The sequence below is a fragment of the Edaphosphingomonas fennica genome (assembly GCF_003034225.1).
GTDB classification, from domain to species: Bacteria; Pseudomonadota; Alphaproteobacteria; order Sphingomonadales; family Sphingomonadaceae; genus Sphingomonas_E; species Sphingomonas_E fennica.
In genome coordinates this window covers 1-48,921 of record NZ_PHHF01000006.1, presented here as the reverse complement: position 1 = coordinate 48,921, position 48,921 = coordinate 1, and the positions used below count along the sequence as shown (strand labels likewise).

Annotated in this window: 54 protein-coding genes; 41 read left to right on the top strand and 13 right to left on the bottom strand. The window is 63.9% G+C overall.

Going from position 1 to position 48,921, the window contains the following annotated elements:
* Positions 1-208: 208 nt before the first annotated feature.
* The 6 genes from CV103_RS01735 (at position 209) to rlxS (ending at position 4,895) form a co-directional block, all read left to right on the top strand.
* Positions 209-508: a DUF736 domain-containing protein gene (locus CV103_RS01735; protein WP_107393792.1), complete on the top strand. Its 300-nt coding sequence runs from the start codon at positions 209-211 to the stop codon at positions 506-508.
* A 155-nt stretch (positions 509-663) separates the two neighbouring features.
* Positions 664-897, top strand: a complete 234-nt coding sequence (locus CV103_RS01730) for a helix-turn-helix domain-containing protein (RefSeq protein ID WP_107393791.1) — start codon at positions 664-666, stop codon at positions 895-897.
* The gene (locus tag CV103_RS01725; RefSeq protein WP_107393790.1) at positions 890-1,474 is read left to right on the top strand and encodes a S26 family signal peptidase; all 585 of its coding nucleotides are present in this window, start codon (positions 890-892) and stop codon (positions 1,472-1,474) included. Before CV103_RS01730 ends, CV103_RS01725 begins: the two co-directional genes overlap by 8 nt.
* Positions 1,462-2,070, top strand: coding sequence for a lytic transglycosylase domain-containing protein (locus tag CV103_RS01720; RefSeq protein WP_107393789.1), 609 nt, complete (start codon positions 1,462-1,464; stop codon positions 2,068-2,070). Before CV103_RS01725 ends, CV103_RS01720 begins: the two co-directional genes overlap by 13 nt.
* Before the next feature lie 206 nt (positions 2,071-2,276).
* Positions 2,277-2,645: a hypothetical protein gene (locus CV103_RS01715; protein ID WP_245896608.1), complete on the top strand. Its 369-nt coding sequence runs from the start codon at positions 2,277-2,279 to the stop codon at positions 2,643-2,645.
* Positions 2,646-2,918: 273 nt separating this feature from the next.
* The gene (gene rlxS / locus CV103_RS01710; RefSeq protein WP_107393787.1) at positions 2,919-4,895 is read left to right on the top strand and encodes a relaxase/mobilization nuclease RlxS; all 1,977 of its coding nucleotides are present in this window, start codon (positions 2,919-2,921) and stop codon (positions 4,893-4,895) included.
* On the opposite strand, the gene CV103_RS01705 is transcribed toward rlxS, so the two are convergent.
* The gene (locus CV103_RS01705; protein WP_146163363.1) at positions 4,892-5,425 is read right to left on the bottom strand and encodes a hypothetical protein; all 534 of its coding nucleotides are present in this window, start codon (positions 5,423-5,425) and stop codon (positions 4,892-4,894) included. The genes rlxS and CV103_RS01705 overlap by 4 nt on opposite strands.
* Positions 5,426-5,574: 149 nt before the next feature.
* Between CV103_RS01705 and CV103_RS01700 the strand changes: the two genes are divergently transcribed.
* From CV103_RS01700 to CV103_RS22025, 21 genes are all read left to right on the top strand, one after another.
* A complete protein-coding gene (locus tag CV103_RS01700; RefSeq protein ID WP_245896607.1) occupies positions 5,575-6,177 on the top strand; it encodes a hypothetical protein in 603 nt (200 codons plus the stop codon).
* A gap of 189 nt (positions 6,178-6,366) precedes the next feature.
* Positions 6,367-6,708 (top strand): type II toxin-antitoxin system RelE/ParE family toxin, encoded by a 342-nt coding sequence (locus tag CV103_RS01695; protein ID WP_107393785.1) that lies wholly within the window; start codon positions 6,367-6,369, stop codon positions 6,706-6,708.
* Positions 6,709-6,712: 4 nt separating this feature from the next.
* Positions 6,713-7,036, top strand: coding sequence for a helix-turn-helix domain-containing transcriptional regulator (locus tag CV103_RS01690; RefSeq protein ID WP_107393784.1), 324 nt, complete (start codon positions 6,713-6,715; stop codon positions 7,034-7,036).
* Positions 7,037-7,141: 105 nt separating this feature from the next.
* Complete coding sequence (locus CV103_RS01685) at positions 7,142-7,924, top strand: DUF5131 family protein (RefSeq protein WP_107393783.1); 783 nt, start codon at positions 7,142-7,144, stop codon at positions 7,922-7,924.
* Positions 7,925-7,957: 33 nt separating this feature from the next.
* Positions 7,958-9,208 carry a three-Cys-motif partner protein TcmP gene (locus CV103_RS01680; protein WP_107393782.1) on the top strand — a complete coding sequence of 417 codons (1,251 nt, stop codon included), beginning with the start codon at positions 7,958-7,960 and terminating at the stop codon, positions 9,206-9,208.
* Positions 9,209-9,218: 10 nt separating this feature from the next.
* Positions 9,219-10,166 carry a hypothetical protein gene (locus CV103_RS01675; RefSeq protein WP_107393781.1) on the top strand — a complete coding sequence of 316 codons (948 nt, stop codon included), beginning with the start codon at positions 9,219-9,221 and terminating at the stop codon, positions 10,164-10,166.
* On the top strand, positions 10,163-11,044 hold the full coding sequence (locus CV103_RS01670) for a HEPN domain-containing protein (protein ID WP_107393780.1): 882 nt from the start codon (positions 10,163-10,165) through the stop codon (positions 11,042-11,044). The genes CV103_RS01675 and CV103_RS01670 overlap by 4 nt, the downstream gene beginning before the upstream one ends.
* Positions 11,045-11,254: 210 nt before the next feature.
* On the top strand, positions 11,255-13,291 hold the full coding sequence (locus CV103_RS01665; RefSeq protein WP_107393779.1) for a conjugal transfer protein TraG: 2,037 nt from the start codon (positions 11,255-11,257) through the stop codon (positions 13,289-13,291).
* Between the two features lie 2 nt (positions 13,292-13,293).
* The gene (locus CV103_RS01660; protein WP_107393778.1) at positions 13,294-13,695 is read left to right on the top strand and encodes a CopG family transcriptional regulator; all 402 of its coding nucleotides are present in this window, start codon (positions 13,294-13,296) and stop codon (positions 13,693-13,695) included.
* Positions 13,692-14,681: a P-type conjugative transfer ATPase TrbB gene (trbB, locus tag CV103_RS01655; RefSeq protein ID WP_107393777.1), complete on the top strand. Its 990-nt coding sequence runs from the start codon at positions 13,692-13,694 to the stop codon at positions 14,679-14,681. Before CV103_RS01660 ends, trbB begins: the two co-directional genes overlap by 4 nt.
* Positions 14,678-15,019, top strand: coding sequence for a TrbC/VirB2 family type IV secretion system protein (locus CV103_RS01650; protein ID WP_211314326.1), 342 nt, complete (start codon positions 14,678-14,680; stop codon positions 15,017-15,019). Before trbB ends, CV103_RS01650 begins: the two co-directional genes overlap by 4 nt.
* Positions 15,016-15,300: a VirB3 family type IV secretion system protein gene (locus CV103_RS01645; protein ID WP_170112528.1), complete on the top strand. Its 285-nt coding sequence runs from the start codon at positions 15,016-15,018 to the stop codon at positions 15,298-15,300. The genes CV103_RS01650 and CV103_RS01645 overlap by 4 nt, the downstream gene beginning before the upstream one ends.
* Positions 15,294-17,732 carry a conjugal transfer protein TrbE gene (trbE, locus tag CV103_RS01640; protein ID WP_107393775.1) on the top strand — a complete coding sequence of 813 codons (2,439 nt, stop codon included), beginning with the start codon at positions 15,294-15,296 and terminating at the stop codon, positions 17,730-17,732. The genes CV103_RS01645 and trbE overlap by 7 nt, the downstream gene beginning before the upstream one ends.
* Positions 17,733-17,748: 16 nt before the next feature.
* A complete protein-coding gene (gene trbJ, locus CV103_RS01635) occupies positions 17,749-18,495 on the top strand; it encodes a P-type conjugative transfer protein TrbJ (RefSeq protein WP_107393774.1) in 747 nt (248 codons plus the stop codon).
* Positions 18,496-18,634: 139 nt separating this feature from the next.
* Positions 18,635-19,936, top strand: coding sequence for a P-type conjugative transfer protein TrbL (trbL, locus tag CV103_RS01630; RefSeq protein ID WP_107393773.1), 1,302 nt, complete (start codon positions 18,635-18,637; stop codon positions 19,934-19,936).
* Positions 19,933-20,745, top strand: a complete 813-nt coding sequence (gene trbF, locus CV103_RS01625) for a conjugal transfer protein TrbF (RefSeq protein ID WP_107393772.1) — start codon at positions 19,933-19,935, stop codon at positions 20,743-20,745. The genes trbL and trbF overlap by 4 nt, the downstream gene beginning before the upstream one ends.
* Positions 20,742-21,689, top strand: a complete 948-nt coding sequence (gene trbG / locus CV103_RS01620) for a P-type conjugative transfer protein TrbG (protein WP_107393771.1) — start codon at positions 20,742-20,744, stop codon at positions 21,687-21,689. The genes trbF and trbG overlap by 4 nt, the downstream gene beginning before the upstream one ends.
* Entirely contained in the window at positions 21,686-22,879 is a 1,194-nt protein-coding gene (locus CV103_RS01615; RefSeq protein ID WP_107393770.1) for a TraB/TrbI/VirB10 family type IV secretion system protein, read from the top strand. Before trbG ends, CV103_RS01615 begins: the two co-directional genes overlap by 4 nt.
* A 9-nt stretch (positions 22,880-22,888) precedes the next feature.
* Complete coding sequence (locus CV103_RS01610; RefSeq protein ID WP_107393769.1) at positions 22,889-23,107, top strand: DUF2274 domain-containing protein; 219 nt, start codon at positions 22,889-22,891, stop codon at positions 23,105-23,107.
* Positions 23,104-23,322: a helix-turn-helix transcriptional regulator gene (locus CV103_RS01605; protein ID WP_107393768.1), complete on the top strand. Its 219-nt coding sequence runs from the start codon at positions 23,104-23,106 to the stop codon at positions 23,320-23,322. Before CV103_RS01610 ends, CV103_RS01605 begins: the two co-directional genes overlap by 4 nt.
* A 40-nt stretch (positions 23,323-23,362) precedes the next feature.
* Positions 23,363-24,202 carry a hypothetical protein gene (locus CV103_RS22025; RefSeq protein ID WP_146163362.1) on the top strand — a complete coding sequence of 280 codons (840 nt, stop codon included), beginning with the start codon at positions 23,363-23,365 and terminating at the stop codon, positions 24,200-24,202.
* A gap of 58 nt (positions 24,203-24,260) precedes the next feature.
* Here CV103_RS22025 and CV103_RS01590 read toward each other — a convergent pair whose 3' ends face one another.
* The 7 genes from CV103_RS01590 to CV103_RS01560 all read right to left on the bottom strand — a co-directional run bounded on the left by CV103_RS01590 (position 24,261) and on the right by CV103_RS01560 (position 30,177).
* On the bottom strand, positions 24,261-25,526 hold the full coding sequence (locus CV103_RS01590; RefSeq protein ID WP_107393765.1) for a hypothetical protein: 1,266 nt from the start codon (positions 25,524-25,526) through the stop codon (positions 24,261-24,263).
* A gap of 9 nt (positions 25,527-25,535) precedes the next feature.
* Entirely contained in the window at positions 25,536-26,606 is a 1,071-nt protein-coding gene (locus tag CV103_RS01585) for a GGDEF domain-containing protein (protein WP_107393764.1), read from the bottom strand.
* Between the two features lie 375 nt (positions 26,607-26,981).
* Complete coding sequence (locus tag CV103_RS01580) at positions 26,982-27,449, bottom strand: hypothetical protein (protein ID WP_107393763.1); 468 nt, start codon at positions 27,447-27,449, stop codon at positions 26,982-26,984.
* A gap of 21 nt (positions 27,450-27,470) precedes the next feature.
* Complete coding sequence (gene hmpA / locus CV103_RS01575) at positions 27,471-28,682, bottom strand: NO-inducible flavohemoprotein (RefSeq protein ID WP_107393762.1); 1,212 nt, start codon at positions 28,680-28,682, stop codon at positions 27,471-27,473.
* A 42-nt stretch (positions 28,683-28,724) separates the two neighbouring features.
* A complete protein-coding gene (locus CV103_RS01570) occupies positions 28,725-28,994 on the bottom strand; it encodes a TehB family protein (protein ID WP_107393761.1) in 270 nt (89 codons plus the stop codon).
* A 10-nt stretch (positions 28,995-29,004) separates the two neighbouring features.
* Positions 29,005-29,403 (bottom strand): group III truncated hemoglobin, encoded by a 399-nt coding sequence (locus tag CV103_RS01565; protein WP_107393760.1) that lies wholly within the window; start codon positions 29,401-29,403, stop codon positions 29,005-29,007.
* Positions 29,404-29,490: 87 nt separating this feature from the next.
* Positions 29,491-30,177 carry an NnrU family protein gene (locus tag CV103_RS01560; RefSeq protein ID WP_107393797.1) on the bottom strand — a complete coding sequence of 229 codons (687 nt, stop codon included), beginning with the start codon at positions 30,175-30,177 and terminating at the stop codon, positions 29,491-29,493.
* An 85-nt stretch (positions 30,178-30,262) separates the two neighbouring features.
* On the opposite strand from CV103_RS01560, the gene CV103_RS01555 reads away from it, so the two are divergent.
* Positions 30,263-30,631, top strand: coding sequence for a hypothetical protein (locus CV103_RS01555; RefSeq protein WP_107393759.1), 369 nt, complete (start codon positions 30,263-30,265; stop codon positions 30,629-30,631).
* 12 nt (positions 30,632-30,643) lie between these two features.
* Positions 30,644-31,393 carry a SpoIIAA family protein gene (locus CV103_RS01550; protein ID WP_107393758.1) on the top strand — a complete coding sequence of 250 codons (750 nt, stop codon included), beginning with the start codon at positions 30,644-30,646 and terminating at the stop codon, positions 31,391-31,393.
* A 130-nt stretch (positions 31,394-31,523) separates the two neighbouring features.
* Here the strand turns inward: CV103_RS01550 and CV103_RS01545 are convergent, their stop codons facing one another.
* Entirely contained in the window at positions 31,524-31,871 is a 348-nt protein-coding gene (locus CV103_RS01545) for a response regulator (RefSeq protein WP_245896606.1), read from the bottom strand.
* A gap of 339 nt (positions 31,872-32,210) precedes the next feature.
* Here CV103_RS01545 and CV103_RS01540 point away from each other — a divergent pair, with 339 nt between their 5' ends.
* From CV103_RS01540 to CV103_RS01530, 3 genes are all read left to right on the top strand, one after another.
* Entirely contained in the window at positions 32,211-32,609 is a 399-nt protein-coding gene (locus CV103_RS01540) for a response regulator (protein WP_170112527.1), read from the top strand.
* A 101-nt stretch (positions 32,610-32,710) separates the two neighbouring features.
* On the top strand, positions 32,711-34,543 hold the full coding sequence (locus CV103_RS01535) for a CHASE3 domain-containing protein (protein WP_170112526.1): 1,833 nt from the start codon (positions 32,711-32,713) through the stop codon (positions 34,541-34,543).
* A gap of 117 nt (positions 34,544-34,660) precedes the next feature.
* The gene (locus tag CV103_RS01530) at positions 34,661-35,074 is read left to right on the top strand and encodes a hypothetical protein (RefSeq protein ID WP_146163361.1); all 414 of its coding nucleotides are present in this window, start codon (positions 34,661-34,663) and stop codon (positions 35,072-35,074) included.
* Between the two features lie 14 nt (positions 35,075-35,088).
* On the opposite strand, the gene CV103_RS01525 is transcribed toward CV103_RS01530, so the two are convergent.
* Together CV103_RS01525 and CV103_RS01520 are read right to left on the bottom strand one after the other, a co-directional pair.
* The gene (locus CV103_RS01525; RefSeq protein WP_107393753.1) at positions 35,089-36,279 is read right to left on the bottom strand and encodes an acetate/propionate family kinase; all 1,191 of its coding nucleotides are present in this window, start codon (positions 36,277-36,279) and stop codon (positions 35,089-35,091) included.
* Positions 36,276-37,697, bottom strand: a complete 1,422-nt coding sequence (locus CV103_RS01520; RefSeq protein WP_107393752.1) for a bifunctional enoyl-CoA hydratase/phosphate acetyltransferase — start codon at positions 37,695-37,697, stop codon at positions 36,276-36,278. The genes CV103_RS01525 and CV103_RS01520 overlap by 4 nt, the downstream gene beginning before the upstream one ends.
* Before the next feature lie 181 nt (positions 37,698-37,878).
* Between CV103_RS01520 and CV103_RS01515 the strand changes: the two genes are divergently transcribed.
* Genes CV103_RS01515 through CV103_RS01505 form a run of 3 tightly spaced genes read left to right on the top strand, consistent with a single transcriptional unit; the run spans position 37,879 to position 40,107 of the window.
* The gene (locus CV103_RS01515) at positions 37,879-38,529 is read left to right on the top strand and encodes an NAD(P)H-dependent oxidoreductase (RefSeq protein WP_170112525.1); all 651 of its coding nucleotides are present in this window, start codon (positions 37,879-37,881) and stop codon (positions 38,527-38,529) included.
* A 19-nt stretch (positions 38,530-38,548) separates the two neighbouring features.
* The gene (locus CV103_RS01510) at positions 38,549-39,070 is read left to right on the top strand and encodes a GNAT family N-acetyltransferase (protein WP_245896605.1); all 522 of its coding nucleotides are present in this window, start codon (positions 38,549-38,551) and stop codon (positions 39,068-39,070) included.
* Positions 39,070-40,107, top strand: coding sequence for a zinc-dependent alcohol dehydrogenase family protein (locus CV103_RS01505; RefSeq protein ID WP_245896604.1), 1,038 nt, complete (start codon positions 39,070-39,072; stop codon positions 40,105-40,107). Before CV103_RS01510 ends, CV103_RS01505 begins: the two co-directional genes overlap by 1 nt.
* 18 nt (positions 40,108-40,125) lie before the next feature.
* Here the strand turns inward: CV103_RS01505 and CV103_RS01500 are convergent, their stop codons facing one another.
* Positions 40,126-40,938, bottom strand: coding sequence for a universal stress protein (locus CV103_RS01500; RefSeq protein WP_170112524.1), 813 nt, complete (start codon positions 40,936-40,938; stop codon positions 40,126-40,128).
* 167 nt (positions 40,939-41,105) lie between these two features.
* Between CV103_RS01500 and CV103_RS01495 the strand changes: the two genes are divergently transcribed.
* The 6 genes from CV103_RS01495 to CV103_RS01470 all read left to right on the top strand — a co-directional run bounded on the left by CV103_RS01495 (position 41,106) and on the right by CV103_RS01470 (position 47,940).
* Entirely contained in the window at positions 41,106-41,942 is an 837-nt protein-coding gene (locus CV103_RS01495) for a universal stress protein (RefSeq protein ID WP_107393749.1), read from the top strand.
* 37 nt (positions 41,943-41,979) lie between these two features.
* Positions 41,980-43,017, top strand: a complete 1,038-nt coding sequence (locus CV103_RS01490; protein ID WP_107393748.1) for a zinc-dependent alcohol dehydrogenase family protein — start codon at positions 41,980-41,982, stop codon at positions 43,015-43,017.
* Positions 43,014-44,576 (top strand): thymidine phosphorylase family protein, encoded by a 1,563-nt coding sequence (locus CV103_RS01485; protein ID WP_425443812.1) that lies wholly within the window; start codon positions 43,014-43,016, stop codon positions 44,574-44,576. The genes CV103_RS01490 and CV103_RS01485 overlap by 4 nt, the downstream gene beginning before the upstream one ends.
* Positions 44,576-45,481, top strand: coding sequence for a ribose-phosphate diphosphokinase (locus CV103_RS01480; RefSeq protein ID WP_107393747.1), 906 nt, complete (start codon positions 44,576-44,578; stop codon positions 45,479-45,481). The genes CV103_RS01485 and CV103_RS01480 overlap by 1 nt, the downstream gene beginning before the upstream one ends.
* Positions 45,482-45,545: 64 nt before the next feature.
* Positions 45,546-46,367, top strand: a complete 822-nt coding sequence (locus tag CV103_RS01475) for a universal stress protein (protein WP_107393793.1) — start codon at positions 45,546-45,548, stop codon at positions 46,365-46,367.
* Between the two features lie 58 nt (positions 46,368-46,425).
* On the top strand, positions 46,426-47,940 hold the full coding sequence (locus CV103_RS01470; RefSeq protein ID WP_107393746.1) for a catalase: 1,515 nt from the start codon (positions 46,426-46,428) through the stop codon (positions 47,938-47,940).
* A 425-nt stretch (positions 47,941-48,365) separates the two neighbouring features.
* Here the strand turns inward: CV103_RS01470 and CV103_RS01465 are convergent.
* A partial coding sequence (locus tag CV103_RS01465; RefSeq protein WP_211314325.1) for a cation transporting ATPase C-terminal domain-containing protein occupies positions 48,366-48,921 on the bottom strand: 556 nt, incomplete at its 5' end.

Here is a 48,921-nt window from a genome sequence, read left to right as displayed (position 1 = left end):
CATGTCACCCTCCGATAGATAGTTGATAGGGACCAAGATCCGCAGCCTGCGGCTGAAGGTTGGGGGTGTCCACAACATCAAGAAGCCCGGCTTTGGCCGTCCTCCGCTGTGCTCCGGCCCTGCGGGTGCGGGACCGTCCTCCGCCCGCCTGATCGACCGCCTGTCGAGGCCGCATCGGGCGGCATCACATCACTTGAAGGAGGTTATCATGGCACAGATTGGCAGCTTCACCCGTGGCGACAACGGCGTCTACACCGGCGAGATCCGGACCCTGACGCTTCGCGTCAAGGCGACGATCCGCCCGTGCGAGCGCGACAACGAGAAGTCCCCCGACCACCGCGTCAGCGCTGGCGGGACCGAGTTTGGCGCGGCCTGGACCAAGGCGGCGCGCGAGACCGGCGCGGAATATCTGAGCCTCAAGCTCGACGATCCGTCTTTCCCGGCCCCCATCTACGCGACGCTCAGTCAGGGCGATGACGGCGAGCACAAGCTCATCTGGTCACGCTGAATTCTCCGGCCCCGTGCTCCGGCGCGGGGCCGATCCTCTCGGGTGTGTCGAAAATGGCCTGCCCGATTCCGACACTCCCCGTCCGATGCCACGCCCGCCATTCCCGGGGCCGTGGACGGCATATCGTCGTCCGACATGAGCATCGGACAGCCAAGATGGATAGTGATGACGATATCGCGCGTGCGAACCGCGCCAAGCGCGGCTCCCCGTATCTCAATACCGATCAGGCGGCGGCCTATCTGAAGATCTCGGGCCGTTTGCTGCGGCGTTTGCGGCGCTACGGCAAGGGGCCGGTTTTCCGCCTTCATAGCCGCTTCGTGCAATATCACATCGACGATCTCGATGCCTGGTCCGAGGAGCAGGCGGTGGGGGAGAAGCGTCATGGCTAGACGCTCGGATCACCGCTTTGAGCTGCCGCTCCTTGCGTGGGGCGACCAACTCCGCGCGGATCGCGCGAAGCGCCGTCGGCTCGGCCGTCGTATCGCGATCACCGGCACCGGTATCGCCGTTCTAGGATTGACGATGGCGTTCCCGCCATCGCCGCGCCTCGTCTGGAATGCCAGCGCCAGCGCCCCGGTCGGGCTCTATGGCGTGACGCCGGGCAGCGCGGTTGACCCCGGCGACATGGTGATCGCTTGGCTACCCGATCCGTGGCGGACCTTGGCGGCCAGCCGTCGCTACCTCCCGGCCAACGTACCGCTCGTAAAGCGCGTTGCAGCCGGGCCGGGCGATGAGATTTGTGCGCTCGAAACGCAGATTTTCATCAACGGCCAATGGGCCGCCGAGCGGGTCGCGGCTGACTCCCATGGGCGTCCGATGCCCTGGTGGAGCGGGTGCGTGCGGTTACGCGGACATCAATTCTTCCTACTGATGGCGCGCAGCCCGGCATCGTTCGACGGGCGCTATTTCGGGCTTACCGAGAGCAGCCAGATCATTGGCAAGGCGCGTCCGCTATGGACGCGCTGAAGCGGCTGGCAATGGCCGCGCTGATGCTGGTCGCGACGCCGGCGCATGCCGACGAGGTCGGGCGCTGGACGATCTATATCGACGAGGCATCGGCCCGCTTCGGCATACCGACCAGCTGGATCGAGCGGGTCATGCGTGCCGAAAGCAACGGCCTGACAACGCTCGATGGTCGGCCGATCCGCAGCCGCGCGGGCGCGATGGGCCTCATGCAGCTAATGCCGGCGACCTGGGCCGCGATGCGCGCGCGGCTCGCGCTCGGCGCCAATCCGGACGATCCGCGCGACAATATCCTGGCCGGCACCTTCTATCTTCGGCTGATGTACGACCGGTTCGGCTATCCTGGGCTGTTCGGCGCCTATAATGCCGGCCCGGGCGCTTATGCCGAGTGGCTCGCCGGAAAGCGCCGCTTGCCCGGCGAGACGATCGCCTATCTCGGGACGGTCGGCGGCGCGCCGCGACCGCCCCTGCCTGTTGACGTCCCAACTCCACCCCCGAGCCTGTTCGTGGTGCGGCGGGACAATTCCGCGCAGGCCGCAGCCCCCGATCCCATCCGCGAGCAGGGGGCGCTGTTCGCGGTTCGTAAGGACGTGCCATGATCGCGGTCGGTGGAGGGGCTCGTATCGATAGGCCCAGCATGACGGGTGGCGAAGCGGCTCTCAAGGCCCGTGGGTGCCCCCCAATTTGCTGCGCAAATCGGTTCCCCCCACGTCCGCTTCGCGGCGCTTCGCTTCGCTCCGCGGCCCTGACAGCCGCTCCGCCACCCGTCTTCTCCACGCTGTTCTCGATGATGGGAACGCAAGCGATGGAGATCATCATGACCATGTTTCAACCCATATCGGTGGCGGCGGATCGCGTGATGGCGGCGCTAGTTTCCGGACTCGAAATCGAGTTCGGGCACGGTGCCGGAGAGGCCTTGGCGCATCGGTTTCTGGAGGCGGAAGAGAGCGATTTCCTCTGGGATGCGCGGGAAATGGAGCGCTGGATCGGCGCTTTCGAGAGCGTCGACGATGACGAAATCGACCTGGATCGGGTGCGGATTTTCGGGCGACTGGACGGCAAATGGTTCGTCGCGGTGATGATCGTGGATGGCGACGGGAACCCGCACGGATTGATGGGTAAGCGCGAATTCAGTCGGCGGCGGCTGGCGTTGGCGGCGTTCGCAGATGCCTGATCGTCACATCATTTCAGGCCGGGTCGCGGTGCCGGATCGGCATCGTGGCCCGGCTTTCTTTTTGATCCGAGCGGGGGGATCGGGAGGGGAGGAAGGGAAAAGGCGAAAGCAAGAGAAAGGCAATGCCTCGCGGGCATTGCTAAGTATTTGTCTGCACGTCGTTTTCTTGCGAGACATGCCACGCTGCGCGCGAGACATGTTCGTGAAGATTGGCGGAAATCCGCCATTTCTGCTCGGCAATTGCGAGATTCGCGGCCCTGTCGGGGTTTTGCGATGAGCGACGACGAGGATTTCACCCCTCGGCTCGGCCGGCAGCGACAGCGAAGCGGCAAGAAGGCCCGGCGCTACCTTGGTCGCATCGTCGGCGCCGCGATCCGGTCGGCCGAGAAGGGCGCGATCAGAAGCCTGCGGTTCGACGGCAGTCGGATCGGTCGCGGCGCCAGCATGGGGCGGCTGCTTTCCAGCCGCGGTCGGTTCGGCGGCTTGCGCGCGCGGCGCGCGGTCGTGAAGACGCGGCTAATGCGCATCGGCACGAAGGGCATGCCAGCGGCGCGCGCTCACCTGCGCTATATCCAGCGCGACGGCGTCACGCGCGAAGGTGCGCCCGGCGAACTCTACTCTGCCGAGCACGATACGGCCGACGGCAAGGCCTTCCTCCAGCGATGCGACGGCGACCGCCACCAGTTCCGGTTCATCGTGTCCGCAGAGGACGGGTCGGAATATCCCGACCTCAAGCCGTTCACCCGCCGGCTGATGGCCCAGATGGAAAGCGATCTTGGGACCAGGCTCGACTGGGTCGCGGTCGACCATTTTAACACGGCGCATCCACACACCCACATCATGCTGCGCGGGATCGACGATACGGGTCAGAATCTGATCATTGCCCGCGAGTATATCGCGCACGGCATCCGCGAGCGGGCGGCCGAGTTGGTGACGCTCGATCTCGGGCCACGCACCGATCAGGAAATCGAGGCGCGGCTGCGGCATGATATCGGCGAGGAGCGGCTGACGGCGATCGACCGCCGCCTGGCCCGGTCGATGGATGCCGACCGCCTGGTCATATCGGCGGATCGCGATCCCTTCCAGCAATCGCTTCGGGCGGGCCGCTTACAGAAGCTCGCCAGCTTGGGGCTGGCAGAGAATGTCGGCGCCGGCCGCTGGCTACTCGCCGAAGATCTCGAAGCGACGCTCCGGACGCTCGGCGAACGAGGCGACATCATCCGCACGATGCAGCGCGAACTGACCGCACGAAAGCTCGAGCGGCCTTGGCTCAGTCGCAGCCTGTTCGGCGCGGGCGAGACCGATCCCGAGCCGATCATCGGACGCGTGATCGCCCGTGGCCTCGCCGACGAGCATCGCGATCGCCACTATCTGCTCGTCGATGGCGTGGATGGCCATGCCCACTATGTCGACATCGGACGCGGCGATGCCGTCGCGCCGATCGCCGAGGGCGCGATCGTTCGCGTGTCGGCGCGTAGGCTGGAGGTCCGTGATGCCGATCGTGTCGTTACAGAGGTGGCTGCAGCCAATGGCGGCCGCTACTCGACGGACCTACATCTGCGCCACGATCCATCCGCTACGCAGACATTCGCCGAGACCCATGTCCGCCGATTGGAAGCGATGCGCCGCGCCGGTGCCGGGGTGGAACGCCAGCCCGACGGCAGTTGGACCATTGCGCCCGATCATGTTGATCGTGCCGCCGCATACGAGGCCCGGCGCCACCGCGACCAACCGGTCGCGGTCGAGACTCTGTCGGCGATACCAATCGAGCAGTTGTGCGAGGCCGACGCGGCAACCTGGGTCGATCGCGAGCTCGCATCGCAAGTGCCGCTGCCAATCCGTGATGCCGGTTTTGGTCGGGAGGTTCGAAGCGCGATGGCCGCGCGCAGACAGTGGCTGGTCGAGCAGGAACTGGCGGAGAGTGATGGCGGGCAGGTCAGGATGCGCACCAACGCCCTGCTAATCCTCCAGCGTCGGGAACTGCTTCGCGAGGGCGCGTGGCTGTCCGGCGAGTTGGGCAAGGCGTTCACAGAGAGCCACAGCGGCGACGCGATCGACGGGAAGCTCACGCGCAAGATCGAGCTCGTCAGCGGCAAGTTCGCGCTGGTCGAAAAGGGCCGAGACTTCACGCTGGTGCCGTGGCGGCCGGCGCTAGAAAAGCAGATCGGCAAACAGGTCGGCGGGATCATGCACGGCGACGCTGTGAACTGGCGATTTGGCCGGGGCAGAAGCGGGCCGGTGATTTCTTAAGTAGGCCCGGCGACTATCGGAACTCCTTGGTTCGGGGCGATGATGCGATCATGGACCAATCCAGTACGAACCAGATTGGGCTGCAATTCGGTCAAGGTTTCGTACAGCGATGAAGCGAGTTGGGCGACGCCCGATATGTCGGTTTCATGCGCGCCTTCCAACTCATAAGCGTAGCGGTGTTTGACAAATAGATCGGCATATTCCGGCAGGTCCTCGGATAGCGTCTGATGGTGGCGTTGTTGGTAACGGGCAGCGATCCTCGCCTGGGTATCGGCTGTCAGGCGGCCGTAGAGATCACTGTGATCGTGGCCGTGGAGATCCTTGCCAGTCTTGTCTTCGATAGTGAGCAGCGCCTTGAGGTAGATCTCGACGACAAACGCAAGCAATACGAGGGCCGGCGGGAACAAAAAGGTCTGGCCGTCTCCCCGCAATTCGAGGCAGCGCAAAGCGCACTCGTGATAGTTCCGGCCGTGATTAAACATCCGGTCCGTCATCGGCACAGGACCGCGCTCACGCACGCGGTCTTCCATCCACTTTCGTATGTGGTCAGGAATTCCCGAGGGTCCGCGGGTCATGAGGGCACCGTCATCGCAGCAGAAGCTACACTTGGTGCCAAGCAGAGCGACAGCGAAAAGTTGGTAGCGTTGGTCGTCTGCGGAGCAGGCGCTATGCTCGTGGCATGAATATCGCCGATCAGCTGCCCCGCATATTCCAAGCCAATGTCGACCGCCTTTATCGTCAGGTGATCGTCGTGACGCTTGATCAGCTTCCGGTGCAAGATGCGCTTGCGGTTGGGCAAACGAGCGGCATGGATGAATTCTTGGACCGGTGCGCAGCGCAGGTCGACAACCACACGGCAAATGAAGCCGCCAAGGCGTTTGCGCTTACCTTGGACGGCTTATTTGAGCGCCAGTTGTGCCGTTGGGCTCATGCCCATGGCGCGAAAGCCGGCAGCATGGAGACGGCGCTTCCCGCTTGCGTGCGGATTGGTGGCCTCGATCTGGTGGCAGCAGGAATGGCGGATGACATCAAAGAATTGCACCTGGTCGCCAATGTGGTCCGCCATGGCGAAGGTCGGTCATGCAAGGAACTGCAGGGGATTGCACCGCTGCTTTGGGACAGCCCATCGCTCGACTATTACGATCTGGCGCCCGCCCCGACACCAGCAAGCGATATGCTTCGGATTCGGGCGGGGGATATCCTCCGCTACGCGCGTGTGATTGGACGGTTTTGGGGCCATGTAGACCCGCTGCCCATGGCGGTGCTCGATCCGCCTTATTAGCCGCAGATCGCGGAGCAGCGGTCGACGGAACGTGCGAAGTTCACCGCTTTGGCGAACATCTAGAAATCCAAGCCTGCGGAGATACGCACTGGTCCCGCCGGTAAGCATTGGTTACTTGCGATGCGCTAAGGCACCGTCACAGCCCGCTGGACAGGCAGTAACGTATATGTTACTATTTGGATCGTTTGGATGATCGTTCAAGAGTATATTCGGGAGGATGGTTCAAATCCGTTTGGGTCTTGGTTTGGCGATCTCGATCCGCAAGCAGCGGCGAAAGTCGCTACAGCGACCTTGCGATTGGAGATGGGCAACACCTCGAACGTCAAATGGATCGGCGGCGGGCTGGGCGAATATCGGATCGATTGGGGACCAGGCTATCGCCTCTACCTCGCGCAGGACGGCGATGCCCTCATCATCCTGTTCGTGGGTGGAACGAAGAAGCGGCAACAGGCCGATATCGATCGGGCCGGCGCGCTGCTTGCAGAATACAAAGCCCGAAAGGCGGCCGTGAAGCCATCGGGCAGGAGGTGACGACATGGAACTGACACGCGAATTCAAGGAGACGGTGAAGGAACGCGCTGTGCGTGATCCCGCCTTCGCCAAGGCCATGCTCGATGAAGCGGCGACGCTGTTTCTCAATGGCGAGCCACATACCGCGCGCCTGATCCTGCGTGATCTGGTGAACGCTTCGGTGGGCTTCGAGACACTCGCCGTAGAGACGAACAAGCCCAGCAAGAGCCTTCATCGGATGCTTTCCGAAAAGGGCAATCCGAGCATGGATAACCTTGCTGCGATCTTCGGTGCCGTCCGCAAGCGGCTCGGCGTAGATATCCAGGCTCACACAGTTGAAGCGGCATGAACCTCGCTTCTTTCGGTAGTTCCCATTATGTTCCAGATGATGTAAAGGCCGCGCGACGGGCAATCGGTGCACGAATCCAGGCCCGGACGGTGCAACGAGAACGGCATGGCTGAAACGCAGATTGAATGGACGGACGCCACCTGGAATCCGGTCGCCGGATGCTCGATCATCAGCGCCGGATGCACGAACTGCTACGCCATGGAGATGGCGAAGCGGCTCGAGGCGATGCGCATGGAGAAATATGCCGGACTGACTCGGCAAAGCGGCAAGCGCACGATCTGGAGCGGTGTTGTCAGGGAAGATCCGGCATCGCTCGCCATCCCCCGTCGTTGGAAAAAATCGCGCAAGATATTCGTCAACTCAATGAGCGACCTGTTCCATGAACAGGTGAGCGACGCCTTCATCCTGGAGGTGTGGCGAGTCATGCGCGAGACTCCACAGCACAATTATCAGATCCTCACCAAACGCCCTGAGCGTATGGCATCCCTCGTCTCGACCCAGATCAAGGATGTCCTGCCCAATGTATGGTTGGGCACGAGTGTCGAAGATGCCGACGTTGTGAGCAGGATCGATTATCTTCGAACGGTGCCGGCTGCCATTCGCTTCCTGTCGTTCGAGCCGCTGATTGGTGCCGTAGGCGAAGTCGATCTATCCGACATCCATTGGGCTATCGTGGGCGGCGAGAGCGGCCGATCGGCTCGACCGATTCGGGAAGAATGGATCGACCAAATTCATCAGCAATGCACGGAATACGAAACTGCCTTTTTCTTCAAGCAGTGGGGAACGTGGGGCAAAGATAATAAGCGTCGGTCAAAGAAGGCCAACGGCAGAGAATATCGCGGGCAGACCTGGGATGAAATGCCGTCCGCCTTTGTGGGCGCCGTGTAGTCGCAAGGGGAACGGCGTTGATAGGGGGGCGAGATGGCGGAAAAGCCTTATGAGTGGGCTGATGGTGCGACGCTGGAGGATCATTCGCGGCGCAAGCACAAGATACTTCGGGAGTATTTCTCCGAATATCTGACTGTCCGCTGCCAACTTCCAAAACAAGAACGGTTCCGGTTGGCGATCGTCGATGGGTTTGCCGGGGGCGGCCGCTATCAGTGTGGCACCGCCGGGTCGCCTCTGATTTTCGTTGAGGAACTGAAGCGGGCGATCGAGACGGTCAATGTCCAACGCGCGGCGCAGGGCCTCGGACTTATCGAGATCGAATGCCTGCTGATCCTGAATGATCACAATCGAGACGCGATCGAGGCGCTGAAGGGGAATATCGCGCCTTTGCAGGCGGAGATCGTCGAGAATGTCCCCAAACTTCATCTGCGCATCGCGTATCTGACCGAAGCGTTCGAGGCCGTTTATCCGCAAATGAAGGCGCTGCTCGACCAGGGCCGTTACCGCAACGTTCTCTTCAACCTGGACCAGTGCGGCCACAGCCATGTTCAGCGCCAGACGCTGCTCGATATCATGCGATCCTATCACTCGGTCGAGATATTCTACACCTTCGCGATCGAGGCCCTGGTGTCTTTTCTGCAGAAGTCGGACCCGGTCCAGCTCGCAGCCCAGCTTCGCCCGTTCGACATTGATGCCACCAATCTGGGCACGCTCAATGGTGCGATGAGCAAAGGCAACTGGCTCGGTGCAGCCGAACGACTGGTTTTCGAAACCTTCCGGACCTGCGCGCCCTTCGTCAGCCCATTCTCGATCAACAATCCCGATGGATGGCGATATTGGCTGATCCACTTCGGCAATTTTTACCGAGCGCGTCAGGTCTATAACAACATCCTGCACGAGAACAGCAGTGCCCAGGCGCATTTCGGCCGCTCGGGTCTCAACATGCTGAGCTATGACCCGAGCCACGAAGATGGATCGCTATACCTCTTCGATCTCTCCGGCCGCGAGGCCGCGAAGACTCAGCTTCTGACCGACATTCCCAAGCTGATTTCTGGATCAGGCGACGTCATTGGCGTGGGCGATTTTTACGAGAGCATCTACAACACGACGCCGGCGCATACGGATGACGTGCATAGCGCGATCATCGAGAATCCCGATGTCGAGGTCATAACGCCCGCGGGAGGTGAGCGCCGCAAGGCCAACACGATCGCCATAGGGGACATGCTCAAGCTCAAACCGCAAACGAGCTTTTATCCGATGTTCCTCAGAGAGCCTCACAAATGAGGACGGCTCCATGACGAACATCATCGCCCGCACTGTCCGTCCAGTCCATTTCGAGGATTTTGGCGGGCAGGACTTCGAGCGTCTGGTCTTTGTTTACCATCTGCGCGCGGGTTGGAGCGATCTCGCATGGTATGGCCAGACTGGCAGTGATCTCGGACGCGACATTGTCGGGGTCGAACATTTCGAAGATTGGCAACCGCGCAACACCGTGATCCAATGCGTCAATCGCGCGAGCCTCACCGAAGCGAAGGCCACGCGCGACATGGAAAAGGCGTGCCGCGCGCCGGGCGGCGTGCCGGACGCCTTCAAATTTGTTTGTCGGGGCGCCGTTTCCAGCGACCAGCGTGATCGGGTAAAGGCCGCAGGCCGCAAGCTCGGCATCCACAACGTCGAAATCTGGTCAGGTGTGGAGTTCGAAGAAGCGCTCCGGCTGCGCGCCGAGTTCCTGCTTCAACGCTTCGTCGAAGGCGTTGTGTTCCCCGATGCCGCGAGCGAACTACGCCGGTTCGTTGATGATTTTCCTGACCTGTCTGACGAGGACACACTTCGGATCATGGCCGCGGTGTTCGAGCGGCCAGCCTTCCGAACGCCTTTCCAAGCCGAAAGCTCACTGCCCGCCTTTCAGCAGGCGATCGAAGACACGATCAGCGCGCTCAATACGGGAATTTGGCGAACACGGGACGGAACAGAAATCCGTCGACTGCCATCGCTGCACACCCTGCGAGACGCCGGAACGCGGGCCACATTGACGAAAGTCGTGCGCGAACTGGATGAGATCCGCCGAATCTTCAAACGCCATCTAGCGGATCAGACCATTCGGCACTGTTCCTGCGACGATCCCAACTGTCCCGTTTTCATGGTCGATCACGGTGCTGCCCGCGCTTTGGATGAGGCCCGGACCAAGGCATTGCAGACATTCCGGCGAGCCTGGCCGTCTTTCGACGTCTCGGTCGCGTGAAGAGTTGGAGCGATCAGGATCTCCTGCGGCTCGACGCTGAGTTCGCCCAGGCCGGCATTGCGATGCATGCCCGTCCAATGCATGCGGCGATGTCGATCCTTGGGAGCGGCTTCGTCATCGGAGTCCTCGGCAATCCCGATGTCGACTTGGTCATGGAGGATTATCGCCGGCTGTTTCCGCAGGTCGACGAGGCTTGGCCTGGGAAAGGCGTCGGCCTTGCAGCGTCCGTGGATGTCGTCCGCAAGGTGACAGTCGCCGTGATATTCGGGACTTGTTCTGTCTCGGTTCACCAGGGCTTGGGCTTTGGGTCGCACGAAGAATGGGTTCGCTGGTGCCGAGGTGACACGGCTATCGCGGCCTGTAGCGCATTCGCGTTCGCAGACCTCTACGATTTGACCTATGGCATCGACGGCGGGAAAGTTCGGCCCCCTTCCGAACTTTGGCGCATGGCGCTGTCGAACCTTGAGGACGTAGCCAACATCCTGGCGACCGGTTTTAGCGTCGATTCCGTCGTTCAGCCCATCTGCCTGACCGCCGAATTGTCGATGAAAGCCGCTCTCATCGATCTCGGTGCGGATCCTAAGGCGCTGGCGCGGCGTGACGTGGGACACAATCATGAAGAGCTGGCACGAAGATTGGCGACGCTCAGTCCCCATCGTGACGATCCCATCGTCGCTGCGGTTGCCGCTGCGCTCCCAGACTATGTGCAGAGCCGTTACGCGGCGGCGGGGCTGACGAGGCTTTCGGTCGTGAGGCTTGCGCTTGGCGTGCAATTCATGGCGGCATCGGCCTGTCGCAGAATTGGCGACCAGGATTTTGCGGCTGAACTGGAGCAGGACCAATGGCCAGGCCCACGCAGCCCCGATTTCTACACCTGACAAAAATCGCATGGCCAGTCCGTTGACCAACTGAATGGCCGGCCGTCCAACACTCAAAAGCGCCTCCAATCGCGTTTTTGTAGCGTCGGGCATGGGTGTCCTCGCAAAGGCATCTGGCGTCCTCGGACAGGCCCTGACGCATCATCGCCTTCCGGCCGATCTTAGCGACCGAGCCCGCACGGACTGATTCTGCGGCGGGCTGAGGCCCGCATGACACCGACCAAACTCCTCCTCGGACAAATCTTCGTCGTGTTCGCGATCGTGCTCGCGGGCGTCTGGTACGCCACGCAGTGGGCCGCAGCCGAACTCGCGTATCAGCCTGAACTCGGGCCGCCCTGGTTCGTGGCGTTCGGCCACCCGATCTACTTGCCCTGGGCGTTGTTCGGATGGTGGTTTTCGTTCGAAGCCTATGCACCGAGCCTGTTTGAGAAAGCGGGCGCGATTGCGGCAGCGAGCGGCCTCGTCGGATGCGGCGCTGCGATCTTCGGATCGCTGTGGCGTGCCCGCCAGCGCCATAATCTCACAACGTACGGCTCGGCACGCTGGGCCAATGGAAAGGACATCCGCGCAGCGGGCTTGCTCACCGAGGCAGGCGTATTTCTCGGCCGGACTGGTCCCCGCTATCTGCGCCATGACGGTCCAGAGCACATCATGGCCTTCGCGCCGACCCGGAGCGGCAAAGGTGTCGGACTGGTCGTTCCCACGCTGCTGGGCTGGTCCGGTTCGGCCGTCATTCACGATATCAAGGGCGAGAACTGGCAACTGACGGCCGGCTGGCGGCAGCGCTTCTCGCATTGCCTGCTGTTCAATCCGACCGACGCCCGTTCGGCGCGTTACAATCCCCTGCTCGAGGTTCGCCGCGGGACCGACGAGGTGCGCGACGTCCAGAACATTGCCGACATCCTGGTCGATCCGGAGGGTGCGCTCGAACGTCGCAACCATTGGGAAAAGACCAGTCACTCGCTGTTGGTCGGCGCCATCCTCCACATTCTCTATGCCGAGGAGGAGAAGACTCTAGCCCGCGTCGCGTCATTCCTGTCCGATCCTCAGCGCCCGTTTACCGCCACGCTGCGGCGAATGATGACGACCAACCATCTCGGCACTGCCGAGGCGCCGCTCGTGCATTCGGTTGTCGCATCGGCCGCGCGCGAGGTGCTCAACAAGTCCGAGAACGAGCGGTCCGGCGTCCTATCGACGGCTATGTCTTTCCTCGGTCTCTACCGCGACCCGACAGTGGCGACAGTCACGTCGCGCTGCGACTGGCGCATCGCAGACCTGGTCGAAGGCAAATCCCCGGTCTCGCTCTACTTGGTCGTGCCGCCGTCGGACATTAGCCGCACCAAGCCGCTTATCCGCCTCGTGCTCAACCAGATCGGCCGCCGGCTCACCGAGCATCTGCACGCCGAGAACGGCGCCAATGCTGCCGCTCGGCACAAGCTACTGATGATGCTCGACGAGTTCCCGGCGCTCGGCCGTCTGGATTTCTTCGAGACGAGCCTCGCCTTTCTCGCCGGCTACGGCGTCCGCGCCTTCCTGATCGCCCAGAGCCTCAACCAGATCGAGAAAGCCTATGGTGAACACAACGCCATTCTCGACAACTGCCATGTTCGGGTGGCGTTCGCGACCAACGACGAGCGGACCGCGAAGCGCATTTCCGATGCCCTCGGGACCGCGACCGAGCAGCGCGCAATGCGCAACTACGCCGGGCATCGTCTCGCGCCCTGGCTCGCGCACGTCATGGTCAGCCGGCAGGAGACAGCCCGCGCGCTGCTGACCCCCGGCGAAGTGATGCAGCTTCCGGCGACCGACGAGCTCGTGCTTGTGGCCGGCACGCCACCGATCCGTGCCACAAAGCTGCGCTATTACGAGGACGGCACCTTCAAGGCGCGCGTCCTGCCGCCGCCCATGCTCGCAGATGGCGACTATGCCGACCGGCCGGCATCACGCCCCGACGACTGGGCCGGGATCGTCCGCGGTACCGACGCGCGCCTCGCGGCCACGGGCGATGACGATGGCAACGACGCCGGCGGTGGGCTCGAACAGGCCCGTCATCCCGGCCAGGAGCCCGATCGCCCACTGACACCCGATCCTGCGACCGCCGATCTGCTCGGGCTCGGCACCGACGACGATGATGTCGCCGCCGACCAGCGCGTCATGGACCAGGCCCGCGCCTTGGGCACCCCCCGGACCGTCTACGCGATCGACGCCGCCGATCACCGGCCCGGCGACCTGCAGCTGGACCTGTGAACATGGTCGAGAAGATCCGCCACCAACTCTTTCTGCCGAAGCCGGTCAGCGACCGTCTCGAGGCGCTCGCGGCAAAACCCGGCGCATCCAAGTCGGCGATCCTCGCCGACGCCGTCACCGCCTGGCTCAACCGGCGCGGGGCGTCCGAACTCGAAGATCGGTTCGGTCTCCGACTCGATCGCATGACCGCGGCGATCGGCAGGCTCGAGCGTGACGGCCATATCCAGCTTGAAACGCTGGCTCTGTTCGTTCGCTACGAACTCGCGATCCAGGCGCCGCTCGCCGAGAACGATCAGGCCGGCCGCGCTATCGCCGCCAAGAGGTTCGAAGCTTTCGTCGCCCAGGTTGGACGGCAGATCGCAGCCGGTCGCCGCACGATTGGCGGCACGGAGTCCGGCCAATGATCGCCGGCGTCTCTGCGGATCGCCGCCGGGCGATGCTGCGCACGGCAATGGGGCCGACAATCGCCGCGGCGTTGGCCGACCCCCGCGTCATCGAGATCATGGTCAACCCGGACGGGGCGCTGCGGGTAGACATTCTCGGCGAAGGTCGCGTCGATACCGAGGTCAGGATCGCACCAGAGCAGGTCGAGCGGATAATCCGCCTCGTCGCCAGCCATGCGCGTGCCGAGGTCCATGACAGCGCGCCGATCGTCTCAGCGGAACTGCCGCCCCATCTCGAAGGCCGTGCCGGTGAACGCTTCGAAGGCGTGCTGCCGCCGGTATCGACCGCGCCCTGCTTCTCGATCCGCAAGCCGGCCGAGCGGCTCTACAGCCTCGACGACTATGTCGCGGACGGGATCATGGGCCAGGCGGCCGCTGATCGACTGAAGACCTGCGTCACCCAACGCTACAACATCCTGGTCGCCGGCGGGACGAGCTCGGGCAAGACGACCCTCGCCAATGCCTTGCTCGCCGAGATGGCGTGGGTCGACGAGCGGGTCATCCTTATCGAGGACACCCGCGAGCTGCAGAGCCCGGCCGCCGATACCGTCGCGCTGCGCACGCGGCCGGGCGTTATCACAATGGCCGACCTCGTCCGCTCGACACTCCGCCTGCGTCCCGACCGCATCATTGTCGGCGAGGTACGAGGTCCCGAGGCGCTGGACATGCTCAAGGCGTGGAACACCGGGCATCCCGGCGGCATTGCCACGGTCCACGCGAACAGTGCCCTCTCCGCGCTCTACCGGATCGAGGGCTTGGTCCAGGAGGCCGTCGTCACCGTGCCGCGCCGGCTGATCGCCGAGGCCATCGACATCATCGTCTTCATTTCCGGCCGCGGCCTCCAGCGCCGCATCGCCAGCATCGCGCGCGTCGCCGGGCTCGATCCCGACACCGGCACCTACGCGCTCACTGACCTTCTCAACCCCGCAAAACCTCAAGGAGAATGACCATGCAGCTTGCCCGAATTCCGTCGCGCGGATCTTGCCTTTTCGTCAGTGCCGTCATTGGCCTCAGCCTTGCCATCACCACCAGCGCGCAGGCCGCCGGTTCGGGCATGCCCTGGGAGCAACCGCTCCAGCAGGTGCTGGAATCGGTGCAGGGACCGGTCGCCAAGATCGTCGCCGTCATCGTCATCATCGTTACCGGTCTGACGCTGGCGTTCGGCGAGAGCAGCGGCGGCTTCCGCCGCCTGATCCAGATCGTGTTCGGCCTGTCGATCGCCTTCGCCGCATCGAGCTTCTTCCTCAGCTTCTTCAGCTTCGGCGGCGGGGCGCTGATTTCGTGATCGGCCCCAACACCTACAGCGGCCAGCACATCGAAGGCTTCGAGGCTCCCATCCACGGGAGCCTCGGATCGCCGATCCTGCTCGGCGGCGCGCCACGTGGGCTGGCGATCGTCAACGGCACGATCGCGGCCGCGGTCGGGCTCGGCCTCCAGCAGTGGCTGGCCGGTCTCGTGTTGTGGGCGGTCGGGCACAGCATCGCCGTGTTCGCCGCACGCCGCGACCCGGACTTCGCGCCGGTCCTCATCCGCCACCTCCGCCAGAAGGGCTATCTCGCGTGCTGAACCTCGCTGAATATCGCCGCCGGGCCGACCGCCTCGCGGATCATCTCCCCTGGGCGGCGCTGATCGCGCCGGGTGTCGTGCTCAACAAGGACGGGAGCTTTCAGCGCACCCTCCGGTTCCGCGGTCCCGATCTCGAATCCGCGACCGAAGCCGAGCTGATCTCAGCCTGTGCGCGGGCCAACAATGTGCTCAAGCGGTTCGGTACCGGCTGGGCATTGTTCTTCGAGGCGGAACGGCGCGAGGCATCCGCCTATCCCGACAGCACCTTCCCGGATGCCGCATCCTGGCTCGTCGATCAGGAACGGCGCGCCAGCTTCCGGGCAGAAGGCGAGCATTTCGAGAGCCGCTATCATCTCACCCTGACCTGGCTGCCGACGCCGGACAATGCCGAGGCGGCAGGCCGATCGCTGGTCGAGCGGCCCGATGCGGACAAGGGCCGCGACTGGCATAGTACGCTCGCCAGCTTCATCGCCGAGAGCGACCGCGCACTCGATCTCTTTGCCAGCTTCATGCCCGAGGTTCGCGCGCTCGACGATGGCGAGACACTGACCTTCCTGCACGCCGCGATCTCGACTCGTCCGCACCGGGTCGCGGTTCCCGACACGCCGATCTATCTCGACGCTTTGCTCGTCGACACGCCATTGACCGGCGGGCTTGAGCCGCGACTTGGCGATACGCATGTCCGGACACTGACCGTGCTCGGCTTCCCGAGCATGAGCCGGCCGGGCATCCTCGACGCGCTCAACCATCAGGATTTCGCCTATCGCTGGGTCACGCGCTTCATCGCGCTCGACAAGAGCGATGCGACCAAGGCGCTGACCAGGCTGCGCCGCCAGTGGTTCAACAAGCGCAAGTCGATCACCGCGCTGCTGCGCGAGATCATGTACAACCAGCCCTCGCAGCTGCTCGATACCGACGCCGACAACAAGGTGGTCGACGCCGATCTCGCGCTCCAGGTCCTCGGTGGCGACCATGTCGCATTCGGCTATCTGACCACGACGATAACGGTGACCGACACCGATCGCGGCCGGGTCGAGGACAAGGTCCGGCAGGTCGAGCGGATCGTGGGCGGGCTCGGGTTCACGACGATCCGCGAGGGCGTCAACGCAGTCGAGGCATGGCTGTCGTCGTTGCCCGGCCAGACCTACGCCAATGTGCGGCAGCCGCTCGTCCATACGCTCAACCTCGCCCACCTGATGCCGCTGTCGTCCGTCTGGGCGGGACCGACCCACAACGCGCATCTGGGCGGACCACCGCTGCTCCATGCCAGTACGGCGGGGTCGACGCCGTTCCGGCTGTCGATGCATGTCGGCGATGTCGGGCACATGCTGGTGGTTGGACCGACCGGCGCCGGCAAGTCGGTGCTGCTCGCACTGATCGCGCTCCAATTCCGGCGGTACGCCGATGCCCAAGTCTACATCTTCGACAAGGGCTTCTCCGCCCGTGCCGCGGTGCTGGCGATGGGCGGCGCGCATCATGCCCTGGGCCTCGGAGCAGATGCCGGCGAGACGCTGGCGTTCCAGCCGCTGCGCCGGATCGACGATGCGACTGAGCGGAGCTGGGCCGTCGAATGGATCGCGGCTCTCCTGACCCACGAGAAGGTGACCGTCACGCCTGAGGTCAAGGACGCGGTCTGGTCCGCGCTCGGCAGCCTAGCGTCTGCGCCGGCCGAAGAGCGCACGCTGACCGGCCTGACCTTGCTGCTCCAGTCCAATGCGCTGCGCACCGCGCTCGGCGCTTACACGCTCGACGGTCCCTATGGCCGGCTGCTCGACGCGGCCGAACAGCATCTCGCCTTCGCCGATGTCCAGTGCTTCGAGACCGAGGCGCTGATGGGCCAGGCGGGCGTGGTCGCGCCCGTGCTGACCTATCTCTTCCATCGGCTGGAGGAACGGTTCGACGGCCGGCCGACGCTGCTGATCCTCGACGAGGCCTGGATCTTCCTCGACCATCCGCTGTTCGCCGCACGCATCCGCGAATGGCTGAAGGTGCTGCGCAAGAAGAATGTCGCGGTGCTGTTCGCGACGCAGAGCCTTGCCGACATCGCGTCTAGCAGCATCGCGCCGGCCATCATCGAGAGCTGCCCGCAGCGCATCCTGCTGCCAAACGACCGCGCGATCGAGCCGCAGAGCCGCGAGGCCTATGAGCGGTTCGGACTCAACGACCGCCAGATCGAGCTGGTCAGTCGCGCGACCCCCAAGCGGCAATATTATCTGCAATCGGCACGCGGCAACCGGCTGTTCGAGCTTGGCCTTGGACCGATCGCGCTGGCGCTCTGCGGCGCCTCCGACCCCGTCACGCAAGCGCGCATCGACACTTTGATCGCCGAGGGCGGCCAGGCGGAATTCGCCGCCCGCTTCCTGGCCGGCACCGGCCTCGACTGGGCCGCCGAGCTTCTCGCCAATTTCCCCACCCCAAGCCCCATCCCTTAGGCACAGGAGTAATGTGATGCGTTTCCTCACCCGCAAATATCTGATCGCGAGCGCCCTCAGCGTCGGCACCGTTGGCTCGCTCTTCATGGGCTTGGTCACGACCAGCACGCCCGCCCACGCGCAGCTGACAGTGTTCGATCCGGGCAACTACAGCCAGAACATTCTGACCGCTGCCCGAACGCTCCAGCAGATCAACAATCAGATCCAGTCGCTTCAGAACGAAGCGAACATGCTGATCAATCAGGCCAAGAACCTGACCAGGATCGACTTCCCCGAGCTGCAGGCGCTCACTCAGACGCTCCAGCAGGTCGACCGGCTGATGGGCCAGGCGCAGGGCATCCAGTTCCAAGTGTCCGGCCTCGATCAGCGGTTCCGCCAGCTCTTCCCGCAGAGTTTCGGGCAGGCCCTCAGCACCAACCAACAGGTCATTGCCGCACGCACGCGGCTGGACACCAGCATGTCCGCCTACCAGCACACGATGACGGTGCAGGCGCAGATCGCCGAGAACGTCGCCGCCGATACCCAGACCTTGTCCGCGATCATCGCCAAGAGCCAGGGTGCCGAAGGGTCGCTGCAAGCGCAGCAGGCCACCAACCAGCTGCTCGCGCTGACCGCCAAGCAGCAGTTCCAGATCCAGAACATGATGGCCGCGCAATACCGCGCCGAGGCGATCGAGCGGGCGCGCCAGGGCCAGGCCGAGATCGATGCGCGCGCGGCGGCCAAACGATTCCTCGGCTCCGGCACGGCCTACACGCCCCAGTAGCGCCGCCGGTCAGGGGCGACGGCGGCCATGAAGACGCGCCCCACGCGTCTTCATCCCGTCATCGTCCGCCGCGGGGCGGGGCTTCGCTCCCCCGGTCCCGCCTCGCGGCATCTGTTCATCTTTTCAGGACACCGCCAACGTGAACGACCTCAACGTCATCGACCGCTTCATGCAGGCCTTCATCCGCTACATCGACAGCGGATTCGGGCTCCTCGGCGGCGACGTCCACTTCCTGACCGTGACGCTGATCGGGATCGACATCACGCTGGCGGGCCTGTTCTGGGCGATGGGCGGTGACGACAATGTCATCGGCCGCTTCATCAAGAAAATCCTCTATATCGGCGCGTTTGCGTTCATCCTGAACAGCTTCTCGACGCTCGCCGACATCATCTTCCGCTCATTCACTGCCGCGGGCCTCACGGCGGGTGGCGGCGGAATGAATGCCGACGACCTGCTCAAGCCAGGCCGGCTTGCGGGCGTCGGCTTCTCGGCCGCGTGGCCGCTTCTTCAACAGATATCCGACCTCACCGGCCCGATCGCCTTCTTCACGAACTTTGCGACGATCGCGGTGCTGTTCCTCGCCTGGGCGCTGACGATCATCACCTTCTTCGTTTTAGCGGTGCAGGTCTTCGTAACGATCATCGAGTTCAAGCTGACCTCGCTGGCCGGCTTCATCCTCGTGCCGTTCGCACTTTGGAACCGTACCAGCTTTCTCGCCGAGCGCGTGCTCGGCAACGTCGTCAGCTCGGGCATCAAGGTGATGGTGCTTGCCGTCATCATCGGCATCAGCTCGAACTTCTTCACCGAGTTCGCGACGGCCGGTCAAGGCGAACCGGACCTGGCGGCTGCCGCGAGCCTGCTTCTCGCTTCGCTGACATTGTTCGGCCTCGGCATCTTCGGACCCGGCATCGCGTCGGGGCTCGTCGCCGGCGCACCCCAGCTCGGCGCTGGCGCAGCGCTCGGCACGACGGTCGGTGCGGCCGGCATAACGATGCTCGCCGGTGGTGCTGCCGTCGGCGGCGCGCGCATGCTCGGCGGTGCCGCGCTCGGCGCGGTCCGCGCCGGCACGTCGATGGGATCGGCGGCGTCGACTGCCTATACGCTCGGCAAGGAAACCGCCGCGGCGCCCACGATGTCAGCTGGACTTGGCGGTGTTGCGCGCGCCGCCGGCAACGCGGCGCGCGATCGCGCATCTTCTGCGCTCGGATTGGGCGAGGCCGCGTCCCAAGGCCGCGCGGCGGCATGGAATGCGCTCAATCGCACGGGCAGCAATGACGCCGCGCAATCCACCAGCCATGACGACGCGCCGGGATGGGCACGAGCCATGCGCAACCAGCAATCCGCCCGCCACCACCGCCAGATCGCGCTGCACACCCTCCAGCAGGGCGACCGCGGCGGCGCCTCCGCCACACCCGATATCAAGGAAAGGGATGACCGATGATCTTCAAGCGCGCCGTCCAGCGCTATGGACGAACCCCCCAGCCGGAGACGCCCTACCAGCGTGCCGGCCAGCTCTGGGACGACCGGATCGGCTCGGCTCGCGTGCAGGCACGCAACTGGCGGCTGATGGCGTTCGGCTGCCTCGCGCTGACCACTGGCCTGTCGGGCGGTCTCGTCTGGCAATCGATCCAGAGCCGGGTGACGCCCTATGTCGTCGAGGTCGATCGGCTCGGCGAGGCCCGGGCCGTCACCGAAGCCGAAGCCGGCTACCATCCGACCGATCCGCAGATCGCGTGGCACCTCTCACGCTTCATCGCCAATGTCCGCGGTCGCTCGCTTGATCCGGTGCTGGTGCGACAGGACTGGCTCGAGGCCTACGATTTCACCACGAAGCGCGGCAGCCAGTTTCTCGGCGATTATGCACGCGGGGCCGATCCCTTCGCCAATATTGGCGAGCGCACGGTGTCGGTGCAGGTCACCAGCGTCGTGCGGGCATCCGACCGCTCGTTCCAGGTCAAGTGGACCGAGACCGCCTATGAGCGCGGCAACGAGACCGGCACGTCGCGCTGGACCGCGATCCTGACGGTCGTGCTCAAGACACCGAGCGACGCCGACACGCTCCGCCGAAATCCGCTCGGCGTCTATGTCGATGCGGTCGACTGGAGCCGCGAGCTCGATCCGCTGGCCCCGCCGAAACCGTCTCCGGCGCCTACGCCCGCGCAGGCAGCGCCGGCCACGGTGCCGCTCGGCTCGCCCCTCGATCCCACCCTTGCTGCCCCGGCGCAGCCCAATTCGGAGCCCCGTCAATGAAATTCGTCCTCGCCGCATCGGCGCTCGCCCTCAGCATCGCGCCCGCGTCGGCGCAGAATGCCGCGTTGCCGCCAACGACCCCGAAGCCCACGCCGATTGCGACGGCGGCGCCCGTCACGACGCAGCCTGTCAAGCCGCCCGTCCGCCGCGCCCGCGTCCGCAAGCCGGTCAGCCCCGGTGTCGCGCGCGTCGCAGCCGCCAATCGTGCGGCGACACAGGAACCGCAGGCGCAGGCATTCGTGAACGCGTTGCAGGTCTACCCTTTCAGCGATGGGACGATCTATCAGGTCTACACCGCGCCCGGCGCGGTGACCGATCTTGCCTTGCAGCCCGGCGAGAACCTCATTGCCGTCGCGGCCGGCGATACGGTGCGCTGGGTCATCGGCGACACAACCAGCGGCGCTGGCACGGACAAGCGGACGCACATTCTGGTGAAGCCGTTCGCCACCGGGCTCGCCACCAACCTCATCATCACCACCGATCGCCGGAGCTATCACCTCCAACTCACGGCGACCTCGCGCACCGCGATGGCCGCGTTGTCCTGGACCTACCCGGCGGACCAGCTGATCGCGCTGCGTCGCGCCGCCGACCAGGCCGCGGCAGCCGCGCCGGTCGCGGATGGCCTCTCGATCGACAGTCTGCATTTCAACTACAGGCTGAGTGGCGACAGTCCGGCGTGGCGTCCGCTCCGCGCATTTGACGACGGCCGGCAGACATTTGTGGAGTTTGCCGCGAGCATCGCGGTCGGCGAGGCGCCGCCGCTCTTCGTCATCGGCCCGACCGGCGATGCCGAGTTGGTCAACTACCGGGTGCGCGGACGGTTCTACGTCGTCGATCGCATCTTCGATGCGGCAGAGCTGCGGCTCGGCACGAAGAAGCAGCAGATCGTCCGGATCGATCGCGTTGCCGAGGGCGACGCGTCGCGCAAGGGCAAGCGGTCATGAGCAAGGCTGTCATCTCGCCCGCGCCGAAGCTCGATCCCGAGACGCTGGCGATCCGTGCCAAGCCGGCGCGCGCGATCCGGTTTCGCCGCGGCGTCATTATCGCCATCGCGGCCTTTGGATCGGTCAGCCTGATCGCGGTCGCCTGGATCGCCCTGAAACCGCGCGTTTTTAGCGCGGTTGCAGATCGGCAGGAATTGTCCGAACCGAGCAATCGGCCGGCGACCGATGCGTTGAACGGCCTGCCCTCGACCTATGGCGACGCCCCGAAGCTCGGCCCGCCTTTGCCGGGCGATCTGGGCCGGCCGATTCTCGAAAGCCAGCGCCGCATGGCAACGGAAACCGGGATCGGCGCTGATGCGTCAGCTCAGATGGCTGCGCAGGAACGCGAACGTCAGTTGGCCGAGCTCAAGGCAGCACGAGAGTCGGGCATCCTGGTTCAAGGTCGGACGGCTGCGTCGATGCCGACGGCTCCAGATGCCGCGACCGCGCCGGCACCGGCAGCGGCCGACGTGGCCAAGCCAGCGCTCGATCCGGATCGCGATCCGAATGCGCAGGGCCGAAAGGCGCAGTTCGTCGGCGCGCTCGACAAGTCGGGCGACGTCAACCCGCACGCGCTTATCGCGGCGCCGTCACCGTATCTGCTGTCGGCGGGAAGCGTGATTTCCGCGAGCCTGATCACCGGGCTGCGCTCGGACCTGCCCGGCCTCGTCACGGCGCAGGTGACGGCCCAAGTGTTCGACAGCCCCACCGGGCGAATCCTGCTCATACCGCAGGGCGCGCGGCTGATCGGCAGCTATGACAGCGTCGTCGCTTTCGGCCAGAAGCGCGCGCTGATCGTGTGGCAGCGGATCATGCTGCCCGACGGCAGCTCGCTCCGGATCGACAACGTACCGGCTACCGATGCGTCGGGTTATGCGGGGCTGCAGGACAAGGTCGATTTCCACACCTGGGCACTGCTCAAGGGTGTCACGCTCGCGACCTTGCTCGGCGTCGGTTCGGAACTGACGGTGACCGGCGAAAGCGATCTGGTCCAGGCGATCCGCGAGTCTACGCAGCAGAATGTGTCACGCGCCGGCGATCAGCTCACGTCGCGCAATCTCAACATCCAGCCGACGATCACGATCCGGCCCGGCGCGACGGTCCGCTTGGTCGTCCACAAGGATCTCATTCTCGCGCCTTGGCGCGGTTAGGAGCAGGTCATGCCCGAACTTAAACTGGCAAGACTGCCGGACAGGACCCCAATCAAGCTGGCGATCACAGTCACTCCCGATCTGCACCTGATGCTGCAGCAATATGCGGCACTTTATGCGGAAACATACGGGCGTGAGGAATCTGTCACCGAACTCGTGCCTGCCATGCTGGCGGCGTTCCTCGAGAGCGATCGCAATTTCGTTCGCAGCCGCCCCACCGGAAAATGAGCGAGACAGAAATCCCGGATCGATTCGTTAAGCTCGATGAGGTCAAGCGCCGCGTCGGGCTTGGCAAGACTATGATCTATCGTCTGATCCAGGAAGGAAAGTTTCCACCACCGTACAAGCTCTCACCCTTCGCGGCGCGATGGAGCGACCGGGAGATCGTCGCCTGGATCGACGATGTGAAGGATGGTTTCGAAGGTAAGCGCCGCAAAATTTGATGGCCGTCCCTTCCGGCGCGTTGCCATGCTATAGTCGGGCATGGGCAATGAAGAAGCATTGTGTGAAGCATTAATCGAACTCCTCGAAGAAGAATTCGAGGCGAAGCGCGTAGATGTCACATATCCGGAACGGGATGGTTCCGGGCCGCCCGTCGAGATCAGATTGAGGATCGGTGATCGACAGGTCGCGATCGAGCATACGCTCATCGAGCCCTTTCCCAAGGCGATCCAGACCGGAAAGGAGTTCGTCGAACTCACCGCAGAGATCGAGAAACAGCTTCAGGGGAATATGCCCAAGCCCGGGACATACACGCTTGTTTTCCCGGTTCACCCGACCGATGGCCGCCATCGACGTGAACATGACGGACTGCGGGAGCGCATAACCGCCTGGATCGTGCAAGCGGGCTCCGAGCTTCACGCGGAGTGCCCGATGCGAAAGGACAGGGACCGTTGTCCCCACGGTTATAGGGGTACGCGCACCGGAGAGGTCGATGGCATTCCCCTATCACTCTCACTACGTGTGCACTGGCAAGACTCGGGCCGCCATGATGGAGCGCTGTTTCTATCGCGCGCCGTTGGGGAGAACATCGAGGATCTGCGACTGGTCCGGATGCGCACGGCTCTGAGCAAGAAGCTCCCTAAGCTCAATGAATGCGCGGCCGATGGAGATACCACGTTCCTCATCTTGGAATGGCACGACATCGCGCTCAGCAATCAGGTGGTCATCGCCGAGGCCTTGCAGGCTGCGCTGGCCGATCGTGTAGATTGGCCTGACTATGTGTTTCTAGCCGACACGTCTTCCGATCAGTGGCACTTCTTTCAGCCCTTGATCGATGGTGAGTTCTCGATCGATATGGAATATATTGAGATCGGTCGATAGCAACTGGACGACGTCTCTCGCTGAACTCCGCACGCGATCGCGACTACCCGATCTTACCTCAATCCAGGCGATAGGGCCCTTGACTGCTATCGCCAGCCCAACTTCCTGACGAGAAGGAAGGCGACCCGTCCTCCATTCCGAAGTCAAGCCACAGCGCATCGATGATAGGGCGTAACGCCATCCCATTAACGGCCGCGACGGAGGGAATGGGCAAAGTCGAGATGTGGTGGTCGGGCGGCCCAAGTAAGCGACAGCTGATTCGACCGCAGAGAATCTCGACATCGTCCATCTGATGGAGCGAGGCAGAGACGAGCGCTCGCCCCGAGAATCCAAGGGCCTGGGCCAGTCCAGCAAGACGAGTAGCAGCATCGACGATGCGCGCTTCTAGCTGATGGCCATTCACGACGATGGTGGGATCATCGTCGATGCGTTCGCCGATCGTCACCGCCAGCTCGAACAGGCCCGGACGCAGAATACGGGTGTACCAACGAGATTCGGGATTTGGGCGTTCGGCCATCGGACGCGGAGTCTCGAAACTCGCGAACATTCGCGCGCTAATGGTATCCTTTCGTCGCTCGGACGCGAATCCGCCGGGCGCGAAGCTGGGACGGAGAGACTTGACCTGGGCGAGGTCGAAGGCGTGATCATCGCGTAAGTCGAAGGGAACGAGGCGTACCCTCAGGAAGGGCCGCGAGACGATAGTGGGCATATGCAGCGCCGCATGCGCATCGAGATGAGTGAGATTTTCGTATGCACGCGCTGTAGCTTCCGTGTCGGCTGCTGAGGGGTTAGCGCGCGCGGCAAGGATACCCTTGATGATCTCGCCGAGATGGTCGGCCAGCCGATTTGCGAACGCTTCACGTGCTGCACGGCGCGGCCCATCCTTGATACCGGGGGCTGCGGTATATTCCGTGGGTCGGCGTATAGTCGCAAGGTCGAACGGCAAGTCCTTGAACGATCCGAACGCAGCGTTGAAGACGAAGAGAATGCGGTCGTCTTGGAGGGCATGGCGGGCATAGCCATATTCGATCATGACGTTGGGATTAGGCATGAGCTTGCCCGGTTCCCTCCCCAAGGGATCGGCGCGGCCAACGAAGCTCATGTCGGCGACGAAAATGTCGCAAGTGCGAAGCTTTCCTAGGATCGTTCGGGTAACCTCTGGCTGCCCGGGGACACCTTGGGTGTCCCTATCGATGTTGAGATCGATATCGTATTGAGATTCGAGCCGCGCTTTCGCCATCTCTAGAGCGATCTGAATGAAATCGCTGCAGAGGTTCCGTTCGCGATCGGACTGCCAAGAATAGAACAGATGAATTGAATCCATCCTCGGCCTTTAGCATCTCGCCCCCCACATCCGGAACGGCCATAGTGTCGCATCGGGGTTGAATGCGTATCGTGGGTTCGATAGAGTGGGCGCCCGTCGAACTGAACCTGCAAAGGTCTGATTTCGGACGGAAAAGTCGGTATGGTACTTTTCATGGTACGCGGCGAAAATGGTCGATGCAGGGTGGCGATAAATCAATCGCTTAGCGCCTGAGTTCGAATCCCTCTCCGCCGAACCTATATGGATCGCGTTCTTCCCGCTTCGCTTGGCCTCATACATGATCTGATCGACCGCGTTCATCAGGGTCGGCGCGTCCCGCTCGACATGAGGCGGTATCACGAGCGCGCCCATGCTGCATGTTACCGGCCGTTCGCTCGCCGCAAGCACGGCAGAAACGCGCTCATGCAGTATTCGCGCAAAGCTCTCGCCCGCGTCCGCAGGATGAACGCGCAGCAGGAGCGCAAATTCATCGCCGCCGATCCGGCCAAAAACATCCTGACGCCGCACCATCTGGGCAGCGCCGCGCGCGAAGGTTCTCAGCACCCTGTCGCCGGCCGCATGGCCGTAGCGATTGTTCACCGCCTTGAAGTCGTCGAGATCGAGGATGGCGAGCAGCAGCGTCTCGCGGCTCTGCCGCGCGGCGTGCAAGGCCCCGGTAAGCCGCAGGTGAAAGTTCTCGTTGTCGAGAGCGCCGGTCATACGATCGACATGCGCCAGGTGCTGCTGGCGATCGAACGCACGGCGGAAGCTCATGATCGCGCCTGCGACGAACAGATAGGTGCCGATACGGACCGTGACACGCACCGCGAGCGCCGTCGCTGACGATGCGGGGACGCCGATATGCGGCATCACGGCGGTGAACGCGCAGATCAGCGCGACGAAATAACCTGCCCTTTCACCCAGAGCCCAGCACGCGGCGCAGATGATCGGAATGTAGAGCGGTGCGAGCCCAGCGTCCGGGAACCGGCTGTCAGCGAAGGACAGCGCGGCGGTCGCGCTGACGACGAAGAGCCAGGCCCGCTCGCGTGGCATCGCCTCCAAGGCTTCTGCTAGTCGACCTACCGGCAAATGGCTGTTCACGCACTGACCCTACTCGATCCTCGAAGTTCCGACTCGATAGTGGAATGGGATAACGCCCAGCCGGCGGCACGTCCCCATTAGAGACGTGCCGGCCCCGGAACCGGGTGTTGGAAACCTGAGAGTTAGTTCAGGCGCGGACGCCTTTGGGCCGGGTGGCCTTGGACATACGCGTCCGCCACCCGGTCAAGAAGCTTGACCGGCTCTAACTCTACGAAGGTTTCCACGCCTCCACCCATGTCTCCATGGGCGCGGCTAGGGTAAGCCCAACAGGTTAAGAAAAGCAAGAAAAGGCCGGGAGCGCCGACCCAAAAACGATCCGTATCGGAGTCTGTTTCGCAGGAGGTTCATTTGGCACCCTCCCGAGACAGATAAAAACTAGCCCAGAAGGCCGTGCGCACCCGCCATGGCGCCAAACACCGTAACGAGGGCGATGCCAAGCAGGATCCGGTGCATTCGCTCCATTCGGTCGAAATCGCCCGCAGGGTCGTTCGATAGCTCCATCCGGCGATGCAGAAAAAGAGGTTCGATCAGATACAGCATCGCCGCGAAGATCGCCCAAAGCCCGACCATCGCGTGCATCCACCAGTAATGGAGATCGAGAAAGCGCGACCACAGGTCGGCGCGATGGATCATCCAGAGTCCGGACAGCCCGGCCAGAGCCACCCATAGCCGGGCCTGCCAGGCAAAGCCGCTCTCGAAACGGTGGAACGCGGCGAGGCGCTGGTCCGGCGGGTTTCCCCGCCGGATCGCCGGCATCAGGACCGTTGTCACGAAGGCGACGCCACCGATCCAGGGAACGATGGCGATAACGTGCAGGACACGCGCCAGGGTAAAGTCGTCCATCGTGCCACCTCGTCAGGGCCTTCAGGCAGCGAGCAATTCGTCCGCCGGCCCGAAGAATTCATAATGGATACGGTCGTTCGCGACACCGCTAAGCGACAGGGCAGCGACAAGCGCGCGCAGGAACGGGCGCGGGCCGCACAGGAAGAAGTCGGCCTCGCCGACCGGCGTATTGGCCGTCAGCCAGTCGGCATCGATCAGGCCTGCCACGTCATAGTCGCGCCCCTGCGTGTCCTCGGCGCGCGGCGTCTGATAGAAGATCGTGGTCCGCCCATTGTGGTGCTGCGCGGTGAGCGCGCGGACATGCGCGCCCATGGCATGGGTCGTTCCGTCGAGCGTCCCATGCGCGAAGTGAACGGGAAGTTCGGGGTGCTCCCGCGTGATCGTCTCCAGCATCGACACCATCGGAGTGAGGCCGACGCCCCCCGAAAGGAGGACTACGGGCCGCTCGGGCCGGGCCGCGAGGAAGAATTCGCCGGCCGGCGGCGCGACCTTCAGGATGGCGCCCGGCTTGACGTCGCCATGCAGCCAGCCCGAGGCCAGCCCCAGCGGCTCACGCTTCACCGAGATGCGATAGGTGGTGCCATTGGGCGCATCCGAGATCGAATAGTTGCGCTTCACCGGAGGATGTCCGGGAATTTCGAACCAGAACGTCAGATACTGTCCCGGCTTGTGACGAATGACCGGGCCGCCGTCGACCGGGCGCAGCGTGAAGGAGCTGATGATGCTGCTTTCGCGCTCCACCGCCTCCACCTTGAATTCGCGCCAGCCCGTCCAGCCGCCGTCAGCGTCCGCGAGGTCGCGATAGATATGGCCCTCGCGCGCGATGAGAATGTTCGCAAGGAACCAGTAGGCCTCGCCCCAGGCAGCAAGGATCTCATCGGTCGCGGCGTCACCCAGCACCGCCTTGATGGCACCGAGGAGCGCTTCGGCGACGTGCGGATAATGCTCGGGCAGGATCTGAAGCCCGACGTGCTTCTGGGCGATGCGCTCGACGGCCGGCGCGAGCGCGCCCAGATTGTCGATGTTGCTCGCATAGGCGAGGATCGCCCCGGTGAGGGCGCGAGGCTGGGAACCGCTGTCGCCATGGTGCGACTGGTTGAACAGGTCACGGATCTGCTCATTCCGGAACATCCGCGAATACATCTCATGGACGATGTCGAGCCCGTGGGCTTCGAGGGCAGGGACGGTGGCTTTGACGAGCGCAATGGTCTCGTCGCTAAGGGTCTGCGACATCAATATCTCCAGGCTGTGTTGAAAGTTGGTCCGCGAACCGGCTCAGGGGTCGGGCGGCTCTGTGTAGAAATCGACCTGCATTTTCACCTGCCCCAGAGGGGTCACGAAATGCGTCTGCTCGGGGTTCACGACACCCGGGTTGCCGGGGCTCAGGACCTTCTCGGCGTGCGGCTCGCAATAGGTGAGATTGAGTTCCCCCTCGATCACGCGGATCAGGCCCCAGACGCCGGGCTTCGTGCGATGCTCGCCGCGAAGCGCGGCCGGGATCGTGCTTTCATCAAAGACGGGCGTGGAGCGATAGGGTTCGGCCATGTCGCGCGCCTCACGCCGCTGCCCGCGGCTTCGCGGGATCGAGTTTGAAAAACAAAGCGAGCTGCAAGCTTTCGGCAATCCTTGCCGCTTTGGCCTGCAAGGCTGCCGCCGCTTCGGGCGACATCAGTTCGGTGGTCGTCTCGTTCCAGAGGTCGAGCCACCGGTCGAACAGCTCGGGAGTGATGCGGCCGACATGCTTCATATGGGCAGGAACGGGCTGGCCCTTGTAGCGCCCACTGGTCAGCATCACGGAGGACCAGAACGCGGTCAGCTTTTCGAGGTGCTCGGGCCAGTTCGCGATCGCGTCGTTGAAAATCGGGCCGAGCTCGGCATCCTCTCGAACCCGCGCATAAAAACGGTCCACGAGCCGTTGCAGCCCAGCTTCATCGATCCCGGATTCTTGGCCCACGACTCAGGCTCCAATCATGCATTACAAATGCATCTATAGGGCGGGCCCGAAATATGCAAGCAAAATACATCTTAAACTGTCCCGCGCTCAGCCCTTCTGAAAAGCGACTGTGGGATCAGGGCCGAAAAGCCACGGATGGGTCAACAGCAAGCCAGCATAGGCGGCGATCGTTGCCACGATCGCGACGGACAGGAGTCCCCTCGGCCAGGCCCAGCGCCTGGATACTCCCGCGAACGGCAGAGTGGGGCCAATAGCAGCCAGTTCCTCCCACCGTGGTCCCAGCTCACGCCGTTTGCGCCGGTCGATCACCGGCATCGCGACGAGCGCGAATAGAGCAAATCCGCCGAACATGATGACTGAAACGAGATCGCCGTTGGGAACCACATGGCTGAGCCCCCAGAGCGCAAAGGCCCAAAGAAGCGGATGGCGGGTGATGCCGACGATACCGGCCCGAGCAGGATCGAAGCTTGCGCCCCGGAAACCGACCGAAAGCGGGTTTGGCGACAGCAGCCCGCCGACGGCCAGGAAAAGAGCTGGCGGCATGACAAGGATCGGCACCCAATATTGACCAAGGGTTTGCGGCCATAAGGGGATGTAGGGCGCGTGCCGCGCTGCGACGATCAGCCACACGAGAAGGGCGGTCGACACCGCTCCGTAGATTGCCAAATAGAGCTTCTCGCCGAGCAGCCTCACGAGGCGCGCGCGCAGCGCCGGGCGTGCCGGGATGCTATGACTGGCCAGAAACAGGAGCAAGATAGCGACGAAATCGGCCATCTGCGCAAAATGCCCCGCTCGCGCCGGGTCCGGCATCCGTAAAGACCCTAATTCTCCGGTGACGGCCCCGCGCTAGACCAGAGGCATGACCTGGAAAACGATCCGCCTCGAGCTCGCCCGAACCCCTGACTTTCCCGAAGGGTCCACCTCACGGCAATACATCCTGTCCTTGCCTGTCGATGACGCCGGCCGGATCGATGCCGCGGCGATCGAGGCAGAGCCTGCCCGCGCCACCGTCCGACGCATCTGGGATGGCGAGCCGGATCGCCACGGCTATGTCATCCGGACCGAGCGGGGATGGGCCTTGTCCTACGCCGTCGGTGAGGATGATGACGAGCCGATCTTCCATCTCGAGACCCATCGGATCCGGAAGGACGAATATCTGACGCTCACCGAGAATGACGGCGAAGTTCAACCATTCCGCATCGCCGAGTGCGACGACGCGCAATCCTGAGGAAGCGAAGCCATGTTGAAGGATCAGACCGAGCACGACGACATCGTCATCCTCTCCATTTCGGGCAAGCTTGAGAAGGGTGATGTCGATCAGGCGATGCGTCGCCTCGACACCGCGTTCAAAGGCGGCGGCAAGGTTCACCTGTTCGTCGAGGTTCTGGGCTTCACGGGCATGCCGAAGGAGGCCTGGTGGAGCGATCTCAGCCAAGGCTTCCACTATCTGACACGCCTCAAGCAATTCGGCCGTATAGCGATCGTGAGCGATCAAAGCTGGGTGCGCGTCGCCTCCCGCATCGAAAGCGCGCTCCTGCCGTTTGTCAGTTATGAGGTCTATACGCCCGACCAGCGCGAACATGCGCTTGCCTGGGTCAAGGGCGATGCAGCCACGGCGCGGCCCGAGACGCTGCGCGTCATCTCCAACGGGGATGACGACATCGTTGCCTTCGAGGTCGATGGGCGCGTGACCCGCGACGGCATCGACGCGCTTTACGCGCATCTCTCGCCGCTCGCGCGGCCGGGCGCGAAGCTGAAACTCCTCAATCATGTGAAACATTTCGCGGGCTTTGACCCGGCGATCCTCGCCGACCCCCAATATCTCCAGCTCAAATTGACCCTGCTTCGCCATGTTGCCCGCTATGCGGTCGTGGGAGGTCCTTCCTGGCTGGACGGCGTGGCGAAGGTCGCCGATCCTCTCCTTCATATGGAGATCCGCCATTTCCCTGAGAGCGATCTCGAGGCCGCCCGGACCTGGTTGCTCACCTAGGGAAGCCGTTCGTCCCATCAACGCACCGAAGGGAGAGGGGCCCCGTGGTCCCCCCCACTGCCCGATTTGGGTGGGGCTGGCTGGATCAGGTGCCGACGATCACAAAGCCTTCGGTCGTCTTATCGCGCCACTAAGCGGCCCAGCTTAGCCGCTCGATCTCGTTGATAAGCTGCTGAACGTCGACTGGCTTCGCCACGAAGGCGCTGCGCGACGGCAGATCGGCGGCCGTCAGCCTTGCGACACCAGAGGACACTATAAGGATCGTCGGCGGCCAGCGGTTGCGGATGACGTGCGCCAGCTTAACGCCGTCCATCGAACCTGGCATCTGGACGTCCGTTACGACAATCTCGATCGCCGCATGACTCTCCAGAGCTGCAACGGCCGTGTCGGCGCTGTCGGCCTCGAAAACGACAAAGCCCTCGTCCTCGAAAAATGCCGCAAGGCTCATTCGGATCAGCGGTTCATCGTCGACGACCAAGATGGTTCGTCCGACGTCTCCCAGTTCGTGTCTGCTCACCCCGCTCCCGCCCTGCTTTGCTCACTTCGGCGCGCCGGGAGCGCCGGAGATTATAGTGTAACCGCCTATAACCAGAGAAAAGCGCGTTTGGTTCCCGTCGCCGGAGAACAAACCCGCCAATTCGTGCGCGCCGGCGTTCAGGGCGCGATCGCGGTTGCCATCATGGGGCTAATCGGTTGTAAGAAGTCCCGCGCTCACCGGGGAGATTGTGCTCGGGCGCTCGCCGCGCATGGAAGGATCACAGGCCTGCGGCCATCAGTAGAAGGTTGGCAGTCGGAAGCAACCATAGAAGAGGCGGCAATGCTCCAGAAGAATTCGGAAAATGAGCCTGATAGCAATCCGTTGCGAATTCTGGTTGTCGATGACGAAGCGCTTCTTCTCTATCATCTGGCAGACATGATCGAAGATCTTGGGCATGTCCCGGTCTGTGCCTCATCCGGCCCCGACGCGCTGACCTTCCTGGCCGATGATTCGCACTTCGATCTCGTCATCACCGACCAATCCATGCCGGACATGAAAGGCACTGAACTGGCGGCCGCGGTGCGACAGCGAAGCCCCCAACTGCCGATTGTCCTCGCCTCCGGCTATGGAGAATATGCCAGCGACGGCGACCTTGCCCTGCACTGCCTGGCGAAGCCGTTCACCTTCGCGGATCTCGAACGGGTCATCGCTGAGATCGCCCTGTCTCCCAATAGCTAGATCGCGGCCGAGGAAGAACGACGATGGGGGATGCCTTACGAACCGTGGAACAAACGACCGGCGACCGGAGTGATGACAGGCGCAGGAGTCGTTCGACTTTCTTGCTCCTGGCCATCGGCGCGGTGACGCTGGCGCTGCTGCTGATGGGGGCTTTCTACCTCAGCGAGCAACAACGACGAAGCGAGGAGTGGGTCAGGCACACCCTCAGCGTCGAAAACCGCATCACACAGCTATGGTCATCCATCCAGTCCGCGGAAACCCAGCAGCGCGCCTACCTCATCACTCGCAAGAGCGGATATCTCGACAATTTTCGAACCTCCCTCCAGGCGATTGCGACCCAACAATCCGAGCTGGCGGAAATCACGTCCGATAATCCCATTCAGCGCCGCGCGATGGCGAAGCTCAAGCCGCAGCTCGCCGGTCGCATCGACGCCCTCAATCTCGGCCTCACCAAGCTCAATGCCGCAGGATTTGCCGCGGCGGCCGAGCATACGGCGAGTGGCACCGGCACGGCGTATATGGAAGGGGCCAAGGCGGCCCTGGGCGAGATGAGCGCAGAGGAGAACCGGCTGCTCTCCGAAAGGCAGCGAAGCGCGGCGCGGCAGCGAAGCGGGTTGCAGATCGCCCTGGGCGTAGGTTTTGTCGGACTGATCGCGCTCATGGCCTATGCCCTCCGGGACGCCAGCGCACGCTACCAGGCGCTGGAGCAGAGCCGGGATCATCTCGACAATGCTTACGGGGTCTTGCGCGACGAAGTCACTCATCGCGAACAAATCGAGGCCCAGCTTCGCCAGCTTCACAAGATGGAGGCGATCGGCCAGCTTACCGGCGGCATCGCGCACGACTTCAACAACATGTTGTCAGTCATCATGGGCAGCATCGAACTCGCGATGCGACGCCTGACCAGCAAACCGGACAAGGCCGCAGACGCGCTCAGGACTGCCCAGGAAGGCGCGAAGCGCGCGGCTTCACTGACGGCGCGGCTGCTTGCCTTCGCGCGCCAGACACCGCTCGAGCCCAGCGTCGTCGATCCCAACAAGCTCGTCATCAACATGTCGGAATTGCTGCGCCGCACGATCGGCGAGCCGGTCGCGATCGAGACAGTGCTGACAGGCGGCGTCTGGCACACCGAGATCGACGCGCATCAGCTCGAGAACGCGATCCTCAACCTGTGCGTCAACGCGCGCGATGCAATGCCCGATGGTGGCAAGCTGACGATCGAGACGTCGAACGCCTTCCTCGACGAGAATTACGCGGCCGCGCACACCGAGGTGACCGCCGGCCAATATGTGCTGGTCTCGATCACCGACAACGGATCGGGAATGCCGCCCGAGGTCATCGAAAAGGCATTTGATCCCTTCTTCACGACCAAGGGTGTCGGCAAGGGCACCGGGCTTGGCCTCAGCCAGGTATTCGGTTTCGTGAAGCAGTCGGGCGGCCACATCAAGATCTACTCCGAGATCGGCCAGGGCACATCGGTCAAGCTATACCTGCGCCGCAGCTTCGCGCGCCCTGAAAGTCAGGAGACCTCGGCGTTCGATGCGGAATCGTATCAGGCTCCGTTCGACGCGCTGATCCTGCTGGTCGAAGATGACGATCAGGTCCGCAACCTGACCCACGAAATCCTGCTCGAGCTCGGCTACCGCGTCGCCATAGCCGTCAACGGCGGCGAAGCTCTGGAAAAGCTCGCAAGTCTCGATCGGGTCGATGTTCTGCTCACCGACATCGTCATGCCGGGCATGAGCGGGCGCGAACTGGCCGACAAGGCGCAGGCGGACCATGGCGCGATCAGGGTGCTTTACATGACCGGCTATACCCGCAACGCCATCGTTCATAACGGCGTCGTCGATGCCGGGGTGAACTTCATCCAGAAGCCATTCGGACCAGACCAGCTTGGGCGCCGTCTGGTCGAGGTCCTACGCAAAGACCCCTAGCAACCGCATCATCGCGCCCCGCCGGTCGCCTCGCCTCTATCTGCTTGCGCTGCTTGCCGGAGAAGACACTCTCCGCTAGTTTGCGAATTAGTCGCAATAAGGAGGCGGAGCGCGATCGTGCTGCATATATCCATGCCACCCACTCACGCCGTGCCCGCGGGCGCCAGCCTCGTGGTCGCAGCGATCCGTTCGTGGCACGAGGCGCGTCGGCGGGCGCTCCCGGTTCAGCAATATCTTTACCGGACGCTTGCGCCGCATGACTGCGGAATGCTCGCCCCCGTGCTCGACAGCCTCATCCGGTTCTTCGAGACGACGATCCGCCGGCCGCTCGCGGTCGGCTCGGCCGATGCGCTCACGAGCGACGAGCAGGCGCTCGTCGACATCCTGCAATGCGCGGACGACAGGAAGCCTTCTGCTCCCACCGAGGGCTTGCCCTTCCTGTGGGCGGTCTGGTCGGCGCGGATCATGATCCGCAAGGTCCTAGCCGACGCCTTTCGCATCCGCGGAGGAGCCGAGGTCGTTTTTGTCTGAGGCGCGGTTGGCGGTTACCCTGCCATCCGGTTGAGGGCGGCGATCGTATGCATCGCGATCATCCGCTCTTCATCGGTCGGAATGACGAGCACTGCGACCTGGCTTTCGGGCGCACTGATTCGGAAATCATTGGCTTCGTTCGCGCGATCGTCGAGCCGCACACCAAGCCATTCGAGCCGCTTGCAGATCCCGTTTCGAACGCCGGCATGATTCTCCCCGATGCCGGCCGTGAACACGAGCGCGTCGACCCCTTGAAGGGAGGCCGTCATCGCTCCGAACTCGCGCGCCGCCTTCCATACGAACAACTCGATCGCTTCAGCGGCCGCCTGGCTCTCGTTGGCCGAGAGGGTGCGCATGTCGCTCGAGATACCCGAGACCCCCAATAGTCCCGATCTTCGGTAGAGCAGGTCCTCGACCTCCGACACGCTCAGGCCAAGTTCGGACTGGAGGTAGAGCACCACGCCCGGATCGAGCGACCCGCATCGTGTCCCCATCATAAGGCCGTCAAGGGCAGTGAAACCCATCGTCGTGTCGATGCTCTGTCCGTTCGCCATCGCACAAAGGCTGGCGCCGTTCCCGAGGTGGGCCGCGATGACGCGTCCAGCCGCGAGGTCCGGAGCGATGCGACCAAGCTCCGCTGCGATATATTCGTAGGACAGCCCGTGGAATCCATAGCGGCGCACGCCGCGATCGTGGAATTCGCGCGGCAGCGCCATCCGCGATGCAACCTCCGGCTTGCCGTGGTGGAATGCCGTGTCGAAGCAGGCGACCTGCGGCAGATGGGGCCTCAGACTGCGCACCGCGCGGATCGCAGCGAGATTGTGAGGCTGGTGAAGCGGCGCAAGCGGGCACAGCGTCTCGAGTTCGGCAAGCAGCGCATCGTCCACCAGCGCCGGCGCAGCAAACTGCGTTCCGCCGTGGACGACACGGTGCCCGATAGCCACAACCTCGCGGTCTCCGAGATGGTCGATCGCCCAGGCGAACAGGTCTTTCAGCAGATCGGCATGGGTGAGATCCGCGCCCCCTGGCCATGTCCGCTCGACCAGCACGCTACCGGCGGCCGATTGTGCGCGCAGCGACGGCTCGATCCCGATCTTCTCGATCTTGCCGCTCGCCGCGAGCAGCGGAACAGAAGGATCGTCGAGCGTGAACAGCGCGAACTTGATGCTCGACGAGCCCGCGTTGAGACTGACGACCGCCTTCATGATGCTGGTACCGGAAGACCAGGGGCCGCCTTTGGCGCCGCGCGGGCGAGAAGGGCGGCGATCGCGCAGGAGGCGAGCCGCGTTCGGAGGCTGTCCGCTCGGCTGGTCAGGATGATCGGAACGCGGGCGCCGAGCACGACCCCTGCAGCATCCGCGCCGCCAAGGAAGGTCAACTGCTTGGCGAGCATGTTCCCGGCCTCGAGGTTGGGAACCACAAGGATCTCGGCTTTGCCCGCCACTGGCGAAACGATCCCTTTCTCCTGTGCCGCCGCCTCGCTGATAGCATTGTCCAGCGCCAGTGGTCCGTCGAGGATACCGCCAAGAATTTGCCCGCGGTCGGCCATCTTGCAAAGGGCGGCCGCCTCCAGCGTCGAGGGAAGGATCGGGTTGACCGTCTCGACCGCGGAAAGAATGGCGACCTTAGGCTCGGCGATCCCCAGAACGTGGGCCAGATCGATCGCGTTCCGGATGATGTCGGCCTTTTCCTCAAGCGAGGGGGTGATGTTGATCGCCGCGTCTGTGATGATCAGCGGTGCGGGATGTCCCGGCACGTCCATGACATAGGCATGGCTGATGCGCCGCTCGGTGCGCAACCCGGTGTCCCTCGCCACGATCGCGCCCATCAGCTCGTCCGTGTGGAGCGAGCCTTTCATCAGCAGCCTGGCCTCGCCGGCTCGCACGAGCGCGACTGCCCTGGCCGCGGCGGCATGGCTGTGCTCGGCATCGACAAGGCGGAATGCCGAGATGTCCTGGCCGGCCTCCCTCGCCGCCGCCTGGATCTTCTTCGCAGGCCCCACCAGGATCGGTTCGATCAATCCCTCGCGGGCCGCATCGACAGCGGCGATGATCGCTTGCGCCGTGCAGGGATGGACGACTGCCGTGGCGGGCGGATCGGCACCCTGCGTTCGTTCGATCAGGAGCCTATAGGCGTCGTGGTGCGAGACACGGACGTCGGGAAGCGCGACCCGTTGCCGGCTGATCTTTTCGCAGGGCGCCCGCACCTCCGCCTGGCCGGTGATCACCTCGGCGCCATCCTGGTTCAGGCAGCGGCAGTCGAGGACGACCGTGCAGTCCTCCGCGCGCTTTTCCACGACGCGAACATGAGCGGTGATGGTGTCTCCGAGATCCACCGGTTTCAGAAAGTGGAGCGACTGGCTGACATAGATCGAGCCGGGGCCGGGCAGTTGCGTGCCAAGGACAGCCGATATCAACCCTCCGCCCCACATCCCATGGGCAATCACGTGGTGGAACAGGTTCGTCGCCGCGTCGCCAGGGTCGAGCTGGGCAGGGTTCACGTCCCCCGAGACGAGAGCAAAAAGCTCGGTATCTTCCACGGACAGGGTGCGCGTCGCGCTCGCCTCGTCGCCCACCGCGATCTCGTCGAAGGTGCGGTTCTCGATCAGCTCCCCACCGGTCATGAATTACGCTCCAACAGATTTGATCGCGCGTGACGGACTGCATCACCTTCGCCGCCCGCTTCTGACACCGTCTCTTGAATGGGGCATTACGGGAAACCCCCATCCCTTCGTCGCTGGCTACGTAATGTTCCCAGCACCTTCGGGGGCCTGTCGGCGTTATGATCGCAACCGGAGATCCGCCATGCCCGAGCCCCAGCCCCTGCAACACTATCCCTTGCATGTGGTCGTCGTCTGTCATCCCGAGCCCGACAGTTTCAATCTGGCGGTGGCACACCGATACTGCGAAACCGTCGAGGGCTACCGCCACCGCACCGAACTGCGCGACCTGTACCGTCTGGGCTTCAATCCCGTCCTCTCGGCCGGCGAGCTGTCGCCGGGAGAGAGCAGTTCGCCGCCCGCCGATGTCGCGACCGAGCTCGATTTTATAGACCGGGCCGACGTTATCGTTCTGGTTTACCCGATCTGGCTGGGAGCACCGCCGGCGATGCTGAAGGGCTATATCGATCGAGTCTTTGCGGCGAGCACCCGTTACGGCGGCTTCCGGCAGCGCGAAGATGCGCCGGGGCGAGAGCGCGGCCACCTGGTCAGCTTCTCATCCTCGGGATCAGCCAAGCAGTGGCTCGACGAGCAGGGGGCCTGGCTCTCGCTCAAAAACCTGTTCGACACTTATCTGCGGAACGCCCTGCTCTTCAAATCGACCGAACACATCCATTTCGGATCAATCGTGGAAGGGCTTCGGCCGCGCTTCGTGGGCGAGCATCTGGTCGAGGTCGAAGAGGCCGCGCGCCGGATCGCAAGCCTGGTCCATCCGCGCGGAATCGCGGAAAACTGACGAACGGATGGAGCATGCCATGACGGAGGCGATTGCGATGGAAGACACGACACGGTTGAAGACCCGTTCGGGACTCGAACTCGAGATCAGGCCGGTGCGACGAGACGATGGCCCTCTCTTGCGCGAGTTCTTCGCCGGGGTCGCCACCGATGATCTTCGTTTTCGCTTCCTCTCGGGCGTGAACAGCGTCTCGGATGATCAGATCGCGCAAATGGTCGATGTCGACCACAAGCAGACCGAGGATTTTCTGGCCCTTGCCGACGGCAGTCTGGTCGCGACCGGGCTCGTTGCCAGCGATAGCGGCCGTAACCGTGCGGAAGTCGCGATCGTCGTGCGCGCCGATCACAAGAAGCGCGGCATCGGCTGGACCCTTCTCGACCACATAGCCGATTATGCCCGCTCGATCGGGATCAAGACGCTGGAATCGGTCGAGGACCGTCACAATCAGGCTGCGATCGACGTCGAACGCGATTCCGGCTTCACCGTCAAACCCTACGGCGACGATCCCACCCTTGTCGTCGTCTCCAAGCAACTGGGCTGATGGCAGTCGAATCTCGTCTCCAGCCCATGTTCGCGATGCAACTCGACGCGGTGGGCGGTCCGCTCCATCCCGTCGCTCGATCCTTGCCGGTCCCGCAAGCTGGCGAGCTGCTCATCGAAGTCGCGGCCTGCGGCGTTTGCCGCACCGACCTCCACATCCTTGACGGCGAGGTCACGGCGAAGCTGCCGATCGTACCAGGCCATGAGATCGTTGGGCGTGTCGCAGCGATAGGCGAGGGCGTTTCCGACTTTCGAACGGGCGAGCGCGTCGGGGTGCCCTGGCTGGGGAACAGTTGCGGCGCTTGCGCCTATTGCCGCACCGGCCACGAGAACCTCTGCGATACGCCCGGCTTCACCGGTTGCACGCGCGACGGCGGTTACGCGACTCATGCCATTGCCGACGCCCACTTTTGCTTCAAGATCCCGGACCTGTTTTCGGATGTCGAGGCCGCACCGCTGCTTTGCGCAGGCCTGATCGGCTGGCGGTCGCTTCGTGCGGCGGGCGACGGAGCGCGCCTCGGTCTGTATGGTTTCGGGGCGGCCGCCCACATCATTGCCCAGATCGCTCTCTGGCAGGGCCGCGACGTCTATGCCTTTACCCGGCCTGGCGATCTCGAAGGGCAAAGCTTCGCCCGCTCGCTGGGTTGCTGCTGGGCGGGGTCATCCGACGAGCTTCCCCCTGACGAACTCGATGCGGCGATCATTTTCGCCCCCGTGGGCGCACTCGTGCCGATTGCGCTCAGAGCGGTTCACAAGGGCGGGAGGGTGATATGCGCGGGGATCCACATGAGCGATATCCCCGCCTTCCCCTATCCTGACCTCTGGGGAGAACGAACGATCGCTTCGGTCGCGAACCTGACCCGAGAGGACGGGATCAGCTTTTTCGACGTCGCGCAGAAGGCCGCGGTCCGGTCGGTCACAACCAGATTTCCGATGACCGATGCCAATATTGCCCTGGGGGAGCTGCGGGAGGGCACGCTTGTGGGAGCCGCCGTGCTGGTGCCCGATCAAGCCGTTTGGAACGGGGCGCTGGCCTGATGGACTTTCCGCGGCGGATCAGTGCGCGATCAGGACCGGCAGGGTGTGCTCGCCCCGGATGATTTCGCTCGTAACCCCGCCCACCAGGGCTTCGCGCAATCGAGAATGCCCAAAACCTCCGACGACCACCAGGTCGGCGCTCTCGGCGACCGCACGGCCCAGCAATGTCGCAGCTGTCGACAGATGACCGCGCCGGGCGATGCTGCTGACCGCCGCGTGGCCCCGGCGCGTGAGGCGTGCGCACATGTCGTCGGCCTCGCTCCGCAGCGACAGCGGCGAGTTCATCGGCAAAACCGAGATCAGATCGAAGCGCGCGTGCGCATCGGTCCATTCGAGCGCACGATCGAGCGCGATCGACGCCTCGGTTCCGCCATCCCAGCCGACAACCACCCTGGCCGGCCGATGCGCCGGCCCTTGGCCAGTCAAAAGAACAAGGGGTTTGCCGGCATGCAGCAGGAGCTTTTCGATCAGCATCAACCGCAGGTCCCGGTCGAACGCCGTGACCGGCCCGAGCAGAATGAGATCGAAGCACCGCGCTGCCCGGACAATCGCGTCGAGCAATGCATCGACAGGATCGATGAATATCCGAACCTCGCAGCCACTGGCGTGCGCCAAGGACCAGGTCTGCTGCTCTTTCTTTTCGAGCAGCTCGTTGAACTGCTGCTTCGAGAGGTGAGGCGGAAAGGTCCTGTCCCCTGGGACGGGAACCGCCGCGACGAGCCCTACCGTCACGTCCGCGCCGAACGGTCCAGCAAAGGCGAGGGCCGCCGCCGCCGATCCCTCGGAAGCCTCTGATGGATCCACCAGAGCAAGGATAGCGCGCTTCGTCATCTGCTCACCTTTGCCATCGAACGTCAAAAGTCCGGCACAACAGTTGGCCGGGAGCATCACATGTCCTGAGGCGCCTCAGGGGCCAATCGGGGACTATACGTAAGCCAGCGGAGACCTTGGTAAAGTTACGGAGTGCTGGCGTCCTGGATTGGCGTCATCCTTGCGCCATGACCAACAATTCCCTCATCAAAGACGTCCTCGCCATCGTCGATGGCGACGACGCATCCTTGCCCGCCGTCGATCAGGCCGTTGCCTTCGCCGCCTTGCACGATGCCTGCCTGACGATCATCGTCGCCAGCGAGAATGTTTCTCTCGCGGCCGCGGCCGAACCATATGGCTATGCGCTCGCGCTGAGCGTCGCCGAAGAGCTGGGCGCCCAGCATCTCGCCGCCGTGCGAACGCGCGTCAAGGATTCGCCGGTCGATGTCGACGTCCATGGACTTCTCGATGACCCCGCGGTCCTGCCGAGGGCGGCCAGAGGTGAAAGCCGGTCCGCGGACATCGTGCTCATTCCTGGCGCGGAGCGCTGGCGTGACGACGCACTGCGGCGGCACATCAGCGAGACCGTTCTGTTCACGGGTACTCCCATTCTCATCATGCCGGCCGACTGGACGCCCCGCGCCTTCACCCACCTGGCGCTGGGATGGAATGCCTCGCTGGAATCATTCCGGGCGACGCGCACTCTGCTGACCCTGGCCGAGCCCGGAGCGAGCACCGACATTCTCGTCGTCGACCAGATCGAAAACTATCAGGCTGGCCAGGCCGTGCCCGGCAGCTACATCGCGCGCCACCTCGCCCGGCACGGCCTTCGGGTCGAGGTCCATGCGATCCCCTCCTGCAAGCGTGGCGCGGCCTACACCATGCAAAGGTTCGTCGCGCAGCATGGTGCCGATGCCCTTGTCGTCGGCGGCTATGGACGCTCGCGTGCCCTCGAATTCATCCTGGGCGGCGTGACGCGCGAACTGATCGGCTACCAACAGGTCCCGGTCGTCCTCGTTCATTGATCCTCAGATGACGCGCCAACGCGCGAGGAGATCCCGCATGAAAGCTCTCGTCTATCACGGCCCCGGCCAGAAAAGCCTCGACGACTGTCCCAAGCCTGCGATCCAGGCGGTCACGGACGCCATCGTGCGGATCACCCGCACGACGATCTGCGGCACGGATCTCCACATCCTGAAGGGCGATGTCCCCACATGCGCGCCCGGCCGCATCCTCGGCCATGAAGGGGTGGGGATCGTGGAGGAGGTCGGTTCGGCCGTCAGCCGCTACAAACCGGGAGACCATGTCCTCATCTCCTGCATCACGTCCTGCGCGCGCTGCGACTATTGCCGCCGCGGCATGTATTCCCATTGCCGCGACGGCGGCTGGATCCTCGGCAATGTGATCGACGGCACCCAGGCGGAATTTGTCCGTATTCCGCACGCGGATAACAGCCTTCATCCGATCCCCGCCGGTGCCGACGAGGAAGCCCTCGTGATGCTGAGCGATATCCTTCCCACCGGCTACGAATGCGGGGTTCTGAACGGCAAGATCAGCCCTGGCAGCAGCGTCGCGATCGTGGGCGCGGGGCCCATCGGGCTCGCGGCGCTACTTACCGCGCAGTTCTACGCTCCGGCATCGATCGTCATGATCGATCTCGGCGACAATCGTCTGGGCGTCGCGCAGCAGTTCGGTGCCACCCACGTTCTGAACAGTGGCCGCGAAGACGTTGCGCAGAAGATACGCGAGCTCACGGACGGCCAGGGCGTCGACACGGCAATCGAGGCAGTCGGCGTGCCGGCGACATTCGAACTTTGCGAGAAGCTCGTGGCGCCCGGCGGCGTCATCGCAAATGTCGGCGTGCACGGCACGAAGGTCGATCTCCACCTTGAAGACCTATGGTCCCGGAACGTGACGATCACCACCCGCCTCGTCGATACCGTGACCACGCCCATGCTTCTCAAGACAGTACAGTCCGGTCGCCTTCAGCCCGCCAAGCTGATTACCCACCGCTTCGGCCTCGGCGAGATCCTCCAAGCCTACGAGACGTTTGGCCATGCGGCCGACAGCCATGCTCTCAAGGTGGTCATCGAAGCGTGAATGTCCCGGTAACGGCCAGCGGCGGCGCAGTTCCGAAGGGTCTCGACGTCGCGGTTGACGGAGAACCGTCTCTGGCCAGGGCGCGCAAGCTCGGCCTCCATACGCATCACGAGCTCGTGGCTCTCATGAGCACCGACAGTCCGGTCTGCCGTGCCGAAGGGCTCGCCGCCCATACCCAGATCTTCGTGCAGAATGGAGGACGCCCGATCGCGGCGACGCTCTTCCAGGTCGAGGGCGACATGCTGGGGCCGGATGAGATCGGCCTCTCGGAATCCGCATGGGCCGCGCTCGGCGCGGAGGAGGGCAAGCTCGTCAGGGTCAGTCATGCGCCGCCACTCGAATCGATCGCCTGCGTGCGGCAACGTATCTACGGCCACAGGCTTGGCCAGCGCGCCATCGCCCAGATCGTCCAGGATGTCGTTGCGGGCCGATATTCCGATGTCCATCTCGCCGCGTTCCTGACCGCGGGCGCCGCGCTCCCATTGAACGAGGACGAGACCTATTTCCTCACAAAGGCGATGGTCGATGCGGGCGAGCGCCTGAGTTGGCCCGAAGGCATAGTCGTCGACAAGCATTGCGTCGGCGGCCTGCCGGGCAACCGGACGACTCCGATCATCGTCGCCATCGTCGCGGCCCGCGGCCTCACCATGCCGAAGACATCCTCGCGCGCGATCACGTCGCCGGCAGGGACCGCCGACACGATGGAAACGCTCGCGCCCGTCGACCTCGACGTGGCCCAGATGCGTGAGGTGGTCGCGACCGAGGGAGGGTGCATTGCCTGGGGCGGGGCCGTCCGGCTCAGCCCGGCCGACGATATCTTCATCGGCGTGGAGCGTGCGCTCGACATCGACACCGAGGGACAGCTCGTCGCTTCGGTGCTGTCGAAGAAGATAGCGGCAGGCGCGACCCATGTCGTCATCGATATCCCCGTCGGACCAACGGCCAAGGTCCGAAGCGCTGCAGCGGCCGACCAGCTGGCGGGGCGGCTCTCGGCGATCGCAGCCCGATTTGGCGTCCAGATCGAGTGTATCCGGACCGACGGCAACCAGCCGGTCGGCCGGGCGGTGGGTCCAGCTCTCGAAGCCCTGGACGTCTTGGCGGTGCTGAAAGGCGAACCCGACGCGCCGCCTGACCTGCGCGATCGCGCCTGCCTTCTCGCCGGCGCGATTCTCGAACTGGGCGGAGCGGCGGCGGCCGGCGGCGGTCTTGCGCTTGCCGAAACCACGCTCACGAGCGGAGCCGCGTGGACGAAGTTCGAGCGGATCAGGGCCGCGCAAGGCGGTGCCCGTATTCCTCCGGCAGCTGCGCTGGTCGAGGAGATTACCGCCCGCCATAGCGGGCGTGTCACCCATATCGACAACCGCCGGATCGCGCGTCTCGCAAAGCTCGCGGGCGCCCCCGATACGCCCGCAGCCGGCCTCAGGCTCGCAGTCAGGCTTGGCGACGATATTGCGGCCGGCCAGCCGCTCCTTTCCCTCTACGCGGACTCCCAGGGCGAAATGGCCTATGCCCTGGCCTACGCTGCCGCGAACCCCGATATGATCGCGATCGCCGGCTGATGCCGATGCTGTTCGCCATGCCGGGCAATGAAGCCCTTGCCGCCGCCATTGCGGACCGCCGCGGCTGGCCTGTAGGCGTTCTCGAGGTTCGGCGGTTTCCCGACGAGGAAAGCTACCTTCGGCTTCACTCGGACGTCGCGGGCCAGGACGTCGCCATCGTCTGTACGCTCGCGCGGCCGGATGCACAGTTTCTCTCGCTCCTCTTCGCGTGCCGCCTCCTGCGGGAAAGCGGGGCCCGATCGATCCGGCTCGTCGCTCCCTATCTCGCCTATATGCGCCAGGACCGCCGGTTCCACGACGGTGAAGCCCTGACGTCGAAGCAGTTCGCCGAGTTGCTATCGCAGGAATGCGACGGGCTGATCACCGTCGATCCGCACCTCCACCGCTACCGGAGCCTCTCCGAGGTCTACACGATCGACGCGGTCGCTCTCAGCGCCTCCGGTCTTCTCGCCGAATGGATCGGCGCCAATATCGCGCGGCCGTTGATCATCGGGCCCGACAGCGAAAGCGAGCAATGGGCCGGCGCGATCGCCTCCGCCTGCGGCGCGCCGCATGTCGTCTTTTCCAAGTCGCGAATGGGCGATCGCGACGTGCGCGTCGAGGCGACGGATCTTTCCGCCTGGCGTGGGCGCGTGCCGGTGCTCGTCGACGATGTGATCTCCTCGGGAGAGACGCTCGCCGACGCCGCGCGCCGCATCATCGCTCAAGATTTCCCGCCGCCCGTCTGCGTCGCGGTCCACGGCATCTTCGCTCCAGGCGCCGAGAAAGCGCTCAGCGCACTAGGTTGCCGCGCGGTGACGACGAACGCCGTCATGCACCCGAGCAACGCCATCGAGCTCGCGCCGCTTCTGTGCGATGCGCTGGCGCACGAAACCGGCGCTCCGGCCGCGAAACGAATTACGTAATACACCCAAATGAACCGCCGCCCGCCTTCCGATAGCTGTGGTGTAAACCAGCATGGAGGTCAGCATGGCGATCAAGGATCTGCTCGCAGTCGTCGACACAGGCGACAAGGATGAGCAATTCATCAAGGATGCACTAAGCTTTGCCGAGTTTCACGAGGCCCGGCTCACCTTTCTGGTGCTCTCCGTCATCCCCTCGGGCGACTATGCGGTCATGTGGGGCGCGCCCTATGTCATCCTGCAGGACTTCGTCGAGGCGGTCGAGACGAAGGAGAAGCGTCTCGTAGAGCGCACCCGGCTCTCGAACATCGAGGTTCGGACCATCTCAGACCAGCCGGGCGTCATGCTGACGAAGGCGGCCGTCCAGGCCCGCTACGCCGACATGGTCCTGTTCGGCCCCGCCGATACCTACGAATATCCCCCGGTCCGGCGCGACACGATCGAAAGTATTCTCTTCGCGTCGGGACGGCCCGTACTCGTGCTCCCGAATGGCTATCAGCCGCGCACTTTCGATCATATCGCTCTGGGCTGGAATGCGTCGCGCGAGGCGACCCATGCCCTGCGGGATGCGACAGGCATCGCCGCATCGGGCGCCAAGGTCGAGGTGCTCGTGCTCGACGGCCGCCCGTCGACGAAGGGACACGGTTCCGACCCGGGCGCGGACATCGCGCGTCATCTTTCGCGGCATGGCTTCGCGACGAACGTCGTCACCCTGAACGCCCTCGAAAAGACCGATGCCGAGACGCTGGTCCAGGGTGCTCGCCAGCATAGCGCAAACCTCTTGGTGCTCGGCGCCTATGGTCATTCGCGTCTGCGGGAGATGGTCCTGGGCGGCGTTACCCGCGAGCTCATCGCCGGAGCGCCGCTCCCGCTGCTTTTCTCGCACTGATCACTCGCAGGCGGGCCCGGCAGGGTCGGCTCGCCAAAACCGGAGAGGAGACATCCCGATGTCCGACGAAATTCTGAACAAGGGCACATGCCCCGTCACCCACCTGACCACGGCCTTCGGTGCCCCGGTCCCCGACAACCAGAACTCGCTCACCGCAGGGCCGCGCGGCCCGCTCCTCGCTCAGGATGTCTGGCTCAACGAGAAGCTGGCGAATTTCGTGCGCGAGGTGATTCCCGAACGCCGGATGCACGCGAAGGGCTCCGGCGCGTTCGGTACCTTCACGGTGACCCACGACATCAGCCGCTACACGCGCGCGAAGATCTTTTCCGAAGTGGGCAAGAAGACCGAAATGTTCGCGCGATTTACGACGGTCGCCGGCGAACGCGGCGCGGCCGACGCCGAGCGCGACATTCGTGGCTTCGCTCTCAAATTCTACACCGAGGAAGGCAACTGGGACATGGTCGGCAACAACACGCCGGTCTTCTTCCTGCGCGACCCGCGCAAGTTTCCCGATCTCAACAAGGCGGTGAAGCGCGATCCGCGCACCAATATGCGCAGCGCCACGAACAACTGGGATTTCTGGTCGCTGCTCCCTGAGGCCTTCCACCAGGTGACGATCGTGATGTCGGACCGCGGCATTCCGAAGAGCTATCGCCACATGCACGGCTTCGGAAGCCACACCTACAGCTTCTACAACGAGGCGGGCGAACGCTTCTGGGTCAAGTTCCACTTCCGCACGCAGCAGGGCATCGCCAATCTCTCGGATAAGGAATCCGCGGCCCTGGTCGGCGGCGACCGGGAAAGCCATCAGCGCGATCTCTACGACGCGATCGAACGCGGCGAATTTCCGAAATGGACCATGTTCATTCAGGTCATGCCGGAGGCGGATGCCGAAACCTACCGTTTCCACCCCTTCGATCTCACCAAGGTCTGGTACAAAGCCGACTATCCGCTGATCGAGGTCGGCGAGTTCGAACTGAACCGCAACCCCGACAATTTCTTCCAGGACGTCGAGCAGTCGGCCTTCGCGCCGTCGAACGTCGTGCCCGGCATCGGCTTTTCGCCCGACAAGATGCTTCAGGCGCGTCTCTTCAACTATGCGGACGCCCAGCGGTACCGGCTCGGCGTCAACTATAACCAGATCCCGGTGAACGCCCCGCGCTGCCCGGTCTTCAGCAACCATCGCGACGGCTATGGTCGCGTCGACGGCAACTATGGCGGCCTGCCGCACTACCAGCCCAACAGCTTCGGACAGTGGGTCGACCAGCCGGACTATCGGGAGCCGCCGCTCAAAATCCGCGGCGACGCCGATTTCTGGAATTACCGCGAGGACGACGATGATTATTTCACGCAGCCTCGACGGCTGTTCCAGATCATGAGTCCCGCGCAGCAGCAGGTGCTGTTCGGGAACACGGCCCGGGCGATGGGTGATGCCCCTGACTTCATCAAACAGCGCCACATCGACAATTGCACGCGCTGCGATCCGGCCTATGGCGCCGGCGTAGCGCAGGCACTCGGCATGACCGCCAAGGGGCCGGCCGAACTCTCCGCAGAGCCGGAGCTCGCCGACTGATCACGCGCTGACCGGCAATCGCCATGCCTTACTTCGCGAAGCATGGCGATTGCCGGCGCATTTGCATATCGGACTACAGCGGGCCGGCAGCACGGTCTCGGCCCGCTATGCGCGCATCCCTGATGATGCGGAGGGCGACCTTCAGGCTTCCCGGCGCCGATCGCGCTCGGCAAAGCGTCCTGAGCCAAAACCCACCGAGAGCATCGAGCATCTTTGCCCGGGAGCAGATGTCCGCGTGCGGGGTGTGAGCGCGGACGAAGGAGCATAGGCTCCTAAGCCGTAAAGCCGACAGGTGCGGCGCACCGGGCAGCGCGCAGTAGATCAGGTCCAGCTGGCGCTCCCCGCAGGAAATCTGCCGCTTGGTTCGATCGTCGGCCAGGTATCGTGCCGTCGGACGAAACCTCACGCCCGCACCGCATGCACGCCTAGACCGGCATTCTGGTGAGACGCGCGCTCAGGGCCTTTGCGGGTGCCGCGCGGAGCGCATAGCCCTTGAGCAGTTCGGCCGCGGCGAGGTAGATCAGGATGAGGGCCGCAATTCCGGCCACGAGCCCGATACTGGGGCTTGTGAAGCCGAGGAGGCCTGCCCAAGGTCCGAATGGAAGGACCACCGCACTGGCGAGACCGAGAAGGGCGCTTGCCGTCAGCGCGCGGTGCGGCTTGCTCCGCCAGAACGGCAGGCTGGTCCGGATCACGAACACCACGAGAATCTGCGATGCCATGGATTCGATGAACCAGGCGGCGCGGAATTCGCCGATGCCGGCATGGACGACGCCGATCAGCAAGGCGAAGGTCGCGATGTCGAAGATCGACGAGAGCGGACCCATGATCGCCGTGAAGCGCATGATAGCAGCCATGTCCCAGGCATGTGGCTTGGCAAGATCCTCGCTGTCGGCACCATCGAGTGCGCGGCGACAACTACGATGGCCGGTTGAGCGGCGACTATGATGGCCGGTAGGATCGGTTGTCTGGTCTGATCGT

Excerpts from the sequence above, each read along its gene's own strand:
- trbJ (WP_107393774.1), top strand. The coding sequence starts at position 17,749 with ATGCGTTTCCTCACCCGCAAATATCTGATCGCGAGCGCCCTCAGCGTC.
- CV103_RS01505 (WP_245896604.1), top strand. The coding sequence starts at position 39,070 with ATGGCAGTCGAATCTCGTCTCCAGCCCATGTTCGCGATGCAACTCGAC.
- CV103_RS01560 (WP_107393797.1), bottom strand. The coding sequence starts at position 30,177 with ATGGCCGATTTCGTCGCTATCTTGCTCCTGTTTCTGGCCAGTCATAGC.
- CV103_RS01650 (WP_211314326.1), top strand. The coding sequence starts at position 14,678 with ATGACCATGCAGCTTGCCCGAATTCCGTCGCGCGGATCTTGCCTTTTC.
- CV103_RS01690 (WP_107393784.1), top strand. The coding sequence starts at position 6,713 with ATGGAACTGACACGCGAATTCAAGGAGACGGTGAAGGAACGCGCTGTG.
- CV103_RS01495 (WP_107393749.1), top strand. The coding sequence starts at position 41,106 with ATGACCAACAATTCCCTCATCAAAGACGTCCTCGCCATCGTCGATGGC.
- CV103_RS01605 (WP_107393768.1), top strand. The coding sequence starts at position 23,104 with ATGAGCGAGACAGAAATCCCGGATCGATTCGTTAAGCTCGATGAGGTC.
- CV103_RS01660 (WP_107393778.1), top strand. The coding sequence starts at position 13,294 with ATGGTCGAGAAGATCCGCCACCAACTCTTTCTGCCGAAGCCGGTCAGC.
- CV103_RS01675 (WP_107393781.1), top strand. The coding sequence starts at position 9,219 with ATGACGAACATCATCGCCCGCACTGTCCGTCCAGTCCATTTCGAGGAT.
- CV103_RS01705 (WP_146163363.1), bottom strand. The coding sequence starts at position 5,425 with ATGGAAGACCGCGTGCGTGAGCGCGGTCCTGTGCCGATGACGGACCGG.
- CV103_RS01570 (WP_107393761.1), bottom strand. The coding sequence starts at position 28,994 with ATGGCCGAACCCTATCGCTCCACGCCCGTCTTTGATGAAAGCACGATC.
- CV103_RS01720 (WP_107393789.1), top strand. The coding sequence starts at position 1,462 with ATGGACGCGCTGAAGCGGCTGGCAATGGCCGCGCTGATGCTGGTCGCG.
- CV103_RS01735 (WP_107393792.1), top strand. The coding sequence starts at position 209 with ATGGCACAGATTGGCAGCTTCACCCGTGGCGACAACGGCGTCTACACC.
- CV103_RS01580 (WP_107393763.1), bottom strand. The coding sequence starts at position 27,449 with ATGGACGACTTTACCCTGGCGCGTGTCCTGCACGTTATCGCCATCGTT.
- CV103_RS01515 (WP_170112525.1), top strand. The coding sequence starts at position 37,879 with ATGCCCGAGCCCCAGCCCCTGCAACACTATCCCTTGCATGTGGTCGTC.
- CV103_RS01590 (WP_107393765.1), bottom strand. The coding sequence starts at position 25,526 with ATGGATTCAATTCATCTGTTCTATTCTTGGCAGTCCGATCGCGAACGG.
- CV103_RS01615 (WP_107393770.1), top strand. The coding sequence starts at position 21,686 with ATGAGCAAGGCTGTCATCTCGCCCGCGCCGAAGCTCGATCCCGAGACG.
- trbG (WP_107393771.1), top strand. The coding sequence starts at position 20,742 with ATGAAATTCGTCCTCGCCGCATCGGCGCTCGCCCTCAGCATCGCGCCC.
- CV103_RS22025 (WP_146163362.1), top strand. The coding sequence starts at position 23,363 with ATGGGCAATGAAGAAGCATTGTGTGAAGCATTAATCGAACTCCTCGAA.
- CV103_RS01700 (WP_245896607.1), top strand. The coding sequence starts at position 5,575 with ATGAATATCGCCGATCAGCTGCCCCGCATATTCCAAGCCAATGTCGAC.
- trbF (WP_107393772.1), top strand. The coding sequence starts at position 19,933 with ATGATCTTCAAGCGCGCCGTCCAGCGCTATGGACGAACCCCCCAGCCG.
- CV103_RS01725 (WP_107393790.1), top strand. The coding sequence starts at position 890 with ATGGCTAGACGCTCGGATCACCGCTTTGAGCTGCCGCTCCTTGCGTGG.
- CV103_RS01540 (WP_170112527.1), top strand. The coding sequence starts at position 32,211 with ATGCTCCAGAAGAATTCGGAAAATGAGCCTGATAGCAATCCGTTGCGA.
- hmpA (WP_107393762.1), bottom strand. The coding sequence starts at position 28,682 with ATGTCGCAGACCCTTAGCGACGAGACCATTGCGCTCGTCAAAGCCACC.
- CV103_RS01480 (WP_107393747.1), top strand. The coding sequence starts at position 44,576 with ATGCCGATGCTGTTCGCCATGCCGGGCAATGAAGCCCTTGCCGCCGCC.
- CV103_RS01520 (WP_107393752.1), bottom strand. The coding sequence starts at position 37,697 with ATGACCGGTGGGGAGCTGATCGAGAACCGCACCTTCGACGAGATCGCG.
- CV103_RS01680 (WP_107393782.1), top strand. The coding sequence starts at position 7,958 with ATGGCGGAAAAGCCTTATGAGTGGGCTGATGGTGCGACGCTGGAGGAT.
- CV103_RS01610 (WP_107393769.1), top strand. The coding sequence starts at position 22,889 with ATGCCCGAACTTAAACTGGCAAGACTGCCGGACAGGACCCCAATCAAG.
- CV103_RS01500 (WP_170112524.1), bottom strand. The coding sequence starts at position 40,938 with ATGACGAAGCGCGCTATCCTTGCTCTGGTGGATCCATCAGAGGCTTCC.
- CV103_RS01550 (WP_107393758.1), top strand. The coding sequence starts at position 30,644 with ATGTTGAAGGATCAGACCGAGCACGACGACATCGTCATCCTCTCCATT.
- CV103_RS01685 (WP_107393783.1), top strand. The coding sequence starts at position 7,142 with ATGGCTGAAACGCAGATTGAATGGACGGACGCCACCTGGAATCCGGTC.
- CV103_RS01730 (WP_107393791.1), top strand. The coding sequence starts at position 664 with ATGGATAGTGATGACGATATCGCGCGTGCGAACCGCGCCAAGCGCGGC.
- CV103_RS01490 (WP_107393748.1), top strand. The coding sequence starts at position 41,980 with ATGAAAGCTCTCGTCTATCACGGCCCCGGCCAGAAAAGCCTCGACGAC.
- CV103_RS01715 (WP_245896608.1), top strand. The coding sequence starts at position 2,277 with ATGGAGATCATCATGACCATGTTTCAACCCATATCGGTGGCGGCGGAT.
- CV103_RS01695 (WP_107393785.1), top strand. The coding sequence starts at position 6,367 with ATGATCGTTCAAGAGTATATTCGGGAGGATGGTTCAAATCCGTTTGGG.
- CV103_RS01510 (WP_245896605.1), top strand. The coding sequence starts at position 38,549 with ATGACGGAGGCGATTGCGATGGAAGACACGACACGGTTGAAGACCCGT.
- rlxS (WP_107393787.1), top strand. The coding sequence starts at position 2,919 with ATGAGCGACGACGAGGATTTCACCCCTCGGCTCGGCCGGCAGCGACAG.
- CV103_RS01475 (WP_107393793.1), top strand. The coding sequence starts at position 45,546 with ATGGCGATCAAGGATCTGCTCGCAGTCGTCGACACAGGCGACAAGGAT.
- CV103_RS01470 (WP_107393746.1), top strand. The coding sequence starts at position 46,426 with ATGTCCGACGAAATTCTGAACAAGGGCACATGCCCCGTCACCCACCTG.
- CV103_RS01525 (WP_107393753.1), bottom strand. The coding sequence starts at position 36,279 with ATGAAGGCGGTCGTCAGTCTCAACGCGGGCTCGTCGAGCATCAAGTTC.
- trbB (WP_107393777.1), top strand. The coding sequence starts at position 13,692 with ATGATCGCCGGCGTCTCTGCGGATCGCCGCCGGGCGATGCTGCGCACG.
- CV103_RS01665 (WP_107393779.1), top strand. The coding sequence starts at position 11,255 with ATGACACCGACCAAACTCCTCCTCGGACAAATCTTCGTCGTGTTCGCG.
- CV103_RS01555 (WP_107393759.1), top strand. The coding sequence starts at position 30,263 with ATGACCTGGAAAACGATCCGCCTCGAGCTCGCCCGAACCCCTGACTTT.